The organism is Streptomyces sp. NPDC050388, from assembly GCF_040655635.1.
In the GTDB taxonomy this organism is placed as follows: Bacteria; Actinomycetota; Actinomycetes; order Streptomycetales; family Streptomycetaceae; genus Streptomyces.
This window is the reverse complement of the sequence record NZ_JBFAKH010000067.1, coordinates 1-44,941: the sequence shown is the minus strand read 5'-3', so window position 1 is coordinate 44,941 and position 44,941 is coordinate 1. Positions and strand designations below refer to the sequence as shown.

Annotated in this window: 47 protein-coding genes and 4 pseudogenes; 28 read left to right on the top strand and 23 right to left on the bottom strand. The window is 72.4% G+C overall.

Translation table 11 applies throughout. From position 1 onward, the window contains the following. Positions 1 to 127 precede the first annotated feature (127 nt). Positions 128 to 496 carry a PRC-barrel domain-containing protein gene (locus AB0I73_RS30290; RefSeq protein ID WP_363042661.1) on the bottom strand — a complete coding sequence of 123 codons (369 nt, stop codon included), beginning with the start codon at positions 494 to 496 and terminating at the stop codon, positions 128 to 130. Between the two features lie 236 nt (positions 497 to 732). On the opposite strand from AB0I73_RS30290, the gene AB0I73_RS30285 reads away from it, so the two are divergent. The 8 genes from AB0I73_RS30285 (at position 733) to AB0I73_RS30250 (ending at position 9,773) form a co-directional block, all read left to right on the top strand. Further along, complete coding sequence (locus AB0I73_RS30285) at positions 733 to 1,125, top strand: STAS domain-containing protein (RefSeq protein WP_363042659.1); 393 nt, start codon at positions 733 to 735, stop codon at positions 1,123 to 1,125. Between the two features lie 99 nt (positions 1,126 to 1,224). Beyond that, positions 1,225 to 2,124: an STAS domain-containing protein gene (locus AB0I73_RS30280; protein WP_363042657.1), complete on the top strand. Its 900-nt coding sequence runs from the start codon at positions 1,225 to 1,227 to the stop codon at positions 2,122 to 2,124. Beyond that, positions 2,121 to 2,540 (top strand): STAS domain-containing protein, encoded by a 420-nt coding sequence (locus AB0I73_RS30275; RefSeq protein ID WP_363042655.1) that lies wholly within the window; start codon positions 2,121 to 2,123, stop codon positions 2,538 to 2,540. The genes AB0I73_RS30280 and AB0I73_RS30275 overlap by 4 nt, the downstream gene beginning before the upstream one ends. After that, on the top strand, positions 2,537 to 2,980 hold the full coding sequence (locus tag AB0I73_RS30270; protein WP_109380965.1) for an anti-sigma regulatory factor: 444 nt from the start codon (positions 2,537 to 2,539) through the stop codon (positions 2,978 to 2,980). The genes AB0I73_RS30275 and AB0I73_RS30270 overlap by 4 nt, the downstream gene beginning before the upstream one ends. Further along, on the top strand, positions 2,980 to 4,062 hold the full coding sequence (locus AB0I73_RS30265; RefSeq protein WP_363042653.1) for an ATP-binding SpoIIE family protein phosphatase: 1,083 nt from the start codon (positions 2,980 to 2,982) through the stop codon (positions 4,060 to 4,062). The genes AB0I73_RS30270 and AB0I73_RS30265 overlap by 1 nt, the downstream gene beginning before the upstream one ends. Next, positions 4,059 to 5,780, top strand: a complete 1,722-nt coding sequence (locus tag AB0I73_RS30260; protein ID WP_363042651.1) for a SpoIIE family protein phosphatase — start codon at positions 4,059 to 4,061, stop codon at positions 5,778 to 5,780. The genes AB0I73_RS30265 and AB0I73_RS30260 overlap by 4 nt, the downstream gene beginning before the upstream one ends. 229 nt (positions 5,781 to 6,009) lie before the next feature. Continuing rightward, the gene (locus AB0I73_RS30255; RefSeq protein ID WP_363042649.1) at positions 6,010 to 7,383 is read left to right on the top strand and encodes an NAD(P)/FAD-dependent oxidoreductase; all 1,374 of its coding nucleotides are present in this window, start codon (positions 6,010 to 6,012) and stop codon (positions 7,381 to 7,383) included. Between the two features lie 143 nt (positions 7,384 to 7,526). Further along, positions 7,527 to 9,773: an FUSC family protein gene (locus AB0I73_RS30250; protein ID WP_363042647.1), complete on the top strand. Its 2,247-nt coding sequence runs from the start codon at positions 7,527 to 7,529 to the stop codon at positions 9,771 to 9,773. A gap of 61 nt (positions 9,774 to 9,834) precedes the next feature. Here the strand turns inward: AB0I73_RS30250 and AB0I73_RS30245 are convergent, their stop codons facing one another. From AB0I73_RS30245 to AB0I73_RS30235, 3 genes are all read right to left on the bottom strand, one after another. Beyond that, a complete protein-coding gene (locus AB0I73_RS30245; protein ID WP_109380960.1) occupies positions 9,835 to 10,263 on the bottom strand; it encodes a hypothetical protein in 429 nt (142 codons plus the stop codon). Positions 10,264 to 10,355: 92 nt separating this feature from the next. Then, positions 10,356 to 11,246: a SigB/SigF/SigG family RNA polymerase sigma factor gene (locus AB0I73_RS30240; protein ID WP_363042645.1), complete on the bottom strand. Its 891-nt coding sequence runs from the start codon at positions 11,244 to 11,246 to the stop codon at positions 10,356 to 10,358. A gap of 202 nt (positions 11,247 to 11,448) precedes the next feature. Next, a complete protein-coding gene (locus tag AB0I73_RS30235) occupies positions 11,449 to 11,898 on the bottom strand; it encodes an ATP-binding protein (RefSeq protein WP_363042643.1) in 450 nt (149 codons plus the stop codon). Positions 11,899 to 12,023: 125 nt separating this feature from the next. Here AB0I73_RS30235 and AB0I73_RS30230 point away from each other — a divergent pair, with 125 nt between their 5' ends. Together AB0I73_RS30230 and AB0I73_RS30225 are read left to right on the top strand one after the other, a co-directional pair. After that, positions 12,024 to 12,245 carry a hypothetical protein gene (locus AB0I73_RS30230; protein WP_363042641.1) on the top strand — a complete coding sequence of 74 codons (222 nt, stop codon included), beginning with the start codon at positions 12,024 to 12,026 and terminating at the stop codon, positions 12,243 to 12,245. A 270-nt stretch (positions 12,246 to 12,515) separates the two neighbouring features. Beyond that, the gene (locus AB0I73_RS30225) at positions 12,516 to 12,971 is read left to right on the top strand and encodes a cyclic nucleotide-binding domain-containing protein (protein ID WP_363042639.1); all 456 of its coding nucleotides are present in this window, start codon (positions 12,516 to 12,518) and stop codon (positions 12,969 to 12,971) included. A gap of 30 nt (positions 12,972 to 13,001) precedes the next feature. On the opposite strand, the gene AB0I73_RS30220 is transcribed toward AB0I73_RS30225, so the two are convergent. Continuing rightward, positions 13,002 to 14,360 (bottom strand): MFS transporter, encoded by a 1,359-nt coding sequence (locus AB0I73_RS30220; protein ID WP_363042637.1) that lies wholly within the window; start codon positions 14,358 to 14,360, stop codon positions 13,002 to 13,004. Positions 14,361 to 14,437: 77 nt separating this feature from the next. Next, entirely contained in the window at positions 14,438 to 15,055 is a 618-nt protein-coding gene (locus AB0I73_RS30215) for a LysE family transporter (RefSeq protein WP_363042635.1), read from the bottom strand. 69 nt (positions 15,056 to 15,124) lie between these two features. Between AB0I73_RS30215 and AB0I73_RS30210 the strand changes: the two genes are divergently transcribed. From AB0I73_RS30210 to AB0I73_RS30200, 3 genes are all read left to right on the top strand, one after another. Continuing rightward, the gene (locus AB0I73_RS30210) at positions 15,125 to 16,021 is read left to right on the top strand and encodes a LysR family transcriptional regulator ArgP (RefSeq protein ID WP_363042665.1); all 897 of its coding nucleotides are present in this window, start codon (positions 15,125 to 15,127) and stop codon (positions 16,019 to 16,021) included. A gap of 154 nt (positions 16,022 to 16,175) precedes the next feature. After that, positions 16,176 to 16,421 (top strand): WhiB family transcriptional regulator, encoded by a 246-nt coding sequence (locus AB0I73_RS30205; RefSeq protein WP_109380952.1) that lies wholly within the window; start codon positions 16,176 to 16,178, stop codon positions 16,419 to 16,421. A 106-nt stretch (positions 16,422 to 16,527) separates the two neighbouring features. Further along, complete coding sequence (locus tag AB0I73_RS30200) at positions 16,528 to 16,878, top strand: DUF488 family protein (protein WP_363042633.1); 351 nt, start codon at positions 16,528 to 16,530, stop codon at positions 16,876 to 16,878. A 30-nt stretch (positions 16,879 to 16,908) separates the two neighbouring features. On the opposite strand, the gene AB0I73_RS30195 is transcribed toward AB0I73_RS30200, so the two are convergent. Continuing rightward, positions 16,909 to 18,582: an FAD-binding dehydrogenase gene (locus AB0I73_RS30195; protein WP_363042631.1), complete on the bottom strand. Its 1,674-nt coding sequence runs from the start codon at positions 18,580 to 18,582 to the stop codon at positions 16,909 to 16,911. 17 nt (positions 18,583 to 18,599) lie between these two features. Next, positions 18,600 to 19,259 (bottom strand): TetR/AcrR family transcriptional regulator, encoded by a 660-nt coding sequence (locus tag AB0I73_RS30190; protein WP_363042629.1) that lies wholly within the window; start codon positions 19,257 to 19,259, stop codon positions 18,600 to 18,602. 163 nt (positions 19,260 to 19,422) lie between these two features. On the opposite strand from AB0I73_RS30190, the gene AB0I73_RS30185 reads away from it, so the two are divergent. From AB0I73_RS30185 to AB0I73_RS30175, 3 genes and pseudogenes are all read left to right on the top strand, one after another. After that, positions 19,423 to 20,670: an acyltransferase family protein gene (locus AB0I73_RS30185; protein ID WP_363042627.1), complete on the top strand. Its 1,248-nt coding sequence runs from the start codon at positions 19,423 to 19,425 to the stop codon at positions 20,668 to 20,670. Positions 20,671 to 20,727: 57 nt separating this feature from the next. Then, a complete protein-coding gene (locus AB0I73_RS30180) occupies positions 20,728 to 21,507 on the top strand; it encodes an MBL fold metallo-hydrolase (protein ID WP_363042663.1) in 780 nt (259 codons plus the stop codon). Positions 21,508 to 21,528: 21 nt separating this feature from the next. Next, positions 21,529 to 21,750, top strand: a pseudogene (locus AB0I73_RS30175) (DUF4032 domain-containing protein); the annotation flags it as partial. A 206-nt stretch (positions 21,751 to 21,956) separates the two neighbouring features. Here the strand turns inward: AB0I73_RS30175 and AB0I73_RS30170 are convergent. Next, positions 21,957 to 22,829 carry a universal stress protein gene (locus AB0I73_RS30170; RefSeq protein ID WP_363042625.1) on the bottom strand — a complete coding sequence of 291 codons (873 nt, stop codon included), beginning with the start codon at positions 22,827 to 22,829 and terminating at the stop codon, positions 21,957 to 21,959. Positions 22,830 to 23,000: 171 nt separating this feature from the next. Here AB0I73_RS30170 and AB0I73_RS30165 point away from each other — a divergent pair. The 4 genes and pseudogenes from AB0I73_RS30165 to AB0I73_RS30150 all read left to right on the top strand — a co-directional run bounded on the left by AB0I73_RS30165 (position 23,001) and on the right by AB0I73_RS30150 (position 27,020). Further along, positions 23,001 to 23,353, top strand: a pseudogene (locus AB0I73_RS30165) (UBP-type zinc finger domain-containing protein). 139 nt (positions 23,354 to 23,492) lie between these two features. Next, positions 23,493 to 24,170 carry an AIM24 family protein gene (locus AB0I73_RS30160; RefSeq protein WP_363042623.1) on the top strand — a complete coding sequence of 226 codons (678 nt, stop codon included), beginning with the start codon at positions 23,493 to 23,495 and terminating at the stop codon, positions 24,168 to 24,170. A 97-nt stretch (positions 24,171 to 24,267) separates the two neighbouring features. Next, positions 24,268 to 25,227 carry a threonine/serine dehydratase gene (locus tag AB0I73_RS30155; RefSeq protein ID WP_202280992.1) on the top strand — a complete coding sequence of 320 codons (960 nt, stop codon included), beginning with the start codon at positions 24,268 to 24,270 and terminating at the stop codon, positions 25,225 to 25,227. Between the two features lie 179 nt (positions 25,228 to 25,406). Next, the gene (locus AB0I73_RS30150) at positions 25,407 to 27,020 is read left to right on the top strand and encodes a serine/threonine-protein kinase (protein WP_363042621.1); all 1,614 of its coding nucleotides are present in this window, start codon (positions 25,407 to 25,409) and stop codon (positions 27,018 to 27,020) included. Between the two features lie 35 nt (positions 27,021 to 27,055). On the opposite strand, the gene ssuE is transcribed toward AB0I73_RS30150, so the two are convergent. The 6 genes from ssuE to AB0I73_RS30120 form a co-directional block, all read right to left on the bottom strand. After that, a complete protein-coding gene (ssuE, locus tag AB0I73_RS30145) occupies positions 27,056 to 27,607 on the bottom strand; it encodes an NADPH-dependent FMN reductase (RefSeq protein ID WP_363042619.1) in 552 nt (183 codons plus the stop codon). A 148-nt stretch (positions 27,608 to 27,755) separates the two neighbouring features. Beyond that, positions 27,756 to 28,190, bottom strand: coding sequence for an OsmC family protein (locus AB0I73_RS30140; RefSeq protein ID WP_363042617.1), 435 nt, complete (start codon positions 28,188 to 28,190; stop codon positions 27,756 to 27,758). A gap of 56 nt (positions 28,191 to 28,246) precedes the next feature. Further along, positions 28,247 to 29,614, bottom strand: coding sequence for an LLM class flavin-dependent oxidoreductase (locus AB0I73_RS30135; protein WP_363042615.1), 1,368 nt, complete (start codon positions 29,612 to 29,614; stop codon positions 28,247 to 28,249). A gap of 56 nt (positions 29,615 to 29,670) precedes the next feature. After that, positions 29,671 to 30,792: an NrtA/SsuA/CpmA family ABC transporter substrate-binding protein gene (locus AB0I73_RS30130; protein ID WP_363042613.1), complete on the bottom strand. Its 1,122-nt coding sequence runs from the start codon at positions 30,790 to 30,792 to the stop codon at positions 29,671 to 29,673. Positions 30,793 to 30,871: 79 nt separating this feature from the next. Beyond that, positions 30,872 to 31,648: an ABC transporter ATP-binding protein gene (locus tag AB0I73_RS30125; protein ID WP_363042611.1), complete on the bottom strand. Its 777-nt coding sequence runs from the start codon at positions 31,646 to 31,648 to the stop codon at positions 30,872 to 30,874. Beyond that, positions 31,612 to 32,517: an ABC transporter permease gene (locus AB0I73_RS30120; RefSeq protein ID WP_363042609.1), complete on the bottom strand. Its 906-nt coding sequence runs from the start codon at positions 32,515 to 32,517 to the stop codon at positions 31,612 to 31,614. The genes AB0I73_RS30125 and AB0I73_RS30120 overlap by 37 nt, the downstream gene beginning before the upstream one ends. Before the next feature lie 636 nt (positions 32,518 to 33,153). On the opposite strand from AB0I73_RS30120, the gene AB0I73_RS30115 reads away from it, so the two are divergent. From AB0I73_RS30115 to AB0I73_RS30105, 3 genes are all read left to right on the top strand, one after another. Continuing rightward, on the top strand, positions 33,154 to 33,807 hold the full coding sequence (locus tag AB0I73_RS30115) for a GntR family transcriptional regulator (protein WP_363042608.1): 654 nt from the start codon (positions 33,154 to 33,156) through the stop codon (positions 33,805 to 33,807). Positions 33,808 to 33,863: 56 nt separating this feature from the next. Continuing rightward, entirely contained in the window at positions 33,864 to 34,835 is a 972-nt protein-coding gene (locus AB0I73_RS30110; RefSeq protein ID WP_363042606.1) for an LLM class F420-dependent oxidoreductase, read from the top strand. Between the two features lie 120 nt (positions 34,836 to 34,955). Beyond that, positions 34,956 to 35,381: an SsgA family sporulation/cell division regulator gene (locus tag AB0I73_RS30105; protein ID WP_363042604.1), complete on the top strand. Its 426-nt coding sequence runs from the start codon at positions 34,956 to 34,958 to the stop codon at positions 35,379 to 35,381. Between the two features lie 29 nt (positions 35,382 to 35,410). On the opposite strand, the gene AB0I73_RS30100 is transcribed toward AB0I73_RS30105, so the two are convergent. Next, positions 35,411 to 35,908, bottom strand: a complete 498-nt coding sequence (locus AB0I73_RS30100; protein WP_363042602.1) for a DUF6328 family protein — start codon at positions 35,906 to 35,908, stop codon at positions 35,411 to 35,413. Between the two features lie 162 nt (positions 35,909 to 36,070). Here AB0I73_RS30100 and AB0I73_RS30095 point away from each other — a divergent pair, with 162 nt between their 5' ends. Beyond that, entirely contained in the window at positions 36,071 to 36,409 is a 339-nt protein-coding gene (locus tag AB0I73_RS30095) for a hypothetical protein (protein WP_363042600.1), read from the top strand. Positions 36,410 to 36,460: 51 nt separating this feature from the next. On the opposite strand, the gene AB0I73_RS30090 is transcribed toward AB0I73_RS30095, so the two are convergent. The 3 genes from AB0I73_RS30090 to AB0I73_RS30080 are packed head-to-tail and all read right to left on the bottom strand — an operon-like array spanning position 36,461 to position 39,041. Continuing rightward, a complete protein-coding gene (locus tag AB0I73_RS30090) occupies positions 36,461 to 37,444 on the bottom strand; it encodes an aldo/keto reductase (protein ID WP_363042598.1) in 984 nt (327 codons plus the stop codon). Between the two features lie 57 nt (positions 37,445 to 37,501). After that, on the bottom strand, positions 37,502 to 38,212 hold the full coding sequence (locus tag AB0I73_RS30085) for a ribonuclease H (protein WP_363042596.1): 711 nt from the start codon (positions 38,210 to 38,212) through the stop codon (positions 37,502 to 37,504). 37 nt (positions 38,213 to 38,249) lie between these two features. After that, positions 38,250 to 39,041 carry a VOC family protein gene (locus AB0I73_RS30080; RefSeq protein ID WP_363042594.1) on the bottom strand — a complete coding sequence of 264 codons (792 nt, stop codon included), beginning with the start codon at positions 39,039 to 39,041 and terminating at the stop codon, positions 38,250 to 38,252. 190 nt (positions 39,042 to 39,231) lie between these two features. Here AB0I73_RS30080 and AB0I73_RS30075 point away from each other — a divergent pair, with 190 nt between their 5' ends. Continuing rightward, entirely contained in the window at positions 39,232 to 40,197 is a 966-nt protein-coding gene (locus AB0I73_RS30075) for an SGNH/GDSL hydrolase family protein (RefSeq protein ID WP_363042592.1), read from the top strand. Between the two features lie 356 nt (positions 40,198 to 40,553). On the opposite strand, the gene AB0I73_RS30070 is transcribed toward AB0I73_RS30075, so the two are convergent. Then, on the bottom strand, positions 40,554 to 41,036 hold the full coding sequence (locus AB0I73_RS30070) for a VOC family protein (RefSeq protein WP_363042590.1): 483 nt from the start codon (positions 41,034 to 41,036) through the stop codon (positions 40,554 to 40,556). Between the two features lie 251 nt (positions 41,037 to 41,287). Between AB0I73_RS30070 and AB0I73_RS30065 the strand changes: the two genes are divergently transcribed. Next, the gene (locus AB0I73_RS30065; RefSeq protein WP_363042588.1) at positions 41,288 to 41,941 is read left to right on the top strand and encodes an ATP-dependent Clp protease proteolytic subunit; all 654 of its coding nucleotides are present in this window, start codon (positions 41,288 to 41,290) and stop codon (positions 41,939 to 41,941) included. 2 nt (positions 41,942 to 41,943) lie between these two features. Next, positions 41,944 to 42,546, top strand: a complete 603-nt coding sequence (locus AB0I73_RS30060) for an ATP-dependent Clp protease proteolytic subunit (RefSeq protein ID WP_363042586.1) — start codon at positions 41,944 to 41,946, stop codon at positions 42,544 to 42,546. A 24-nt stretch (positions 42,547 to 42,570) separates the two neighbouring features. Here AB0I73_RS30060 and AB0I73_RS30055 read toward each other — a convergent pair whose 3' ends face one another. Then, a complete protein-coding gene (locus tag AB0I73_RS30055; protein ID WP_363042584.1) occupies positions 42,571 to 43,026 on the bottom strand; it encodes a helix-turn-helix transcriptional regulator in 456 nt (151 codons plus the stop codon). A gap of 66 nt (positions 43,027 to 43,092) precedes the next feature. Between AB0I73_RS30055 and AB0I73_RS30050 the strand changes: the two genes are divergently transcribed. Continuing rightward, complete coding sequence (locus tag AB0I73_RS30050; RefSeq protein WP_363042582.1) at positions 43,093 to 43,323, top strand: e9imm peptide; 231 nt, start codon at positions 43,093 to 43,095, stop codon at positions 43,321 to 43,323. A 9-nt stretch (positions 43,324 to 43,332) separates the two neighbouring features. On the opposite strand, the pseudogene AB0I73_RS30045 reads toward AB0I73_RS30050, so the two are convergent. Together AB0I73_RS30045 and AB0I73_RS30040 are read right to left on the bottom strand one after the other, a co-directional pair. Then, a pseudogene (locus tag AB0I73_RS30045) lies at positions 43,333 to 44,251 on the bottom strand (IS5 family transposase). Positions 44,252 to 44,460: 209 nt separating this feature from the next. Beyond that, positions 44,461 to 44,859 (bottom strand): annotated as a pseudogene (locus AB0I73_RS30040) (dihydrofolate reductase family protein); the annotation flags it as partial. Positions 44,860 to 44,941: the final 82 nt, after the last annotated feature.

Here is a 44,941-nt window from a genome sequence, read left to right as displayed (position 1 = left end):
ACACCGACCACCCGGACTTCGCCGGCCGCATCGAGGCGACGGAATCCTTCGTGCCCGGCGAGACCGTAAAGGACGGCCACGGCCACGGCACGCACGCCGGTGGCCGCGCAGGTTCGCCCGACGGCGGTCAGCGGACCGGTCCGGGCAGCCCCCGGTAGTACTCGCCGACCGCCGTGAGGTACCCGGGGTCCATGGTCTCGCTGTCGGTCCTGAACCGGGGCGCCGCCTTCACCTCCGCCCTCGTGCAGGACACCGTTATCCTCCGCTCGCCGGTGTCGACGGCGGTGATGACGCCGACCGGCACGAGAAGGCTCCGGCCGAACACCCAGACGCCGGTGTCGACGACCAGGTGCCGCATGGAGTGGTGGTCGGCCTGCCGGTCGACATGGCCGATGGTGCCGTCGCTCGCGACGACGGTGTATCCCGTCAGGTCCAGATCCTGCCCCTGGGCGGGACCCAGCTCCGGCGCGTATGACCAGATGCTGTCTATGGGCACGCTGCTCCTTGCCTCCCCGGTGGACGACTCTCCCGGAGCGGGCGGGTTCGTCGTCGGCCCGACCGTCTCCACAGCAGCCAACTACCCGGCTGGAGCCGGTGCATTCGGCGGGCGCCGCCACAAAACCGGCCCCGGACGGCGGGCCGGTGTGCGGGGCACCGCATGACACGACGATGCGGGGGTAGGCAGCCGCACGTGCGGCCGTACCCGGCCGCCGGCTCGTCTGGGAGGTATTCGTGTCCGTGGTTCCGAACCCGCTGTCCGTCGAGGTGACCGTGCCCAGGGAGGACGCCGTCCTGCTGGCGGTTCAGGGGTACCTGGACGCCGACACCGCGAAGGAGTTCCAGCATCACCTGGCCAACCAGTTCCACCACGGGCGCCGGCACTTCCTGCTGGACCTGTCGGCGGTCCCCTTCATGGACTCGTCCGGTATGAACATCGTCCTGCGTGTCTATCAGGAGGCCCGTGATCTGCCGGGAAGCGTGCACATCATCTCCCCTCTCCCCGCGGTGCGCCGCGTCCTGGACCTGACCGGCGTGAGCATCACGGTTCCGTTGTCCGAGAGCGTCGAGGAGGCGCTGGAGCGCGTCGACTCGCTGTCCGGCGCACCGGGGGAACCCGATTCCTGAGAGGCTCGGGGCGTCGTTAGAGTGGTCGCCCGGCAAGGTCACAGCACCGTCTCGGCTCCTTCACGGGATCGGTGCGGCAACGATGATGAGGAGACACTGGTGCCTGAGCGCGAAGCGGGCGAACCGCTCGGAACGCCGACGCTCGAGGTCAGGGATTTCCTGCGGCAAAGGCGTGAGCAGATCGCCCAGCGATGGGCGGACGAGCCCCTGTTCCGTGCGGTGTTCACCCTCTCGCGCGACGAGGCGGTGGAGGCCGGCAAGGCGGTCGTCGACGCCCTGGCCCAGGTAGCCGACGCACAGCGGATCGAGGACTCCGACGCCGCCGGGTTCACCGGTGTCCGTGAGCAGCTGGCGCGGATGACCGCGGCCCGCAGCCATGCGGGGCTGTCCACCGCACAGGTATCGAACGAGCTGGCCGCCCTGTGGCCGCCGGTCGAGAATCTCCTCGCCGCCGACCTGGAGCAGGCACCGTCCGAGGAGCTGCGGGCGTGCACGACCACGCTGAGCGTGCTCATGGGCACCCTGCGCGTGGTGGCCATGCAGACGGCCCTGAGCGAGGGGCAGGCACTCATCGACCGACAGCGCCTGCAGCTGCTGGAGGTGGCGACGCCGGTCATCAGGCTCTGGGACGGAATCGTCGCGGTCCCGTTGATCGGGACGCTCGACAGTGCCCGCAGTCAGGTCGTGATGGAGACACTGCTGAACGCGGTGGTCGACCAGCACGCCCGGTTCGCGATCCTCGACATCACCGGGGTGCCGACGGTCGACTCGCTGGTGGCACAGCATCTGATGAAGACGGTCGCGGCGGCCCGGCTGATGGGTGCGGAGTGCATCGTCTCCGGTATCCGTCCGGCGATCGCGCAGACCATGGTCCACCTGGGTCTCGACCTCGGCTCGGTGCTCACCCGGGCGAGCCTCGCCGACGCGCTGGGCTACTGCCTGCACGAGCTGGGGGTCGACGTCGTGAGCACGACGACCGGCAGTGCGGTCCGCCGGTGAGCGAGGCGTTCTCCCGCCCGGTCGCGGGACATGTGCCGGTACTGAGGCTCGGCGACGTGCTTCTGGTGACTCTCCAGGGAGACCTGCACGACAGCACGGCCCAGCAGCTCCAGCAGGACCTGTCGGAGACCATCGCGAGCAACGGGGTCACGGGAGTGGTGATCGACATCTCCGGCGTGGAGATCGTCGACTCCTTCCTGGGACGGGTGCTGGCCGAGCTCGCGGCACAGTCGTCGCTGCTGGCCGCGCGGACCGTCGTGGCCGGGATGCGACCGGCGGTCGCCATCACCCTGGTGGAGCTGGGGCTGACGCTGCCGGGGCTGCGCACCGCGCTCGACACCCAGGCGGCGATGGCACTGCTCGAGCAGCCCGTCGTGCTGTCCCGCCCGGGTGGTGCGCGCCGGGAGCACCGATGACGCCCACCGCCTCGGGGGTCGAGGCCTGCCTGCCCATCCGGTCGGACATGGACTTGATGTGGGTGCGCCAGCATGTGCGGCAGGCCGCCGCCGTGCTCGGCTTCGGACTGGTGGACCAGACGAAGCTGGTCACCGCCGCCAGCGAGCTGGCACGCAACACCCTGGTGCACGGCGGGGGCGGGCAGATGGACGTCTCCCGGGTGTCCGCCGGGTGCGGTGGCGGGCTGCGGCTGACGTTCACCGACTCCGGACCGGGTATCCCCGACCTCGAGCGGGCGCTCAGCGACGGTTACACCTCCGGTGGCGGGCTGGGGATGGGGCTGGGCGGCGCACGGCGCCTGGTGCACGATTTCGAGGTCGAGAGCGCAGTGGGCTCGGGAACCACGGTGCGGGTGACCTCGTGGGTGAACCGGCCGCCCCGTGCGCGGGAGGAGGTCTGATGCCACGCCTCTGGGACGTGCCGGTGCGGGACTCCACCCGGGTGCGGGACGTCCGGGTCGCCGCCGAGGACGCGGCGGCCCTGGCCGGTCTCGACGAGCGGAGCACCGCCGCCGTGTCGCTGGTCGCGACGGAGCTCGCCACCAATCTCCTCAAGCACGCGCGGGACGGTGAGGTGCTCATCGACATCGTGCAGCCGTCCGTGCTCCGCGAGGGCGACCGGGTGCGGGCCGTGCAGATCGCCGCGGTCGACCACGGGCCGGGCATCGCCGATGTGGCCGAGGCGCTGCGGGACGGGTTCAGCACGACCCGTTCACTGGGGGCGGGCCTCGGCACCTGCCGGCGGCTCTCGGACGAATTCGGGCTGCACAGCGTGCTCGGCCGGGGCACGGTCGTGGTGGCCCGTGTCGGTGGCGGGGCCCCGCCGTCGTCCGGCGGGGACGGCCCGCGCGGTGACGGTGTGCCGTCGGTGCCCGTGATACGGGCCGGCGGGGTCAACGTCCCCTACGCCAGGGCCGACCACTCGGGGGACGCCTGGGTCTGGGTCAGGTCCGGGGACCGGTACACCCTGGTGCTGGCCGACGGGCTGGGCCACGGCCCCGAGGCCGCACGCGCCTCCACCGCCGCGGTGGAGGCGGTGCTCCACAGGCCCCATCTCGTCCCCGCCGAGGCGCTGCACCGGCTGCACGAGGAGCTGGGCGCCACCCGGGGCGCGGCCGTCGCGGTGGCCCAGCTCGACGCCCGGACCGGGCGGTTGCGGTTCGCGGGGATCGGCAACATCGGGGCCCGGCTGCGCGAGGGCGACCGGTGGCGTGCCCTGCTCTCCCGGCCCGGCATCGTCGGTCACCACCGGCCCGGCACCGTGCGCGAGGACGATCTCGCGTGGTCCGCCGGGAGTGTGCTCATCCTGCACACCGACGGTCTGCCCAGCTCCTGGGCCCCGCCGTCGGACGCCTGCCTCACGGCGGCCGACCCGGCCGTGACGGCCGCGGTGACGATCCGCGACGCGGGCAGTGCCGCCCGCCCCGTGCGGGACGACACCGCGGTGGCCGTCCTGACCTCCGCAGCACCGGACCGACCATGACGCGCGTATGGCAGATCAGCAGCGTGAGCGACGCGGCACGCGCGCGTGTCTCGCTGGCGCGGCTGGCCGCCCGCCACGGGGTGCCCGCCGTCGAGCGGGCCCGGCTGGCGGCGGCGCTCGGCTTCCGGCTGCGGCAGTGCCTGGCCAAGGGCGGTACCTGGCGGCTCACCGTGGACACACCCACACCCGGCCCGGACGGTGAGGAGGGCGTGCTGCAGACCGTGCTGTTCCCCCCGCCGGACGTGAGCGCCGCCGGGGAGACTCCGTGGGAGGTGACGGTCCGCTGCCCGGACGCGGGCCGGCCGGACGACGCAGGCACGGTGACGGACGATCCGGCCGATCTGGCCCAGGCGCTGCTGAGCGCCGACGAGGACACGGCTCAGGTGCTGGACCGGCTCGCCGAGCAGGAGGCGCTGGTCGCCTTCCACCGGGAAGAGCTGCACCAGACCAACCAGGGCGTCCTGGCCCTGCACGCCGAACTGGACGCGGCGGGACGCGCCCAGCGGGAGGCGTTCGCCGCCGAGCACCGGGCGCGCAACGAGGCGGAGAACGCCCGCCGCAGGCTGACCTTCCTGGCGGACGCCAGCGCGGTGCTCAATGCCTCGCTGAACCACGGCGAGATCGTGCGCCGACTGCCCGAACTGCTGGTGCCGCGGTACGCGGCCCGGGTCGACATATGGCTGTTCGACGAGGAAGACGATCCGCACCACCCCCCGACCCGTCCGGCCGCCGCGGTGCGTGCGGCCCGTACCGGGCGACCGCAGTACGCCGCCGACCACCCCGGCGGGTTGCGCGGCGTGGACGACCGGCCGCCCTCCCTCCTCGATCCCGGCAGGCCGCTGCTGTGCGTGCCGCTGCTGACGCACCAGGCGCCCCTGGGCGTGCTCACCCTGTCGCCGCCCGGTGAGCGCTGGGACCCGGACGACGCGGTGATGCTGCTCGAGCTCGCCCGCAGGGCCAGTATCGCCATCGGCAACGCCCGCCGCTTCGAGCACAACCGGGACATCGCCGAGACGCTGCAGCTCGCCCTGCTCACCGAACTGCCCACGACCCCGGGGCTGAGCCTGGCCGCCCGGTACCTGCCGGCCACGCACGGCATGAACATCGGCGGCGACTGGTACGACGCCTTCCACCGGCCGGACGGAAGTCTGATCACGGTCATCGGCGACGTGACCGGGCACGGGCTGCACGCGGCGGTCATGATGAGCCAGTTGCGCACCGCGCTGCGCGCCTACGCCGTCGACATCGGCAGTCCGGGCCGGCTGCTGACCCGGCTGCACAGGTTCCTGCACCAGCTCCAGCCGCACCTGTACGCCACAGCCGTGATCGCCCGTTTCCACCCGGACGGGTCCACACTGACGTGGGCCGCCGCGGGGCATCCGCCGCCGGTGCTGCGGCTGCCCGACGGGCGGGTGCGCACCCTGGACGCCAAGCCGGGCGCGATGCTCGGGATCCCGCTGGAGCAGAAGATCGCCGACCACACCGAACAGGTGGCGCCGGGCTCGACGCTGGCGCTCTACACGGACGGGCTGGTCGAGCGGCGCACCCAGGGCATCGATCCGGGCATCGGGCGGCTCGCGGCGGCGCTCGGCTCGTTCGCCCCCGCGGAGCTGGACACGGACCTGGAAGGCTCGGCGGACCGCCTGCTGCAGCCGATGCTCAGCGATTCCGAACGCGACGACGACGTCTGTCTGCTGCTCTGCCACCTGCACGGCTGAGCGCCGCGCCCGCCGGGCGGCGACCGGCCGGCCCGCACGTGTCCCGGGCTTCCCGGTGCGTTCCGCCGCCGGTGCGGGCATCGTGGTGCTGAAGGCTCTCGCGTGCCGGGTCCCCTCGGGGCCGATGTGACGCGTCGCGCGCTGCGATCGAGGAGGTGCAGGGCGGCGTTCCCGGGGCACGCGGAGGACGTCGACGTTCGAGGCAGACCATGTGGAGCCGCAGGAAGGGATGAGCACCGTGACACGACCCAGGATCCTGGTGGTGGGCGGAGGCTTCGCCGGCGTGGCGTGCGTTCGCCGGCTGGAGCGGAAGCTCTCCCCGTGGGCAGCAGACATCACCCTGGTGACACCGACCTCCTATCAGCTCTACATGCCGCTGCTCCCCCACGTCGCCTCCGGTGTGCTGTCACCGCAGTCGGTCGCCGTCTCCCTGCGCCGCAGTGCGAAGTACCGCACCCGGATCATTCCGGGCGGAGCCATCGGAGTGGACCTGAGGTCCAAGGTCTGCGTCATCCGCATGATCACGGGCCGGACCGTCGCCGAACCCTACGACTACATCGTGCTGGCCCCCGGCAGTGTCACCCGTACCTTCGACATCCCCGGACTCACCGATCACGCCTACGGCATGAAGACGCTGGCCGAGGCCGCCTACATCCGCGACCACGTGATCGCCCAGCTCGACCTCGCCGACGCCAGCGAGGACCCGGCCGAACGGGCCGCGCGGCTGCAGTTCGTGGTGGTCGGCGGCGGCTACGCGGGCACCGAGACCGCCGCCTGTCTGCAGCGGCTGACCCACGCCGCCGTCGAGCGCTACCCGCGTCTGGACCCGGGCCTGATCAAGTGGCACCTGATCGACATCGCGCCGAAGCTCATGCCCGAGCTGGGCGAGAAGCTCGGGCGCAGCGCGCAGGAGATCCTCACCCGGCGCGGCATCGAGATCTCGCTCGGTGTCTCCATCGCGAAGGCGGGCCCCGAGGAGGTCACCTTCACCGACGGCCGGGTGGTCCCCACCCACACCCTCATCTGGACGGCCGGCGTCGTCGCCAGCCCGCTGATCGCCGCGCTCGGAGCGGAAACGGTCCGGGGGCGGCTCGCGGTCAACGCGGACATGTGTCTGCCCGGCCACGACGGGGTGTTCGCCCTGGGTGACTCCGCCGCGGTGCCCGACCTCGCCAAGGGCGAGGGCGCGGTGTGCCCGCCGACCGCGCAGCACGCCCTGCGGCAGGGCAAGCAGGTCGCCGACAACGTCATCGCGACGCTGACCGGCCGGCCGTTGCGGCCGTACCACCACAAGGACCTCGGGCTGGTCGTGGACCTGGGCGGCACCGACGCCGTGTCCAAGCCGCTCGGTGTGGAACTGCGGGGCCTGCCCGCCCAGGTGGCGGCCCGCGGGTACCACTGGTCGGCGCTGCGCACCAACGTCGCCAAGACACGGGTCATGACGAGCTGGCTGCTCAACTCGATCGCCGGGGACGATTTCGTGCGTACCGGCTTCCAGTCCCGCCAGCGCGCCAAGCTGGGGGACTTCGAGTACACGCATGCCTATCTGACGCCCGAGCAGGTGCGGGCGCACGTCGAGGAGGCGGGCCGGCGGGTGCGGTGACCCCGTTCCCGCGGCCGCCCCGCCCGTTCGGTGCCCCGCCGTCCCGGTGATCCTGCCGATGGGGGGCCTTTGGCGGGTGCCGCCTGGGCACATGCGATGCTGTCATTCCGATCAACGCGAGCGACAGGAGCGTGTGCGGCGGCGTGAAAGCGGCGGGGCACTCGGTGCGGACACGACTGCGGGACCGCCTGGCGGCGTCGGATCCCGGGCTGCTGCGGCTGACGGCCGGACTGCGGACGGTGGGCGCCATCGCGCTGACGCTGGCCGTGCTCGCCCTCGTGGGGGCGGGCGTCACCCAGCTGGTGGCGGGCGCGATGACCGCGACGGTCGCCACCTTCGCCGTCCGGGAGAAGCAGCGCGGTGCCCAGGCCGTCACGCTCGCCCTCGGTCTGCCGGTGGCGCTCGTGGCCGTGTCGCTCGGCGCGGTGCTGAGTGAGCGGGTCGTCGTCGGTGACGTCTTCTTCACCGTCCTCATCTTCTGCGCGGTCTACGCCCGCCGGTTCGGCGACCGCGGGACCGCCCTGGGGCTGATCGGTTTCCAGGTCTACTTCGTGTCCCTGTTCATCGGCGCCTCCCCCGGGAAGCTGCCCGGGATGTGGGCCGCCCTGGCCACCGCGTTCGTGTGCAGTGCCGTCATGCGGTTCGCCGTCGTCCCCGTGACCCCGGCCGGGCTCCTCGCACGGCTCCGGGAGGCCTTCCGCGTCCGGCTGGCCCAGCTCGTGACGGCGCACCTGGCGCTGCTCGACGCCGCACCGGACGAGGTCGACAAGGCACTGGAGGACGTCCGCGCGGGTACTGCCCGGCTGCACGAGACAGCCCTGATGATCCAGACGCGGTTGGAGCAGGGGACCCCCGACGAGTCGTCGGCGCGGCTGGTGCAGCGCCGGATCGCGGACGCCGAGATCGCCGCCGAGCGGCTGGGCCTGCTGCTGCTGTCCGCCCGCAGCGCCGAACGCGCGGACACGCTGACCCTGCACCTTCCGGGCGCGCCCGCTCCCGAGGCGGACCGGACGGCGGCGCCGGACGAGGCCACCGCCGGACTGCGCCGCGATCTGCTCGCGCTGCGTACGCTGGTCCTGCTCGCCGGGCCCGGGGTGCCGGGGACGGCGCTCGCGCACGTGCGCAACCGCCTGCTCGCCTACCGGGACGAGGAGAACCTGCCGGTGTGTTCTCCGGCCCTCCAGGACGTGTTCCGGGCCGTCGGCGAGTCGGCCCGTGCGGTGATGGGCCTGCGGATCGCCCTGGACGGTCCGCAGGACGAGTCGGACGACACCCCTGCCACGGCCCGTTCCCGGGAGGAGCTGGACGCCGAGGACGCCTCCATCGACGCCGGGAAGGAGGACCGGACGGCCGAGGAGGACACGGGGCTGCGACGGCCCACCACCCGGGCCGCCGTACAGGTCACCGTGGGCTCGTCGCTGGCCATCGCCGGCGGGGAGCTGCTGTCCTCCGAGCGCTGGTACTGGGCGGTCCTCACGTGCTGGATCGTCTTCATCAACACCTCGTCGACGGGCGAGATCCTGGTCAAGGGCTACCGGCGGCTGCTGGGTACGGTTCTCGGCGTGGTCGCCGGCATCGCGTTGGCCGCGGTGGTGGGCGGGCACACCTGGACGACGTTCGGCCTGATCCTGGTGATGATCTTCGCGATGTCCTACACGGCGCCGCTCTCGTACACGCTGATGTCGTTCTTCGTGACGGCGATGGTGGGGCTGCTGTACACGCTGCTGCACACCTACAGCTGGGAGGTGCTGGTGCTGCGCGTGGAGGAGACCGCGCTGGGTGCCGCCTGCGGGGTGGTCGCCGCGGCCCTGGTCCTGCCGGTGCGCACGGACCGGCGCACGAACGAGCTGCTGGGCACCGTGCTGGAGCGGCTCACCGAGGTCACCGAGGCCGCCGTCGACCAGCTCAGCGGCGGACCCGCCGTCGATCTGCTGGACCGGGCGCGGGAGCTGGACCAGGCGCTGGGCGATCTGCGCTCCGCCACCCAGCCGCTCACCCATCCGGTCACTCCGCTGCGGGGCCGACGGGACACCGCGCGGTACGTCGTCGCGCTCCTGGAGACCTGTGCGTACCACGCGCGCTCGCTGGCGGCCACGGCCGAGCTGCTGCAGACCCACCCCTCGATCGCGGCGGATCCACGGCTGCGCGGGGCGACGGGGCGCACGGTGCGCAACATCGCGGCGATCGCGGCCCGGGTCACGGACGGGGACGTCACGGCCAGGATCGAGACGGGGCCGAGCTTCGCCTCGTTGCTGGGCGGTTCCGGTGACGGCGCCTCGCGCTACGGCCGGATCACCGGCCGGGTGCTGCGGCACCTGGAGCGGCTGGACGAAGCGGTGGTGGGTCTCGCGCGCCCGCTGGGCGTACCGCTGGCGACGCGCGAGCGGTGACGGGCCTTCCGCGGCCGGCGGCCGGGCCCGCGACCTCGTGCGATCCGGTGGACGGGTCCGCTCAGAAGTCGGTGGGCAGGCCGCTGGCCTCGGCGATGCCGCGCAGTTCGTCGTTCTGCCGGTGCCGTTCCCTGATGTAGCCGGCGATCTCGTCGAGTCGGGACGGGTCGGCGGCCGTGGTCGCGTCGGTGACCACGCGGACCGGTCCGCTCTCGTCGACGTCCAGCTCGACCACCTCGTTGTCCATGCGGCCGGTGACGGCTGTGGCGATGACGAGGGCGGCCTCGTCGCGGATCTCCTGGGGCAGTTCGTCGTCGCCGCCGTCCAGGGCGACGTCGAGACCGGACAGGCGGTGTTCCTCGATCGCCCGGAGCACCGGCTCCACCACACGGAGCAGCAGGCGGTAGTCCTCGGTGTCCATCCGGATGCGCAGCAGGTCGAGGTAGACGTCCACGGGTCGGCCGTCCGGCGGGATCTCGGATTCACTCATCTGCACCGTGTTCCCTTCTTGCGGTCGCTCATACGACGGGGACGACTGGAGGCAGTACGGCTGAGGAGGTACGACCGGCGACGGCATGACGCTCAGGCACGCCCGCGGTGGGTGGTCGTCGTCCGTCGGCCCATCGCGTCGGCGCGCACGCGGGCGCAGCTTCGGCTGATGAGCCGGGAGACGTGCATCTGGGAGATGCCCAGCTGGTCGGCTATGCGGCTCTGGGTCATGTCCTCGAAGAAGCGCATGTACAGGATGGTGCGCTCGCGCTCGGGCAGGCGGCGCAGTCCCTCCTTGGCGGACTCGCGGTCGACCACGACGTCGTAGGCCGCGTCCGAGGCGCCCAGGGTGTCGGCCAGGCTGTAGCCGTCGTCGTCGGGCGACATCTCCGCGTCCAGTGACAGGGTGCTGAAGCTCTCCAGCGCCTCCAGCCCGGCTCCGACCTCTTCCTCGGTCAGCCCCGTGTGCTCGGCCAGGGCGGCGGGCGAGGGTTCGGGGCTGCCGGGCGTCTGGGTGAGGTCCCGCCGGGCGGTCCGTACCTTGTTGCGCAGTTCCTGCACCCGGCGGGGCACCCGCAGGGCCCACATCCGGTCCCGGAAGTGCCGCTTGACCTCGCCGGTGATGGTGGGGACGGCGTAGCTCTCGAAGGCTCCGCGGGCCGGGTCGAAGCGGTCCACCGCCTTGACCAGTCCGAGTGCGGCCACCTGGCGCAGGTCCTCGACGGATTCGCCGCGGTCGCGGAAGCGGCCGGCGATGCGGTGGGCCATGGGCAGCCACGCGGTGACGAGTTCGTCGCGGACGGCGTCCCGCTCGGGGCCGTCCTCCAGTGAGGCCAGCCGGGCGAACAGGGCCGCGGTGTCCGGAGCGTCTTCGTGGCGCCTGCGCGCGCCACGGGCCGTGGGGGCGGCCGCCGTCGCGGTGGCGGCCGGGGGCGTCGTGGTGGCGGGGGTGTCGGGGCGGTCGGTGGGCGTTTCTGTGAGCATGCGTTTTCGCTCCCGAACAGTGGATTTCAAGGTGGTCTACCGCGGGACGGCCGCTGCGGGGACGTCCGGAGGGAATTCCTCGGCAGCCATGGCTCTCCCGCTGGCGCGCCTCCGGTCCGAAGCACGACCCTCCGACTGCCCCCCCGCCGGTGGCGCAAACTCCGCTTCCCGGCACAATCTGCCGGAGGGGCTCGGTGAGCCTTCAGGGCAGGGGGACCACGGCGGTGATGCACTTGCCGCCCGTCGGCAGGTCGGCCACCCGCACGTCGCGGCACAGCCGGCAGACGATGGGCCAGCCCCGGCCGCCGGGTGTGAAGCGCCCCTGCCGGTCGGTCGTCGACCGTGCGACGGGCAGTTCCGCGCTGCGGTCGCTCACCGAGACGCGCACTCCGGGACCGGTGACGTCGACCCGGAAGTCGGTGATGCCGCCACCGTGCAGGATCGCGTTGGTGGTGAGTTCGGAGGTGACGAGCAGCGCGTCCGCGAGGGCCTCGGCGTCGCACGGGGTGCGCGTGGCGCGGCAGCGCTCGCACACCGCCCGCCACACGGCCTGGCGCGCCTCGGCCGGCCGCGGCCGGTACGGCCGCCGCACGTCGGCGCGGCGAGTGTCGGGCAGGGCGGTGTCGGTTCCGGTCGTGCGCTCCTCGCACATTGTTCGACTCCCGGTTCGATGAGGAATGTCATCTCTTTCGGCTCACCTGCCCCGGCGTCGGCAAACCTTCCGGCCTTTTTCCGGACGCCTGCCATTCCCGTGGCGCAACGGGGTAGGCGGACGTCATGACCGGTGTGGTGGACTCGGACGAACTGGTGCGGCGGATCCAGCGGGCGCGGGCCCGCGCCGCCCATGAGGAGCGGCTGTGGCGGGCGAGGAGCGCCGAACTCGAACGGGCCGATCCCGCGGAGAAGGGAGCCGCCGACATGCACAGGCTGGCGTACGAGGCCGTGCTGCGGGTACTGGACGAGATCCTGACTCCCGGCAAGTCCGATGTGCGGAGCTGACCGGCCGGTTCCGGGACCGCTCCCGGAGCCGCGGAAGTGAAACAGGTCACGTGACCCGGTTCTGGCGGCGCACACCCGCACAGATGGTTTATCGTTCACCCATAAGTGGTGACGGAGTCGACGCCCGTCCTCCCTCCACCACCTTTTACCGCCCTGGCTGGCTTCCCCCGTCCAGCCAGGGCTTTTACATGCCGAAGTGCCCCGGACGGCGGCAGCGGCTCCAATGGACGTAGGCACCGGTACCGAACGCCCGGCGAGGAGCCCTGCCTCATGACCAACGCGATCAAACTCCTGACGGCCCTCCCCCCGCCTCAGCGCCGACGTCTGATGGCACTCGCGCGGGAGGTGGTCTTCCCGGAGGACACCCGGATCTTCGAGGCCGGGGGCACCGCCGACCGTTTCTGGGTCGTCCGTTCCGGTGCGGTCTCCCTCGACCAGCGGGTGAACGACCTGCGCCGGGTGACGGTCGCCACGCTCGGCGCGGGCGACCTGCTGGGCTGGTCCTGGCTGTTCCCGCCCCACCGGTGGGACTTCGGCGCCGAGGCGTTCAGTCCGGTCCGCGCCTACGAGTTCGACGCGGCGGCCGTGCTCCGGCTGTGCGAGGAGGACCCGGCGCTCGGGCTGACGCTGGTGCGCTGCGTCGCCGAGATCCTCGCGCACCGGCTGGAGGCGACGCGGGTCCGGCTGATGGAGCCGCACACGACGCGCGGGCACCGCGCACTGTAGACCCGGCGCCCCGTACGGTCCGGCCGTGCCTCACACGCGGTAGCGGCGCAGCGCCGGCATCGCGGCGGCCAGGGCGAGCATCACCACGACGACCAGGAGCCCGCCGCCCGCCACCGCCGTACGGGGGCCGAAGGCGGAACCGGCGGTACCGTGCAGGACGTCGGCGAGCCGGGGGCCGCCCGCGACGACGACGGTGAAGACACCCTGCATCCGGCCGCGCATCTCGTCGGTCGCGACGGAGAGCAGGATCGCCCCGCGGAAGACCATCGAGACCATGTCCGCGATCCCGGCGACGGCGAGGAAGGCCACGGCGATCCAGAGGCTGTCGCTGAGCCCGAACCCCGTGACGGCGACGCCCCACACCACCACGGATCCGATGACCATCCAGCCGTGCCGTCGGGCCCGGGAGAACGCGCCGGAGAACAGTCCGCCCGCCACCGCGCCGATCGGGATGGCGGCGAACAGCAGCCCCAGCGCGAACCCCTCGTCGTAGGACGCGTAGGTCTCGGCGGCGAGCTGCGGGAACAGGGCCCGGGGCATGCCGAGGACCATGGCGACGATGTCCGCCACGAACGACAGCAGCAGCACCGCGTGCCCGGAGATGTAGCGGAATCCGTCCAGGATCTCCCGGAGGCCCGCGCGCCGCGCCACCGTCGCGTCGAGCGGCGGCAGGGCGGGCAGACGGTGAACCGCCCACACCGTGACGCACAGCGCCAGCGCGTCGATCAGATAGAGCTCCGCCAGCCCGACGACCGGGATGAGCGCACCCGCGAGCAGCGGTCCGGCGATCTGGCCGGTCTGCATGACGGTGGAGCCCAGGGCGTTGGCGGCGGGCAGCTCCTCCTCGGGGACCAGGCGGGCGATGGAGGCGCTGCGGGCCGGGGCGTTCAGTCCCCAGAACGCCTGCTGCACCGCGAGCAGGACCATGAGCACGGCGACGGAGTCCAGGCCGGTGACGGCCTGCGCCCAGAACAGGACCGAGGTGACGGCGATGCCGGTGTTGGTGACCAGCAGGAGCTTGCGCCGGTCCATGGCGTCGGCGATCGCGCCGCCCCACAGGGCGAACACGATCAGCGGCAGCAGACCCGCCAGACTCGCGGCGCCCACCCAGGCGGAGGAGCCGGTGATGTCGTAGATCTGCTTGGGCACGGCCACGGCGGTGAGCTGGCTGCCGACCGCCGTGACGGCGGTGGACGCCCACAGCCGGCGGTAGGCCGGGCGGCGCAGGGGTCGAGTGTCCATGGCCCACCGGCGCAGGCCGCGCGGCCGGGGCTGCCCGGAAGGACCTGCCGTACGCGACGGATCCGACGGGCTTGACGGACCCGGCACGGCCCGCTCGGAGGCGGGCTCCTCGGCCTGGGGTTCGGTACTGCTCTCGCTGGTGTCCACGACCGTCCCGGTTGGTGACTACATCTTTTTGCCGGGGTTCACTATGGCAGGACCGGTGACGGCACCCGCCCGCCGTATCAGCTGCCGGCGATGAGCGTGCCGCCGAGGACGATCATGGTGGTCGCGACCAGGCCGTCCAGGATCCGCCAGGCGGTGGGCCGGGCCAGGAAACGGCTCAGCAGCCTGGCCCCGAAGCCGAGGGCGGCGAACCAGCAGAGGCTGGCCAGCACGGCGCCGAGGCCGAACGTCCAGCGCAGCGGCCCGTGGTCGGCGGCGACCGAGCCCAGCAGGAACACGGTGTCGAGGTAGACGTGCGGGTTGAGCCAGGTCATCGCCAGGCAGGTGAGCACGGCGCGACGGCGCGAACTCACGGCCTCGCCCTCCGCCCGCAGCCCGGCCTCGCCCGGCCGGACCACCCGGCGCGCGGCCAGGAGGCCGTAGCCGAGCAGGAACAGGCCGCCGATCCAGCCGACCGCCGTCAGCGCGCCGGGCCACGCCACGACCAGCGCACCGACCCCGCCGACGCCGAGGGCGATGAGGGCCGCGTCGGACACGGCGCAGATGCCGACGACGGCGGGAACCGCCTCCCGGCGGACGCCCTGGCGCAGGACGAAGGCGTTCTGGGCGCCGATGGCGACGATCAGGGAGAGGCCGGTGCCGAATCCGGCGGCGGCCGTGGTCAGGGCGCTGTTCATGCCGAGGACGCTAGAGGCACCACCCGGCGCAGTACAGCTAATGATCCTTACGTACCCTTAGCCGATGTGATGGACGACCTCCCGCTCGACCAGGTACGGACCCTGCTCGCCGTGGTGGACGAGGGCACGTTCGACGCGGCCGCGGCAGCCCTGCACGTGACGCCCTCCGCGGTCAGCCAGCGGGTGAAGGCGCTGGAGCAGCGCACCGGACGGGTGCTGCTGCTGCGCACGAGGCCGGTGCGGCCGACCGAGTCGGGAGAGGTGCTGGTGCGGCTCGCCCGCCAGGTGGCCCGGCTGGAGCGGGACGCGTACGCGGAGCTGGGGCTGGGCTCCGGCGGGGAGCCGACCCGGGTGTCGGTGGCGGTGAACGCGGACTCCCTGGCGACCTGGTTCCTCGGGGCCCTCACCGGGGTGCCGGGCGAGCCGCGCCTCTCCTTCGAGCTGCGCCGCGAGGACGAGTCCCACACCGCGGCCCTGCTGCGCGAGGGAACGGTGATGGCCGCGGTGACCTCGTCGCCGGAGGCGGTACCGGGCTGCTCCGTGCGGCTCCTGGGGCGGATGCGCTATCTCCCCGCGGCCAACCCGGAGTTCGCCGCGCGGTACCTCGCCGGGCCGCTGGAGGAGGCGCTGCCGCGGGCCCCCGTGGTGACCTTCGACCGGCGGGACGACTTCCAGGACGCCTTCGTGCGCCGGCTCACCCGCGGCCGCACCGGGGCGAGCACGAGCCGGCACCTCATTCCGACCTCGGAGGGGTTCGCCGAGGCGGTCGCCGCGGGCCTGGGCTGGGGCATGGTCCCCGAGACGCAGGCCGAGCCCCTGTTGCGGGCCGGCCGCCTCATCGTTTTCGCCCCGGACCGCCCGGCCGACGCGCCCCTGTACTGGCAGCAGTGGAAGCTGGATTCCCCGGCCCTGGCGGCGGTGGCCGAGTCGGTGGCGGCGACCGCGGCGACGGCACTGCGGAGTTGAGGGGGCGTCACGCCCGCCCGTCACCGGCCGGGTGGGCGTGGCCACGGTGACGTACGACACCGGAGCCGCTGTTTCATCGCGCACCGAGAGGTGACCCGTAGGGGGACAGGGCACCCGCAGGGTGCGTATCCACTCCGATCACAGGTGGTTTCCCATGGACGACTGGCGGACCCGCGCGGCCTGCCGGGACGAGGATCCCGACCTCTTCTTCCCGATCGGGACCTCCGGCCCGGCCCTTCTCCAGACGGAGCAGGCGAAGGCGGTGTGCCGGCGCTGTCCCGTCCGGCAGCAGTGCCTCGACTGGGCGATGGATTCGGGCCAGTCCCTCGGGGTGTGGGGCGGCACGAGCGAGACGGAGCGACGCGCGCTGAAGCGCCGGCTGAAGGCGCGGCGCGCCTGAGGCGGGCGGGGCCCCGTTCCGGCCCGCCCGTCTGCCGTTCTGTCCGCCGTGCCCGGACCGGGGGGCGGCGTCAGGCTCGCCGAAGGACCACGGGAAGAGGCCGACCATGAGCGTACGCGTGCGCCGTGTCTACGAACCGCCTGAGCCGGACGACGGTGTCCGCGTCCTGGTCGACCGGTTGTGGCCGCGCGGCTTGGCGAAGGACATGGCACGCGTGGACGAATGGCCCAAGGGGCTGACCCCGTCGACGGAACTGCGCCGCTGGTACCACATGGGCGAGCGGCCGTACGAGGAGTTCCGCGGGCGCTACGAGGCGGAGCTCACCGCTCCCGAGGTGGTCGAACTCCTGAACCATGTACGGGAGTTGGCGACGAAGGGACAGGTGACCCTGCTGACCGCGGCCAGGGAGCCGGCCACCAGCCACGCCGAGGTGCTGGCCCGCCTCCTCGACGACTGACGCGCTCCCTGCCCCGGTCGGCCGCGCCGGCTACGCCGTCTGACGCGCCGCCGCCCGTCCCGCCGCGCGCCCCGAGAAGAGGCAGCCGCCGAGGAAGGTGCCCTCCAGGGCGTTGTAGCCGTGGACGCCGCCGCCGCCGAAGCCCGCGACCTCGCCCGCCGCGTACAGCCCCCCGATCGGCTGCCCCGCGCCGTCCAGCGCGCGGGAGTCGAGGTCGGTCTGGATGCCGCCGAGGGTCTTGCGGGTGAGGATGTGCAGCTTGACGCCGATCAGCGGGCCGGCCGCGGGGTCGAGGATGCGGTGCGGGGTGGCCACACGGCCGAGGCGGTCGCCGATGTAGCGCCGGGCGTTGCGGATGCCCTGCACCTGGGCGTCCTTGGCGTAGGGGTTGGCGATCTGCAGGTCGCGGGCCTCGATCTGCCGGCGGACGACGGCCGCGTCGAGCAGGGGCTTGTCGGTGAGGGCGTTCATCCTCTCGACGAGTTGCTCCAGGGTCGGGGCGGTCACGAAGTCCGCGCCCCGGCGCAGGAACGCGTCGACCGGGCCGGGGGCACCCTTGCCCAGCACCCGTTCGCGCAGGAACCCGGCCCGGTCCTTGGCGGTGATGTCGGGGTTCTGTTCGGAGCCAGAGAGCGCGAACTCCTTCTCGATGATCTTCTGGGTGAGGATGAACCAGGAGTGGTCGTGGGCGGCGATGTCCTCGGTGGTGCGCAGGTGCTCGAGCGTGCCCAGGGTGTCGTAACCGGGCAGGCAGGGTTCGGGCAGCCGGCGGCCGAGGGCGTCGAACCACATCGAGGACGGTCCGGGCAGGATGCGGATGCCGTGACCGGACCAGATCGGGTCCCAGTTCCGTACGCCCTCGGTGTAGTGCCACATGCGGTCCCGGTTGACCAGGCGCGCACCCGCGCGGGCGCTGATGTCGAGCATTCGTCCGTCCACGTGGGCCGGGACTCCGGTGATCATCTCCCGGGGCGGGGTACCGAGCCGCTCGGGCCAGTGGCGGCGGACGATGTCGTGGTCGGCGCCTATGCCTCCGCTGGTGACGATCACGGCCTGGGCGGTGAGTTCGAAGTCGCCGGCCGCCTCGCGGCTGGAGGCGACACCGCGCGGTGCGTCGTCCCGGGCCAGCAGGGTGCCCCGCACTCCGCGCGCGGTGCCGTCCTGTACGACCAGTTCGTCGACCCGGTGACGGTGGTGGAAGGTGAGCAGCCCGTCGCGCGCGGCTCGCCGGGCGTGGCGTACGAAGGGGTCGACGACGCCGGTGCCGGTGCCCCAGGCGATGTGGAAGCGGGGCACGGTGTTGCCGTGGCCGTCCGCACGGAGGTCGCCGCGCTCGGCCCAGCCGACGGTGGGCAGGAACGAGATGCCGTGCCCGGCCAGCCAGGACCGCTTCTCCCCCGCCGCCCACTCGACGTAGGCACGGGCCCAGCGCACCGCCCAGGAGTCCTCGTCCTGGAGCCGGTCGAATCCCGCGCTGCCCTGCCAGTCGTTCCAGGCGAGCTCGAAGGAGTCCTTGATGCCGAGACGCCGCTGCTCCGGGGAGCCGACGAGGAACAGCCCGCCGAAGGACCAGAAGGCCTGCCCGCCGAGGTTGGCGGCGTTCTCCTGGTCGACGAGGGCGACCCTGCGGCCCCGGCTGGTCAGTTCGTGGGCGGCGACCAGGCCCGCGAGACCCGCTCCGACGACGATGACGTCGGCATCCATGGCGAGAAGTCCCTTCCTCATCCGCGTCGGTGCGCGGCCGGTTCGGTGCTGCCGTCGGTGAGCAGCGCGGTCAGCAGTTGTTTCAGCCAGGCGCGGGCGCCTGCGACGTCCCCGTCCAGCAGCAGTTGGACGGTGACTCCGTCGTAGGCGGCGACCACGGCGTGCGCGGCGTCCTCGGCGGTGCCGAGGGCGGCGGGCAGTCCGGTGTGGCCGCGGGCCCGCGCCAGCCGGTCCGCGACGGCCCGGCGCAGCCGCGCGCGGTGTTCCAGCAGGCTGCGGGACACCTCGGGGTCGCGGGCGGCGTGCACCAGGAAGTCGGTCTTCACCAGCAGCCAGTCCCGGTCGAGCAGCAGCACCTCGGTGACGCGGTCCACGGCGGCGGGCACGTCGAGGTCGGGGCCGTCCAGGGCGAGGGCCGAGGAGACCTGCTCCGCGATGAGCTCGGCGCGCTCCGCGTACAGGGCGAAGAAGAGTTCGTCCAGGCCCGCGAAGTTCGAGTAGAAGGCGCCCCTGGTGTAGCCGGCGGCCTCGCAGACCTCCTCGATCGAGACGTGCCCGAAGCCCTTGGCCGCGAACACGGAGAACGCCGCCCTCAGGAGGTTCGCGCGCGTGCGGGCCCGGCGTCCGGTCACCCGTCGCCCGGTCGCCGCCCGCCCGGCCACACCGTCCACGGTCATGCCGCCCCCTCCGTTCGATACGCGAACGTATCCGATGCACCGGCGTATCCAGAAGGGTCTCGCCGGAATCGGAGCACCCGTGTGGACATCGGCGTCCTGCCGGAAGCCTGTCGTCCCCGCCCCACTCCCCGCACACTGGGCCGCACACCTGTGGGGAGGGCGGATGGGCGCGGACACCGGGCGGCCGGCCGGCACCGGCCGGCGCGGCGAACTGGACGCGCTGCGTGCCCTCGTCGTCCTCGGCCTGGTCTTCTTCCACACCGCCCTGGTGTTCTCCCCGGACGACGACTTCTACGTCAAGAACCCGCAGACCACCGGCGCGGTGACCGTCCTCGCCGGGTTCGGCGTGGTGTGGGCGATGCCCATGCTGTTCCTCGTCGCCGGCCTCGGCGCCCGGCACTCGATCCGCCGCCGGGGGGCCGCGGGGTTCGCCCGGGAGCGCCTGCTGCGCCTCGGCGTCCCGCTGGTCTTCGGCACCGTCGTCCTGTGTCCGCTCCCGCAGTGGCTGCGGCTGCGCGCGGCCGGCCCCGGGTACGACGAGCCGTACGGGCGGTTCTGGCAACGCTTCCTGACGGTCCGTCCGGATCTCGCCGACTTTCCCTTCGTCCTGGAGGGGGATCACTTCGAGACCGGGCACTTGTGGTTCGTCGTGCTGCTGCTCGCCTTCTGCCTGCTGCTCGCACCGGTCGCGGGACCGCTGGCGTCCGCCGCCGGGCACATGGTTCCCGCGCTGGACCGCCACCCGGTGCTGCTCCTGCTGCCCGCGCTGCCGCTCGCCGCCGTCAACGCCCTGCTGGGCATGGAGGAGGGCTTCGCGGGCTGGAACCGCTGGGCGTATCTCCTGTTCCTGCTGTACGGGTTCGGGCTCGGCGACGACGAGCGCGTCCGCGCCCTGACGCGCCGCGCGGCCGCCCCGGCCGGTGTGCTCGGGTTGCTCCTGTTCGCCGCGACGGCACCCGGATTCGTCGCGGGGGACGACCCCTTCACCGCAAGGACCCCCTTCGCGCTGTTCACCCGGGCGGCGTTCGGGGCGGCGGGCTGGTGCTGGGTGCTGGCCCTCCTCGGCCTGCTGGACCGGCCCCGGAACGGGACTTCGGGGGCGCCGGACGCGACCGCCGGTGCCCGTCGGTACGGCCGCCGGTATCTGGCACTCGCCGCGCTGCCGTTGTACGTGCTGCACCAGCCGGTCGTGGTCGCCTTCGCCTACGGCGTGGTCGGATGGTCCGCGCCGATGGTCGTCAAGTACGTGGCGATCGTCGCCGCCTCACTGGCCGTCATCCTCGCCGTGTACGAGTACGGGGTGCGCAGAACGCGACTGACGCGCTTTCTCTTCGGGATGCGCCCGCAGCCCCGGCCCCACCCCACGACGGCTCCGACACGGCCGGGCCCGACCCGGCCGCCGGCGTCCTGATCTGCTTTGCTGGTGACCTCCGGACAGGACGGCAGGACGGCAGAACGCGGGGCGATCATGCGGGCAGATGTGCGGCACGTGGCCGACGGCACCCACCTGGTGCACGGCTCGAACACCAACTGGGTGATCCTCCAGGAGGGGGACGCCGTCACCCTGATCGACACCGGCTACCCCGGCGACCGCGAGCAACTCCTCGCGTCCCTGGCTGAGGTGGGCAGCGCACCGGAGGCGGTCACGGCCGTACTGATCACCCACGCACACACGGACCACCTGGGCTCCGCGGAGTACCTGCGGGCCGTGTACGGCACCCCTGTGTACGCCCATGAGGCCGAAGTCCCGCACGTCCGCCGGGACTTCCTGCACCAGGTGACCGTCGGGCAGATCCTGCGCAACGGCTGGCGGCCGGGCGTGCTGCCCTGGGCCCTGCACGCGCTGCGCTCCGGCGGCACGGCGCACGTTCCGGTCGCCGCCCCCGAGCCGTTCCCGCGGCCCGAACCGCGGTCCGACGCGCCGGGTCCGCCCCGCCCGCTCGATCTGCCCGGCCGGCCGGTCCCCGTGCACACACCCGGCCACACCGACGGGCACTGCGCCTTCCACCTCCCGGACACCGGGGCAGTGGTGTCCGGCGACGCCCTGGTGAGCGCTCACCCGACCTCCCGGGTGAGCGGACCGCAACTGCTGCCCGGCATGTTCCACCGCGAGCGGGCCACCGCCCTCGCCTCGCTGGACATCCTGGCCGAGTTGGAGAGCGACCTCCTGCTGCCCGGACACGGCCCCGCGCACGAGGGGTCCCTGCGGGACGCGGCGCGGCTGGCCCGCGAGCGCGCACTGGGCTGAGAGGACGATCACCGGTGTGACGACCCCCGGATCCGCCGGCTGGACGAACTGGGCTTCGCCGTCACCGAGATGCAGATCGAGCGCACCTCCGACGGCGACCCGGTCACCTTCGTGCCGGAGGTCGTCGACGCCGGGCACACCAGCGCCGACTGCTCCGCCCGACCGGGCTCGACACCGAGGAGAAGCAGGTCAAGCGGCTGCCGAACGGACCTGGAGAGCTGGAAGGCCCCTCAGGAGGACTGAGACCAGGACGGCCTCGGCGGCGCTTCCCGACTGCGCACGGGCACCGGCGCCGGGCAGCCTCCGAACGCCCGGAGGCCCCCCGCCCACCGCTGGTGCCTGTCCGAGCGGGCCCGGCACGGCATCGGTCTCGACACGGCGGTCGAGGACCGCGTCAGGAACGCCCTGCCCAGGACCCGGGAGGCACCGCGGCCCCCCGGACGGCTGGGTCAGGCCGGGGGTACCACCGCCACCGGGCAGTCGGCGTGGTGCAGGACGCCGTGGGCGACCGAGCCGATCCGGGCGCCGACGGCGGTGCGGCGCGCACGTCGGCCGACGACCATCAGCTGGGCGGTGCCGGCCACCGACAGCAGCACCTGCCCGGCGCTGCCCATCTCCACGTGCTCGACGACGGGCACCCGCGGGTGACGCTCGCGCAACGGCGCGAGGGCCGTGGACAGAGCCTTCTGCTCGTACTGCTCCAGGCCCCCGGCCTCGTCGACCTGGCGCAGTACTTCGGGGCTGTAGGCGAACATCGGCGGCAGGGTCCAGGCCCGTACGGCGCGCACGGTGGCGCCCCGCGCGGCGGCCGCCTCGAAGGCGAAGTCCAGTGCGGCGGCGCTGTCCTCCGGGTCGCCCTGCTGGCCGACGACGATCTCCCGTCCGGCGACCTCCCCCGACGCCCGGTCCCCGGCCCGCACGAAGACCACCGGCCGCGTGGCGTCGACGATCACCTGCTGGCCGACCGAGCCGACCAGGAAGCCGATGATCCGCCCGTGCCCGCGCGAACCGAGCACCAGCATCTCCGCATCCGCCGCGGCGCCGGCCAGGGTCTGTACGGCGTCCCCCTCCAGGACGTCGGTGGTCACCGCGAGATCCGGGTGCCGCTCGGTGATCCGGCGGACCGACTCGCCCACCGCGTCGCGCACCCACTGCCCCTGGGTGGCGGCGTCGCCGGCGTCGACGCCCTCGCGTGTCTGGAAGCTCCAGGCGTGCACCACCCGCAGCGGCCGTCCCCGGCGGACCGCCTCCCTCGCCGCCCAGGCCAGTCCGGCGAGGCTCTCCTCGGTTCCGTCGACCCCTGCCGTGATCGGGCGCGTCATGCGGTTCCTCCTGTGTCGTGTCCATCAGACGCGGTCCAGTCTTCCCCAACCTGTCTCCGGTGCTCTCCTCGCGTCCCGCCTGAAGCAGCCCGTACCCGAGCGGACGGTCGCGATCCCCCGTACGCCGGACCGACTGCCGGTGGAGTTCCGCGACGTCCTCGAGGGGTCGGCATGACCAGCGACCACGCCGTCGATCCCCGTGTTCCGCCGAGCGGCGCGGGGTGCGCCGAGTGCGACGCCGCGGGCGGCTGGTGGTTCCCTCTGCGGCGCCGCGCGCAGTGCGGGCACGTCGGCTGCTGCGACAGTTCCCCCGGTCAGCACGCCACGGCGCGCTTCAGGGCCTTGGGCATCCCGTGGTCCGCAGCTACGAACCCGGCGAGGCCTGGTTCTGGAACCACGCCACCGACGAGACGTACGAGTCGGGCCCCGACCTGGCCCCGCCCGCGAGCCCTCCGGCGGACCAGCCGTCCCCGGGCCCGGTCGAGTGCGTACCGGAGAACTGGGCGGAGCGCCTTCGCCGCTGAACGTTCCACGCGCCGGCGCCCGGCCGCCGAGGCCGTCCGGTGGTGGGGAGGAACAGTCCCGGACACCGCGCCGATGTCCCCGAGTTCGATTCCTGGCGGGATCTTGGCGGAGGCGGACCCTCCGGGTGAGGATGCCTTCATGAAGGGTGATCTGTTTTCCAGCAGGCACATGGTGCAGCCCGCCTCGGCCCCGGGCATGACGGTCGAGAACGCCCAGTGCATCCGGTACGTCGTCAACGGTGAGATGCACGCCCGGCAGGGTGCGATGATCGCCTACCGCGGCGGACTCCAGTTCGAGCGCAAGGGCCAGGGCGTGGGCGGCATGCTCAAACGCGTGGTGACGGGCGAAGGGCTGCCGCTGATGGCGGTGCGGGGGCAGGGCGAGGCCTGGTTCGCGCAGGAGGCGCAGAACTGCTTCATCGTCCAGGTCGAGCCGGGCGACGAGTTCACCGTCAACGGCCGCAACGTCCTGTGCTTCGACTCCACGCTGTCGTACCGCATCTCGACCGTGAAGGGCGCCGGCATCACCGGCGGCGGCCTGTTCAACAGTGTCTTCACGGGGCACGGCCTGCTGGGCCTGGTCTGCGAGGGCTATCCGCTGGTCCTCCCGGTGTCGCCGCAGGACCCGGTCTACGTCGACACGGATGCGATCGTCGGCTGGACCGCGGGCCTGGCGACCTCCCTGCACCGTTCGCAGTCGCTCGGCTCGATGCTGCGCGGCGGCTCGGGCGAGGCGGTGCAACTGATGCTGCAGGGTGAGGGACACGTCATCGTGCGGCCCAGCGAGGCCCCGCCGCAGAAACCGCAGCAGCACTGAGGCCCGTACCGGCGTGACGAACCCTGTTGACCTCGGCGGCCGGCCGGGTCAGGGTTCGTCACGGCGCGGATCACGCCCCGCGCCGGAAGGGGTTGTCATGATCGGGATGCCGGAGATCGAGGCCGCGGCGGAGCGGATCGCCGGACACGTGGTACGGACGCCGACGGTGCCGAGCCCCGGGTTGTCGGCACTGCTCGGCGCCCCGGTCACGGCGAAGCTGGAACTGCTGCAGCGCACCGGATCGTTCAAGGCGCGCGGCGCGGTGGCGAAGCTGCTGTCGCTGGACGAGGCGGAGCGGGCCGCCGGGGTCGTGGCCGTGAGCGGCGGCAATCACGGGATCGCCGTCGCGGTCATGGCCTCCGCACTCGACGTCAAGGCCACGGTGGTGATGCCCCGGTCGGCCCCCGCGCGGGCGGTCGAGGTCGCGGAGACGGCCGGCGCGTCGGTGCGGCTGGCCGACGACATGGACGGTGCCTTCGCACTGATGACGCGGCTTCAGCAGGAAGGGCTGACCCTGGTTCACCCCTTCGACGATCCGGTGGTGATCGCCGGGCAGGGCACCGTGGGGCTGGAGTTCGCCGACGACGCCGGTGACCTCACCGACGTCCTGGTGAGCATCGGTGGCGGCGGGCTGATCTCCGGTGTGGCGGCGGCGCTCAGGGCCCGGCGGCCCGGAATCCGGATCTGGGGCGTGGAGACGGAGGGCGCCCAGGCCATGTCCGAGGCGCTCGCGGCGGGCGGACCGGTGCCGGTCGCGCTGTCGTCGATCGTCTCCACCCTCAGTGCCCCGGCCGTGTCGCAGCTGACGTACGAGCACGTGTCGGCGCTGGTCACCGAGGTGCTGGTGGTGCCGGACCGGGAGGCCGTACAGGGTTCGCTGGACCTCGCGGACCACGCCAAGGTGTGGACGGAGCCGGCTGCGGGCTGTCTGCTGCCGGCGGCGCGCCGGGTGCTGGAGCGGGTCGGCGAGGGGGCCCGGATCGGACTGGTGGTGTGCGGGGGCAACGCGACCACCGGCGACATGATCGCCTGGGCGTCCCGTTTCGGGCTGCGCTGAGCCCTCCCCTCGGGCCCGGAGGTCCGCATCCGCTCGCTCCTTTCTTCCAACGAATTCCTTTGGACGAAGGACAGGAATCCGTCGTCGCCGGAATTCGGGCGCCGCCCCTTGAACAAAGTGCGCCCGGTCGCGCGTACCTCTGGCAAAGGCGGAAGCAGCGGCTCGGACGAGGGATGGCCATGGGCAGGGCGCACGTCTCCACACACCAGCCGGTCGCCGGGAGGTACCGGCTGGCCGAGGTCATCCATCGCGAGCCCCATCACGTCTGCTGGTACGCGGACGACATCGGGACGGGACGTCCCTGTCTGGTCACGCAGATCGCGCTCCCAGAGGAGCCGTCCGAGCCCGTGCGCCGCGCCCCCTCCCGTGTCCTGCGCACGAGCGAGAGCATGGCGCGGTTGTGTCCCGGACGGATCGCCACCGTCGTCGACGCCGTCGACGAGGCCGGCTTCCTGTGGACCGTCACCGCTTGGGTCGACGGCACACCGCTGGGCGAACTCCTCAGCGAGGAGGGCACGTTCAACTACGTACGGGCCGCGCGCATCGGACTGGAGCTGCTCGACGTGCTGGACGCCGCGCACGCGGCGGGCATCACGCACGGCGAACTCGGCCCCGGCCAGGTGTTCGTGCGGGAGACCGGTCCGGTCGTCGTCACCGGGTTCGGCCTGGCCGGCTCGACCCCGGCCGCCCGCCTCACGTCACCGTCGTACGCCTCCCCCGAACAGGCCCGTGACGAGCGCGTCGGACCCGCCGCGGACCTGTGGACGCTGGGCGCGATCCTCTACACGATGGTCGAGGGACGTCCCCCGTTCCGCGACCGGGGGCGGCCCGGGTCCACGCTGAAGGCGGTGGACCGGCTGCCGCTGCGCACGCCCGTGCGCGCGGGGCCCCTGACCCAGGTCGTTCAGGGCCTGCTCCGCAAGGACGTGCGGGAGCGGCTGACCCGGCAGGTGGTCCGCGAGGCGCTCACCCGTGTTCTCAGCGAGGACCCCGACGCGGCCCCGGGCGCGGTGCCGAGCCCCCGGCTGCGCGGCACCCGCACCGTCATCCTCGGGAACATGGGCCGGGAGTGGAGCAGACGGACGACGGTCCTCGGCACGGCCCTGGCCGTCGTCACCGTGGCGGCCGTCGTGCTCGCCGCGGCCCGGGGGCTGCCCGGAACCGGCACCGGCTCCGCCGCCGACGCGCCGGACACGCCGCCGGCCTCCGCCTCCGCGCCGGCCCCCTCTGCCCCCTCCGGAGCGGCCGAACCCGGCAAGCCGGTCGACCGGGGCACCTCCCCGCCGTCCGCCGCACCCGCCCCGGCCCCCTCGGGCACAGCGGGGCTCCCGGCCGGCTACCGCCTCTACCGTGCGCCGGAGGGCTTCTCCCTCGCGCTCCCCGAGGACTTCGAACGGTTGGACACCTCCCGCGTGTCCGACCTCGCCTACCGCGTCACCTTCGGCGTGGACGGGAACGCCCGCACCCTCGCGGTCACCTACAGCGAGCGGGTCGGCCCGGATCCGGTGGCCGTGTGGCGGGACGACGTGGAGCCGCCCCTGGAACGGACGGACGCCTACGAGCGGATCGGCTCGATCCGTGCGACCACGTACCAGGGGCGCGAGGCCGCCGACATGGAGTGGCTGTCGGCGGCCGACGGCCCCCGGCTGCGCACCTTCGGCCGCGGCTTCCTCCTGGGCGGCGGGCGCGGCTTCTCGCTGCGTTGGACGACACCGGCCGCCGACTGGGAGAAGACGGAGAACCAGGAGGCACTACGGACGTTCCTGCGCACGTTCCGGCCGGGCTCCGGCTGAGCGTCCGGTCCGCGGGGGAACGTGCCCGCTCCTGGTCAGCCGACGGCCAGCAGGGTGCTGCGTTCGAGGGCGGTGGCGAAGCCGTCGACGACCCGCTCGAGGTGGCGGGCGGTCTCCGGTTCGATGTCCAGGGTGCCGTCGGGGGCGGTGGCCAGGTGCTTGTCGAGGACGAACCAGCCGGGGGTGATGTGCTCGGCGCCCATCGAGGCGAGGACCGGGCGCAGTGCGTAGTCGACGGCCAGGACATGGGCGGTGGAGCCGCCGGTGGCCAGCGGCAGTACGGTCCGGCCGGCCAGGGCGTACTGCGGGAGCAGGTCCAGCAGGGACTTGAGCAGGCCGGAGTAGGCGGCCTTGTAGACGGGGGTGCCGATCACGACGCCGTCGGCGCGTTCGAACAGGGCGGTGGCCTCGCGGACCGCGGGGTGGCCGAAGTCGCCGCCGAGCAGCGCCTCGGCGGGCAGGGTGCGTACGTCCAGCGGGATCACTTCGTGCCCCCTGGCGGTCAGTCGCGCGTCCAGGTGGCGCAGCAGTCGGGCGGTGCGGGATGCGGCGGAGGGGCTGCCGGAGACGGACAGGACGGTGGCCACGGTGATCACCTTCGGGTGTGTGTGCGGGGGTGCGGGATGCGGTGGAGCGGGCCCGGGGGCCGGTGGCGGCCCCCGGGCCCGCATGCCTGCCGTGCGGCGGGCCGAGTGCGGGGTTTCGGCGTGACCCGGCTCCGGGTCGGCCGGTTCCTCAGGCGGCGCCGGCGAGCGGTTCCTGCACCCGGACGGCCACCTCGACGTGGCCGCCCCGGCGCAGGGTGTTGTAGATCGGGCAGCTGCCGGTGAAGAGGCCGACCAGGATGTCGGCCTCGTCCTGGTCGACCCCTTCGAGCAGCAGCTCGATCCGCAGGTAGGTGTAGCGGGTGGGGTCCTGCGGGTCCCGCTGGTAGCTGATCTCGGCCCGGCCACCGGTCAGGCCGGAGCCGCGTTCCTCGGCATGGAGCTGGATGTTGCTCAGGGAGCAGGAGGCCAGGGCGGACAGCAGCAGCTCTCCTGCCCCGACGGCCTCCCCCGGCCCTGTGCGGGCGTCGGAGACGAAGTGGTTCGTCCGGGCGGTCACCAGGAAGCGCCCCTGGGTGTCGGTGGTGCGGCCGGTGATGCTCGTGATGTCGCCTGCTGCTGTCATGCCGTGAGGTCCTTGGCGTCGCTGTGCGGGATCCGGTGTGTGGGGTGCGGTGCGGGTCAGCCGTTGTCGGCGTTTCCGTTCCGGCGGTCGCGCCACTGCCCGGCCTCGGGGCGCTCCAGGCCCAGGTGGTCGCGCAGGGTGGTGCCCTCGTACTCGGTGCGGAACAGGCCGCGGCGCTGCAGGTCGGGCACCACCTGGCGGACGAAGTCCTCGAAGGCGCCCGGCGTGTGGACGGCGCCCACGGTGAAGCCGTCGCAGGCACCCTCGGTGAACCACTGCGCCATGCCGTCGGCGACCTCGGCCGCCGTGCCGACGAAGGAGCCCTCGGTGCGGCCGCCGTACCGCTTGCCCAGCTCACGCAGGGTCAGCCCCTCGCGCCGGGTCATCTCCACGACCTCCTTGTAGTGCCCCTGAACACCGGGGACGTCGACGTCGGGCAGCGGCTCGTCGAGCGGCAGCTCCGAGAGGTCCACGTCCAGGTGGTAGGCGAGGGTCGACAGGCCGGCCAGCGGCGGGACCAGGTCCGCCAGGCGCTGCTCGGCCTCGCGTGCGGCCTCGGTGGTGGGACCGATGATGGGGGTGGCCATGGGGAGGATCTTGACGTCCTCGGCACGGCGGCCGTGGCGGACCGCCCTGGCCTTGATGTCCTGGTAGAAGTCCTTGGCCGATTCCAGGGAGGCGTGGCTGCAGAAGATGACGTCGGACCAGCGCGCCGCGAAGTCGCGGCCCTTGGGGGATGCCCCGGCCTGGATGATCACCGGGTAGCCCTGGGGCGGCCGGGGCGTGTTCAGCGGGCCGCGGACGTTGAACCACTCCCCCTTGTGGTCGATGGCGTGCACGCGGTCGGGGTCGGCGAAGAGGGGGGCCTCCGGGTCCGCCACGAGGGCGTCGTCCTCCCAGCTGTCCCACAGCTTGCAGGTCACCTCGAGGAACTCGTCGGCCCGCTCGTAGCGCTGGTCGCGGTCGATGTGCCGGTCCTCGCCGAAGTTGCGGGCCTCGGAGTCCTGGAAGGAGGTCACCACGTTCCAGGCGGCGCGGCCGTCACTGAGGTGGTCGAGCGTGGCGAAGGAGCGCGCCACGGGGAAGGGCTCGAAGTAGCTGGTGGAGATCGTGGCGGCCACGCCGAGCCGGGTGGTGGCGGCGGCGACCGCCGACAGCACCGGCGTCGGATCGAGCCGCAGGGAGCCGAGCGCGCCGTAGCGCAGCTGGCTGTCCATGCTGCCGCCGAGGCGGTCGGGCACGGACAGGATGTCCGGGAGGAACATCAGGTCGAACTTGCCCTGCTCGAGCACGCGGCCGATGTGCTGGTAGTAGGAGGCCGACAGCCAGCCGGGCTCGGACCCGGGGTGGCGCCAGCCGCCGGGCCGGCCGGGGCCCGCGGTCACGAAGGCCGCTAGGTGCATCTGGTTCTCGGGGGTGCTCACTGCGTGTTCTCTCTTCCGTGCTGTGGTGCTGTGTGTCCTGTGGTTCGCCCTGTCGGTCACTTGGCCAGTTCGGCGGCCACCGCCTTCTTGACCGTGTCGAACCGGGAGTCCTGCAGGAACCCGGTCACGTCGATCTTCGAGGGGTAGACGCCCAGGGCGTGGAAGCTGTCGGCGAGGTCCTGGGTGTTCTCGATCGCCTTGCGGTCCACCGGCGCGAGCCGGTCGGCGTTGGAGTCCGAGAGCCTCTTCTCCTTGGTCAGCTCGAGGAACACCTCGCGCTCGAGGTCCTCCGAGCCGAATCCGCCGATCTTGTCGAAGAACTCGACGCTCGCCTCGGGGCGGGCGTTGACGCGGCGCTGGGTGTCCCGGATGACACGCACCACCTTCGCCGCGGCCTCGGGGTACTCCTCGGCGAAGGACTCGCTGGCCACGTAGAAGGAGTAGTCGTAGGTCCTGACGTTCGGCAGCCTGCGGGCCTTGTGCCGGGCCCGGCCCAGGCTGATGGCCGGCGTCCAGCTGATCCAGGCGTCCACCTTGCCGTTGGCGAAGGCCGACTCGGCGTCGGCGGCCGGCAGGTTGACGTACTCGACGTCGTCCAGTCGCAGGCCGGCGGTCTGCAGGTACTTGATGAGGCTGTAGGTGCCGGTGGTGCCCTGCTGGTCGGCGACCCGCTTGCCCTTGAGGTCGGCGGCGCCGCGGATGGACGAGTTCTGGGGGACGAGGATCTCGACCTCGTTGGTGGGCAGCGGGTAGGCGGCGAGCGGCACGATGGGCACGCCCCCGCCGATCGCGTAGGCCACGGCGGTGGCGGTGGCGAAGGTGAGGTCGACGCTGCCGGCCTTGAGCGCCTCCATCACCGGCAGCGAGGCGGTGAACCCGGACGGCCAGGTGACGGTGGTGCCGCCGAGTTCCTTGCTCAGGTCCACGCCGTCGAACTTGTAGCGCAGGGCCGCCGGGGTGCCGGTCCTGCCGCTGCCGATGACCGCGTAGCGGAGCTTCTGCGGCACGCCGTCGGCCAGCGCCGCGTTGCCCGGCCGCGATCCGCCGCCGCAGGCGGCCAGCACCGGGGCGAGGGCGGCGGCACCGCCGACGGCCAGGACGCGGCGGCGCGAGACGTTTTTGGACAGGAGCGGGGAGGCTCCCGTGGTCGAACGGGAGAACGGACGGTTCACGGTCACGGTCGGGTTCTTTCTCGGTGGCGCGTTGCTCGGGCGGGCGGAAGCGGGGAGGCGGGCGGCGGTGGGGTGGGGCGCGGGGTCAGGCGTCGGCCGGGACGGAGGAGTGCGGTTCGAGGAGACCCTGGAGCAGTTCCTCCTTCCAGGCGACGAGGCGGGGGTGGCCGCGCCGCTCCCCGCGGGGCAGGTCGATGTGCAGGTCGCGGCCGACGGCGCCGTCGGCCAGCACCAGGACGCGGTCGGAGAGCACGAGCGCCTCCTCCACGTCATGGGTCACCAGCAGGACGGTGCGCGGCTGCTCCAGCCACAGGCGTTCCAGGAGCTGCTGCATGGCGATCCGGGTGATCGCGTCCAGAGCACCGAACGGCTCGTCCAGGAGAAGCAGTTCGGGGTGGTGGAGCAGGGCGCGGGCCAGGGCGACGCGCTGCCTCTGCCCACCGGAGAGCTCGGCCGGCCAGGCACCGCCGCGGTCGGCCAGTCCCACGGCCTCCAGCAGGGCGCGTGCCTCGTCCCTGCGGCCCTTGACACCCAGCAGCACGTTGTCCTCGACCGTGCGCCAGGGCAGCATCCGGTCCTCCTGGAACATCATCCGCACCATGGGGGGCTGTGGACCGGCACCGTGGAGCTGGACGGTTCCCGCACTCGGCTCCTCCAGCCCGGCGACGATCCGCAGCAGGGTGCTCTTGCCCGCGCCGCTGGGACCGAGGAAGGAGACGAAGGAGCCGGCTTCGACGTCCAGGTCGAGGTTCTCCAGGACCCACCGGTCGCCGTACTGCCGGCCCAGGCCGTCCAGGGCGAGCCGGGCGCCCGCCCGCGCCGGGGTCACTGGGTCGCCCGCGAGCGGTAGTTGGGGTGCCACCGGAGCACCCTCCTTTCGATGAGCCTGGTCAGGAGGTCGGCGAGCAGGCCGGCCAGGGCGTACAGCACGATGGCGAGGACGATCTGGTCGGTGCGCAGCAACTCGCGGGCGTTCTGGGCGAGGTAGCCGATCCCGTCGCTGGCCGAGATGGTCTCGGCGACCACGAGGGTCATCCAGGCGACGCCGAGGGAGTACCGGATGCCGGACAGGATGGTGGGCATGGCCCCGGGGACGGCGATGTCGCGCACCAGGCGCCACCGCCCCAGTCCGTAGGAGCGGCCGAGCTGCAGCAGCTTGGGGTCGACCCCGCGGATGCCGGTCACGGTGTTCAGGTAGATGGGGAAGAAGGTGCCCAGCGCCACGAGGAGGATCTTGGGTTCCTCCCCGATGCCGAACCAGGCGATCATCAGCGGCACCAGAGCCAGGTGCGGGATGGTGCGCACCATCTGCAGGGACCGGTCGAGGAGGATCTCCGTCACCTTCGACATGCCGACCAGGAAGCCCAGGAGCAGGCCGGTGGCCGCGCCCAGGGCGAAGCCCTGCAGGATGCGCCGCAGACTGGTGAGGATGTGGAACTGGAGCTCTCCGGTGGCGGCCAGATCGCTTCCCGCCCGCAGCACCGCTTCGGGGGCGGGGAGGATGGACGCCGGCAGGATGCCGGCCGCGGCGGTCCACTGCCACACCACCAGGACCAGCAGGGGAACGGCCCAGGGGCCGGCCGTGCGGGCGGTGCGCAGCAGCGCCCGGCGGCTGCGTCCGGCGGAGGACGGTCCGGCCGCCCCCTTCCTCGGTGCGCCGGGTCGTCCGACAGGACCGGCAGGACCGGGATGCGGTGGTCGGTCCTTGGCGAGCAGCGTCTGCTCGGGCATGGGAGATCCCCTTCAGGAGTGGTTCGGCCGCCCGTCCGACCGCTTGACCGGTGTGCGGCGGCAGCAGGGAAGGACTTCGGGGCCGTGTGGCGGTGAGGCCTTGGGGGCGGTGCCCGGAGCCGGCTCCCGGAGCCGTGCCGAACAGTGGACTGGGCGGGGCGAGCTGGGGCGGGAGACGGGACGCGCCTGCGGTCGGGCCGGGCACGGCCGCGCCCGCCGCTGTCTCAGCGGCCGGAACGCGGCAGGCGGAGCGCGCGTGCGGTCAGCAACAGCCCGTGCTGACGACGCGCATGAAGTCGATGTGCCGACGGCTCGTCAGGCTGTTGCAGAAGCGGGAGGTCGGTCCGGCTACCGGGTGCGCCGGGTGGGCGGCGTATCGCCCTGGCTGCGCGCCACGATGCATCAGAAGCTCCCGAAATCCCGTCAAGCGTGCATGGGTCATGCACTCGAACGCGGACCCGGACCTGAGGACGCGACGGTCCTCATGTCCGGATTCAACTGCAAGCAACTGTATACACATGTAGACAGTGGCAGACTATGGGCGTCTCGAATCGCGAGAACACCTGTCCGCCGAGAGCACCTCTTCGCGTGCGCCGACGACGGACCGGTCCTCGGCACGGAAGGGGAGCGACCAGTTTGAGCACCGCACGGGGAGACCGGGGCGCCGATACGGGCGCGGGCAGCCACTACGCCCGGATCCGGCAGAGCATCCTCGACGGCCAGTCACCCCCCGGAACCGTCCTGATCCCGACTGGTCTCAGCACGCAGTTCAACGTCTCGCGCACTCCTGTCCGGGAGGCGCTGATCCGGCTCGAGCAGGAAGGCCTGGTGACCCGGGCCACTCGCGGTTACGTGGTGCGCACCCGCACCCCCCAGGAGATCCTGGAGATCTGCGAGGCGCGCATCGCACTGGAATCGTCGGCCGCGCAGGCGGCCGCGACCCGTCGGACCGAGCTCGACCTGGCCCGGCTCGTCCACGTCCACGAGTCCGCCGCGGCGTCGACGGACCCCACGGAGCTGCAGGAACTCAACCAACAGTGGCACCGGGCACTGCGTGAGGCCGGGCACAATGCGACGATCATCGAGCTGATGGACCGTCTGGACGCCCAGTTGAAGGTCTACGACTCCGGCACCACCACCCGGCCGGACAACCTCACCCTGATCCTCGAGGAGCACACCCGGATCCTGGACGCGATCCGCCGCGGCGACGCGGCGGCCGCCCGGCAGCACGTCATCGAGCACCAGAGCCGCACCCGCGACCTGCGCCTCGCGGCCCTCGCGCGGTCCTGAGCCCACCGGTGCACGATCCACCGTTATCGCGCTCTCCGACCGGGGACTCGGTCGTCATGACACATATCGGATACACGATGATGACCGAGCAGAGCGGGCCCCGTGAGCTGGTCGGCCATGTGGTGCGGGCCGAGGAGGCCGGCTTCGACTTCTCCGTGACCTCGGACCACTACTTCCCGTGGCTGCGGTCGCAGGGTCACGCGCCGTACGCGTGGAGCGTGCTGGGCGCGGCGGCCCAGGCCACCTCGCGGATTCCGCTGATGACGTACGTGACGTGCCCGACGTTCCGGTATCACCCGGCGGTGGTGGCGCAGAAGGCCGCGACGACGCAACTGCTCTCCGAGGGCCGGTTCCGGCTGGGACTCGGCTCGGGAGAGAACCTCAACGAGCATGTGGTGGGAGGCGGCTGGCCGTCGGTGGATGTGCGGCACGAGATGCTCGAGGAGGCGGTGGAGATCATCCGTGCGCTGTTCGAGGGCGAGCACGTGAACCACCGCGGCACCCACTTCGACGTCGAGTCGGCCCGGCTGTGGGACCTGCCGGACCGACCGCCGCCGATCGGTGTCGCGGTCTCCGGGGAGCGGTCCTGCGCCCTTGCGGGTCGGCTCGCGGATCTGGTGATCGCCACGGAGCCGGAAGCCGGGCTGCTCGAGTCGTTCGACCGGCACGGCGGCGCGGGCAAGCCGCGGGTGGGACAGCTGCCCGTGTGCTACGACCCCGACCGCGCCACGGCCGTCGAACGCGCTCATTCCCAGTTCCGCTGGTTCGGCAACGGCTGGAAGGTCAACTCCGAGCTGCCGCACCCGGATTCCTTCGCGTCGGCCACCCAATTCGTGCGGCCCGAGGACGTCGCCGGCTCGATCCCCTGCGGCAACGACCCGGCGGACTTCGTCGAGGCCGTCCGCGCCTACGTGGAGGCCGGTTTCACCGAGATCGCCCTCGTGCAGATCGGCGGCGACACACAGCCGGGGTACCTCGACTGGTCGGAGAAGACCCTGCTGCCGGCGCTCCGGAGCACCTTCGGCTGAGCGGAACCCCGCCGGGGACGGACCGGGCGCGGCACCGAGGAGTCGCCCGGAGGGATGAGCATCCGCCCGGTTGCGGGGTAGCAGAGGGGTCTGTGTCGGTACTTCCCGGAGGCCCCCCTCGTGAACTCGTTCGTGCACAAGACCCTGGTGGTGGAGATCCAGGCGGGCGTCGCGGATCGCGTCCCCGGGCTCGCCCACCTGAGTTACGACCCCGCGGATCCCTTCGCCGTCACCCTCGTGTTCAGCCACGAGGGCCGGGTCCTCGCACGCTGGCAGCTGGACCGGGACATGGTCTTCGACGGCCTGACCCACCCGACCGGGACCGGTGATGTGCGGCTGCGTCCGGAGTCCCCGGGCGCGGGTCGGGAACTGCGGATGGAGTTCTTCGGTGCGGCCCACGCCGACGGCGGCCGGCACCACGCGGTGGTGTTCGCGTGGGCCGAGACCGTCGGGGACTTCCTGCGCGAGACGTACCGGACGGTCGCACCGGGACACGAGGAGGTCCACCTCGACGACTTCCTCGCAGACGTCCTCGCCGGCGGTTGAGGGATGACATCGGACAACGGACAACGGCGTCACCGCGTCGTGTGCCGGTGCCGGGTCCACAGCGGGAGCCCGAACCAGCACACCAGGTACCAGGTGACCACCCCGGCGACCAGGTACGGGACGAAGGCGTCGTGGGTCGCCACGCGCAGGATCAGCAGCAGTGCGGCGCTGGTGGTGGCGAGCAGCAGGACGAGGCCGAGCAGGGTCAGCCGGGACGCCCATCGCACCGCCTGCGGTTTGACGCGCCGCCCGGAGACGAGCCGGTGCAGCGAGACGGGGCCGATGAGCGCACCGGTGGCGCAGGCGCCGAGGACTACCGTGATGATGTAGATCGTCTGGTCCGTGTCGGACAGTTGCGCGTACTTCGGGGTGAACACCACCGTCAGCAGGAAGCCGAAGAGGATCTGGACACCCGTCTGCGCGACGCGGACCTCCTGGATGACCTCCTGCCACATCCGGTCCGCCCGCTCCTCCTCGGTCTCGTTGCGCCCCCTGCGCCTGCTCTCGCCCTGCTCCGGGTCCGACACGATGCCTCCTGGGTTGAACGCCCTCGGTCCCTTTCTTCCCGCGTCTTCCCCGTCCGCGGCCGTTCTCCCCGGTTCCGGGGCCGGTTCCCGGGCCCGGTTTGGGTGCCGGACGGCCGGTTACACGGACGCCTACGACATCGAGACCGGGAGGTTGTGGGACGTATGCCCGATACCCAGCTCACCGTGACACTCAGTGGCGAGGACGTCGGCGACGCACGCGTGGTCGTCCGGGCCCTCGAGCAGACGTTCGGGGCGCCGGACGAGCTTCCCTCCGACGAGAAGGCGACGGTCCACATGGCGACCTTCACCGGGGAGGCCCGGGCCGGGGACTCTCCCACGGTCCCCGGACACCTGTCCGCGCCGGTGGCCGTCACCGTGCAGGGCGCCCCGGGTGCGGTGCGGCGGGCGAGCGACACGCTCGCCCAGGCCTTCACCACGCGTGACGAGGGAGCCGCCTCCGGCGACCAGGAGCAGGAGAGGCAGCTGTTCCTGGAGCCCTGACGGTTCCGGGCCGCTGCCGGCGGAGTCCGCCGACCGGCTCTGCCGGGACTCCTACCAGCGGGACTCCACCTGGTCCTTGATCCGCCGTGCGTAGAGGTCGTCGATCGCGGCGAGCGTCCGTTCGGACAGCTCCGGGAGCCGGGCGGCGTGTGCGTTGGCACGGGCCTGCTCGGGCGAGCGGGCACCGGGGATGACGGTGGTGACGCCGGGCTGCCGGACGATCCAGCGCAGGGCCAGCTGGGCCGGGGTGTAGCCCTCGGGGGCGAGTGCGGCGAACTCGGCGGCGGCCTCGACGCCGGTCGCGTAGTCCACACCGGAGAAGGTCTCGCCCTGGTCGAAGGACTCACCGTGCCGGTTGAAGGTGCGGTGGTCGTTCTCCGGGAAGACGGTGTCCTTGGTGTACCTGCCCGACAGCAGCCCCGAGGCCAGCGGGACTCGGGCGATGATGCCGACGCCCGCCGCGCGGGCCGCCGGGACCACCTCGAGCAGGGGCTTCATGCGGAACGGGTTGAGGATGATCTGCACGCTCGCCACGTTCGGCCGACTGATCGCGGTCAGTGCCTGGGCGCAGGTCTCCACGCTGACCCCGTAGGCGGCGACGCGCTCCTCCGCCACCAGGGTGTCGAGGGCGTCGAAGACCTCGTCGGAGGAGTAGACGGGCGTCGGCGGGCAGTGCAACTGCACCAGGTCGATGCGGTCGACGCCGAGGTTGCGCCGCGAACGGTCGTTCCACGCACGGAAGTTGTCCAGCACGTAGTTCTCCGGGAGCTGTTCCGCCCGGCGGCCCATCTTGGTCGCGACCAGGACGTGCAGATCGGGCCGGCCGCTCAGGAACGACGCGACGGTCCGCTCGCTGCGCCCGTCGCCGTACACGTCGGCGGTGTCGAAGAAGGTGACCCCGGACTCGGCGGCGGCCTCCAGGACCGTGAGGGCCTGCTTGTCGTCGACCTCCCCCCAGTCCGCCCCGAGTTGCCAGGTGCCGAGACCGATCACGGAGGCGTGCTGACCCGACCTGTCGAATGTGCGCTCGTCCATGGCGTCAGTCTGTCATCCGTCGCGGCCCGGTGGGACGGCGGGACGAAGCGGTCCTGCTCAGACGCTCGCGGTCGTGCGGCATTCGGGGTGGCCCCAGCCGCTGTCGTTCTTGGCGATGGGCTCGCCTGCCGCGTAGGAGCGGCCGCAGAGGCAGCGGCCGGGGAACTTCGCCTTGATCGTGCGGGTCGAGGAGCCGCCGCGCGGCCGGGAGGACGCCTTGGCCGCGGAGGCGCGGCGTTTCGCGGCGCCGGCCGGCGGGGTGTCCGGGGAGGGCGGCGGCTCGGGCGAGCCCGCGTCGCTGCCCGCGTCCTGCTGGGCGGCGGCCGCCTGGCTGGCGGCCCGGTCGGCGAAGTCGTTGAGCCGGTCGCCGTCGACCTGGTGGGCCGGGACGTAGCGGAAATCGACGGAGCGGCCCTGCAGGAGTTCGTCGATGCTGACGACGAGTTCCTGGTTGGCGACCGGTTTGCCGGCCGCCGTGCGCCAGCCGTTGCGTTTCCAGCCGGGCAGCCAGGTGGTGACCGCCTTCATGGCGTACTGCGAGTCCATCCGGACCTCGAGCGGCACATCGGGGTCGGTCGCCGCCAGCAGCCGCTCCAGCGCGGTGAGTTCGGCGACGTTGTTGGTGGCTCTGCCGAGTGCGCCCGCCTGCCAGCGGACCGGGGTCTCGGAGGCGTCGGCGATCACCCAGGCCCAGGCGGCGGGTCCGGGGTTTCCCTTGGAGGCCCCGTCGCACGCGGCCACAACACGTTCACGCATGCGCCCGATCATGCCATGGCCGGGCGGTGCGCCGGTCCGGGCGGGCTCCTCAGGTGACGTCCGCCGTCCCGGGCGTCTCGCCCGTCGTGGTCGTGGTGTCGATCACCGAGAAGTTCGCGCCCTGCGGGTCGCTGAGCGCCGCGGAACGCCCGAAGGGGGTGTCCGTCGGCCCGAAGCGCAGGACGCCGCCGCGCTCGGTGGCCAGGGCCACCGCCTCGTCGCAGTTCCGGACGGTGAAGTAGATGTTGATGTACGGCGGCACCTCCGGCGGGAAGTCCTCCGTCATCTTCATCCGGCCGAGCACGGAGCGCTCGCCCAGGTCGTAGATCCGGAAGTCACTCTCGTCCTCGAGCTGCCTCGACCGGTAGGGGAAGACAGCGGGGAAGAACGCGTCGGTCTTCTCCGGGGCCCGGGTGAAGACCTCCGCCCAGCAGTACGCGCCGGGAACGGCCGTCGCCTCGAAGCCTTCGTGGGTGCCGGCCTGCCAGAGGCCGAAGACGGCCCCGCCGGGTTCACGGGCCAGGCACATCGTGCCGAAGTCACCGACCCGCATCGGTTCCATCAGCGGTTCGCCGCCGTTGTCCCCGATCCGGACGGCGGTGGCGGCGGCGTCCCGGACCGCGAAGTAGAGGCACCACTGCGACGGGCCCTCCTGGCCCGGCATGGGCGGCACGACGGCCGCCACCGCCTTGCCGTCGGCGTACGCCTGGGTGTAGTCGCCGAACTCCGACGACGCGCCGAAGGTCCAGCCCAGGACGTCTCCGTAGAAGGCCTCGGCGGCCTCGACGTCGTTGAACATCGCGTCGGCCCAGCAGGGTGTTCCCTCGGGTGGTACGGCCATGGCGGCGTGCCCTCTCCGGACGGCTGGTCGGTCCTTCGCGTCACGCTAGTCACCGCCGCCCGGACCCGCGCGCCGGGCAGCGGCCCGCGCGCTCCCGGTGAACGGCCTTTCCCGAACCGGGTCTTCCCCCCTGGGCCCTATCGTGCTTGCCTGGGGAACCGTTTTCGCCGGGCGGGGCGGGGGTCGCCGTATGCGCAAGCCGTGGGTCGTGGGGGTGGCGCTGGCCGCCGTGCTGCTCGGCGCGTGCGGGGACCCGTCGTCCGGGCCCGGGGCCGAGCCGCCACCGCCCGCCTCACCCGAGGCGTCGGCCACCACGCACCAACGGCCCGCGGCCACGCCCGGTCCCCCTTCGCCCGGTGCGGACGGCTCCCGGGACGTCTCCCCCGGCGCCGCGTCCGGCGAGCCGCCCGAGCCGCCCACCGTGCTGTACCTCGGCGACTCACTCGCGATGGAGAACCAGAAGGTCCTCGGGCGGGAACTGCGCGAGGACCTGCGCGCGCGGTACACGAGCGCGCCCTACTCGGGTACCACCCTGTGCGACTACCTGGAGGGTTCCGCGGAACGGTCCCTGGTCCCGGCGGCGGACAAGGCGGCGGCGCTGGTGCGCTCGCTGCGGCCGGACTACGTGGTGCTGCAGTTCTGGGGCAACGCCTGGGACTACACCCCCTGCATGGGCGGAATCACCCACGACGCCTCTCCGGAGGAGTACTTCGAGCGGTACGCGACCTCCGCGCGCCGGCTCACCGAGCAGATCCGCGCGGCCGGTGCGGCCCGACCGCCCCGGATCGTCTGGGTGTTGCAGGGCCCCGACCCGATCACCCCCGACCGGGTCCGCCGGGTGAACACGCTCTACGAGGACCACGCCGCCGCCTCCGGCGGCCTGGTGGCCGACGCGGGCGGCGTGGTGAGTCCGGCCGGGGCGCGCTACACCTGGTCGCAGTACCTGCCTTGCGACGCCTACGAGCGGGCCCATCCCGAGTACTGCACCCAGCAGGGCCGAGGCCGCACCGCCCTGCACCTGGACGACGACTACCTGCACTTCTGCCTGGCGCCCACGACGTCGACGCCGAAACCCTGCCCGGTCCGCTCCCCCGGCATCCTGCGCATCGCGCGGGAGATCACCCGGGTGATCGCGGAGCATGTCCGCTCCCGCTGACGGGGCGCGTCAAAACCGTTCGACAACAGGCGCGTTCACCACTGGGGGGACGGCGTGTGTGCCACGGGGATGCGTCCGACGAACCGGATGAGGTGGGCATCGACGCCGCGCTCGTCAGCCGGCTCATCTCCGGGCGGTCCCCCGGGTGGGCCGGACGCCGGTGCGTCGCCTGCGGTCGATCTCGCTCATCCGACTGCCGTACCACTGGGACACCAGCCCGGCACTCATGGCGAACTCACGGCATGTGATCAAGGAGATCCCGGCCGAGCGGGCCCCACGAGGGCGGTGATCCGCTCGGGCCCGGCCGCCGTCGGCCGGGCGGGACCCGTCCGTGGTCCCGCCCGGCCACACCGGCGTCACTCGCCCGCGTACGCCTTCTCCAGGGCGGCGATGTCGAGCTTGCCCATCGACAGCATGGCCTTCATGGCGCGGTCCGCCTTCTCCTGGTCCGGGTCGCTGATCAGCTCGGTCAGCCGTACCGGGGTGACCTGCCAGGACACGCCGAACCGGTCCTTGAGCCAGCCGCAGGGGCCGTGCTCCCCACCGCCCTCGACGAGCTTGTCCCAGTAGTGGTCGACCTCCGCCTGGTCGGCGCAGTCGATCTGGAAGGAGATCGCCTCGCTGAAGGTGAACTCCGGTCCGCCGTTCAGCGCGACGAACTTCTGTCCGTTGGCCGTGAACTCCACGGTGAGGACGGAGCCCGTCGTGCCGTACCCGGACTCGGTGTACCGGAGGATCCGGCCGACGCTCGAATCCTTGAACACGGAGACGTAGAAGTCCGCGGCCTCCTCGGCCTGGCCGTCGAACCAGAGACATGTGGTGAATCCGTCGGTGGTCACGGATACCTCCCGGGGTGTGGAAAGGGCGTGGAACGCGGTCGTCAGTGTCGACCGGTCCGCCCCCCGGAACTCATCGGTCGGCGGCGCTCTGCCCCTGGCGAATCTGCCGCGGGCAGAGAAATCCCCGCGGGCCGCCGCAGCCGGTCAAGAGTGAGGGCACACGGCCGCACCGGCCGTGTGCCGAAGAGCAACACGGCAACAACACCGACCACACCGATAACTCTGACAACACCGACAACACGGGAGCGCCGATGTCTCCACTCACCGCCGGCCGGTCGCCGGCTCCGCTGCCCCGGGCCGAGGAGGGCGACACCCCTTTGACCCGGTTCGACGACCATCTGGCCGCGCAGCTCCTCGCGCAGCGGATCGTGCTGCTCGGGACCCAGGTCGACGAGGTCTCCGCCAACCGGGTGTGCGCGCAGCTGCTGATCCTGTCCGCCGAAGACCCGCGCACCGACATCAGCCTGTACGTCAACAGCCCCGGCGGCTCCGTGCACGCGGGCCTGGCGATCTACGACACGATGCGGCTGATCCCCAACGACGTCTCGACGCTCGCCATGGGATTCGCGGCCAGCATGGGCCAGTTCCTGCTGAGCGTCGGCGCACCGGGCAAGCGGTACGCCCTGCCCCACGCGCGGATCATGATGCACCAGCCGTCCGCCGGGATCGGCGGCACCACCGCCGACATCGAGATCCAGGCGGAGAACCTGGAGTTCACCAAGCGGACCATCGAGCGGATCACCGCCGAGCACACCGGCCAGTCGGCGGAGACGATCTCCCGGGACGGCGACCGCGACCGCTGGTTCACGGCCGAGGAGGCCAGGGAGTACGGCATGGTGGACCGGGTGGTGGAGTCGCTGGACGATGTCCGGCCGGCCGTGACACGACGCCGGATGGGGCTGTGACGATGGGTACGTACACGATCCCGAACGTCGTCGAGCGCACCCCGCAGGGCGAGCGGTCCTACGACGTGTTCAGCCGGCTGCTGTCCGAGCGGATCATCTTCCTGGGCACCGAGATCGACGACGGGGTGGCCAACGTCGTCATCGCGCAGCTCCTCCATCTGGAGTCGTCTGCGCCGGAGAGCGAGATCGCGGTCTACATCAACTCCCCGGGCGGCTCGTTCACCTCGCTCATGGCGATCTACGACACCATGGCGTTCGTACAGGCGCCGATCTCTACGTACTGCGTCGGTCAGGCGGCGTCCACGGCTGCGGTGCTGTTGGCCGGCGGGGACCCGGGGCGCCGGTTCGTGCTGGAGCACGCGCGGGTGCTGCTGGGCCAGCCGGCCACGGGCGGGCAACGGGGCACGGTCTCCGATCTGTCGCTGCAGGCCAAGGAGATGCTGCGGATCCGTTCGCAGGTGGAGGAGGTCCTGTCCCGGCACACGCACCACGACGTGGCGACGCTGCGCGCGGACATGGACCGCGACAAGGTGTTCACCGCGCAGGAGGCCGTGTCCTACGGCCTGGCCGACGAGGTGCTGAGCCGGCGCCTCGTGGGTGGGTGAGGCGCCGGGCCCGGCACGGTCGCGTCAGGCGGCCAGGCACAGCCCGTCGTACGAGGCGCGGGGGACGCTCCGGTTCGCGCCCCGGCCGGCGGGAGCACGCAGGCCGGTGACGCGGACGAGTTCTCCCTGCGCCCGCGACAACAGGTCGCCCAGGCCCAGTCCTAGGGCCTGGGCGGCGGCCGCGAGGACCTCCGACGATGCCTCCTTGCGGCCCCTCTCCACCTCCGACAGGTACGGCATGGAGATCCGGGCCGTGTCGGCGACGTCCTTCAGCGTCCGTTCCTGGGCGAGCCGCTCACGCCGCAGCACGTCGCCGACCAGGTCGCGCCACAGTGGCTCCCTGGGGACCGGAGCGGAAGACGGAGCGGGGACGGTGGGGGCCGGGCCCGGCGGAGCCGCGGCCCGGCGCGCGGGCTCCGGGCGTGCGGCCGCGGACCGCAGGGGGATGACACGGGCGGCGAGGGGCGCTTGATTGCTCACTCCTCCAGCCTAGGACTTGTCCGGTCGCTCACGCCGCTCGATAAGGTCAGCCGGTGGAGGGGCCTGATGAGTGCGGTGGAGTTGAGTCGGGTGGAAGCGGTCGCGCTCGTGCAGCGGATCATGGAAGCGGACTACGCCTCCGAAGACGAGGTGAACAACTGGCTGGACAGGCTCGACAGAGCTCTGGCCTGCCCGTCCGGTCACGTCAGCGACCTGGTCTTCTGGTCGCCGGAGCGGGAGTTGTCAGCCGAGGAAGTGGTCGACCAGGCCTTGGCATGTCGGCCGATTTCCTTGTGATGCCGGTCCTCAGTTACGGAGCCAGATCACGAGGGCTGCCGCGGTGGCGGTGCCGAGGAAGACGTAGCCGCGTTTGTCGCAGCGAGTGGCCACTGCCCGGTGCTGCTTCAAGCGGTTGATCGCCCGTTCGACGGTGTTGCGTTTCTTGTACCGCTCCTCGTCGAAGCCGGGGCCGTCCGCCGTGTGAGCCTTTGCGCAGGCGGGCGGCCCGGCTGTCGGTCTTCTCCGGGATCGTGTGCCGGATACCCAGGCGCCGCAGACAGTCGCGGCAGGGCCCGTTGCTCTAGGCCTTGTCCACCGCGACGCTGTCCGGCACCTTGCGCGGCCTGCCCAACCCGAGCCGGGGAACGCGGATCTTCTCCAGCACCTGCTGGAACTGGGTGCAGTCGGCCCGCTGTCCTGGTGTGACGACAAGGGAGAGCGGGCGGCAGCGGCCATCGGTACTCAGGTGGAGCTTGCTGGTGAACCCGCCGCGAACGGCCCAGGCCCTCACCTCCTGCACCACCTCCCCCAGGCGGGCGGTGAGGCTCTGCCACGGCGTCTCGTCCTGGTGTTCTGACGGGGCGGCCCCCTTTGACGCCGGGACCGGCGGCAGGTCGGTGCGGGCACCGGCCGCATGCTGGTGGGCGCGGACGATGGTGGAGTCGACCGAGGTGTCCCAGTCGATCTCACCCGCGGCGTCGGCTGCGGCCTGGACCTGCTGGAGCAGGCGTTCCCAAGTGCCGTCGGCCGACCACAGCCGGTGGCGCTCGTAGACCGCCCAGGTTCAACCAGTCGTTGCAACACCCCTGCTCAGAGAGGTGTGTTGTGGGACGACCAGCGGGTTGGATGTGCAGTGTTCATCCGACGTCGCGTCAGGGGGCGCATGGTGGCTGAATCGGGCAGGGTCCCCAGGCTGGCGAATCAGGAGGGACCACGGCTGCGGCAGATCGTGGTCCGCGGCAGGCCGTATCCGAACCTGTTCAGCTGGGCGATGCCCTCGAACCGCACAACAGCCAAGCAGGCCCGCTCCCCAGATGACTGTTCGACAGCTGCGGGCGAGTACCGCAGTCCGTATCGGTAACTCACCCGCAACTACGCGATCATTTACCGACACGCCCGCATCGGCCGTGCCGACATCCCCGAGCGGGCCTCGTGTCACTTGTGCCAGAACAGGTGGTGCGTCACGCCGCTCGGGCTGGGCACGACCTCCAGGTGGAACCGGTCGAGCAGTTCCTCGGGGGACTCCCACAGTCGTAGTCCGGACCCGAGCTTCACCGGCGAGACCGCCACGTGCAGGGTGTCGACGAGGTCGGCGTCGAGGAACTGCCGGATGGTGGTGACCCCGCCGCCGAGTCGGACGTCCTTGCCCTGCGCCGCCTCCCGCGCCTGCTCGAGGACCGCGACCGGGTCGCCGTCGACGAAGTGGAACGTGGTGTCGGAGAGCGTGAACGACGGGCGCGTGTGATGGGTCATGACGAACACCGGGGTGCGGAACGGCGGCTCGTCACCCCACCAGCCGCGCCACTCATGATCCTGCCAGGGAAGCCTTCTCGGCAACGTGACGGTTGCGGTGCGTGATGATGCCGGACGGCGGGATGGCGACTCGGCGTCAGACATGAGTGAAGCCCCTGGTAGG

What these genes read in the sequence shown, in the direction of transcription:
- AB0I73_RS30075 (WP_363042592.1), top strand. Translation starts at nt 39,232, where the DNA reads ATGCGCAAGCCGTGGGTCGTGGGGGTGGCGCTGGCCGCCGTGCTGCTC.
- AB0I73_RS30080 (WP_363042594.1), bottom strand. Translation starts at nt 39,041, where the DNA reads ATGGCCGTACCACCCGAGGGAACACCCTGCTGGGCCGACGCGATGTTC.
- AB0I73_RS30095 (WP_363042600.1), top strand. Translation starts at nt 36,071, where the DNA reads ATGCCCGATACCCAGCTCACCGTGACACTCAGTGGCGAGGACGTCGGC.
- AB0I73_RS30210 (WP_363042665.1), top strand. Translation starts at nt 15,125, where the DNA reads ATGGACGACCTCCCGCTCGACCAGGTACGGACCCTGCTCGCCGTGGTG.
- AB0I73_RS30160 (WP_363042623.1), top strand. Translation starts at nt 23,493, where the DNA reads ATGAAGGGTGATCTGTTTTCCAGCAGGCACATGGTGCAGCCCGCCTCG.
- AB0I73_RS30170 (WP_363042625.1), bottom strand. Translation starts at nt 22,829, where the DNA reads ATGACGCGCCCGATCACGGCAGGGGTCGACGGAACCGAGGAGAGCCTC.
- AB0I73_RS30205 (WP_109380952.1), top strand. Translation starts at nt 16,176, where the DNA reads ATGGACGACTGGCGGACCCGCGCGGCCTGCCGGGACGAGGATCCCGAC.
- AB0I73_RS30195 (WP_363042631.1), bottom strand. Translation starts at nt 18,582, where the DNA reads ATGGATGCCGACGTCATCGTCGTCGGAGCGGGTCTCGCGGGCCTGGTC.
- AB0I73_RS30150 (WP_363042621.1), top strand. Translation starts at nt 25,407, where the DNA reads ATGGGCAGGGCGCACGTCTCCACACACCAGCCGGTCGCCGGGAGGTAC.
- AB0I73_RS30050 (WP_363042582.1), top strand. Translation starts at nt 43,093, where the DNA reads ATGAGTGCGGTGGAGTTGAGTCGGGTGGAAGCGGTCGCGCTCGTGCAG.
- AB0I73_RS30140 (WP_363042617.1), bottom strand. Translation starts at nt 28,190, where the DNA reads ATGACAGCAGCAGGCGACATCACGAGCATCACCGGCCGCACCACCGAC.
- AB0I73_RS30200 (WP_363042633.1), top strand. Translation starts at nt 16,528, where the DNA reads ATGAGCGTACGCGTGCGCCGTGTCTACGAACCGCCTGAGCCGGACGAC.
- AB0I73_RS30110 (WP_363042606.1), top strand. Translation starts at nt 33,864, where the DNA reads ATGACACATATCGGATACACGATGATGACCGAGCAGAGCGGGCCCCGT.
- AB0I73_RS30090 (WP_363042598.1), bottom strand. Translation starts at nt 37,444, where the DNA reads ATGGACGAGCGCACATTCGACAGGTCGGGTCAGCACGCCTCCGTGATC.
- AB0I73_RS30185 (WP_363042627.1), top strand. Translation starts at nt 19,423, where the DNA reads ATGGGCGCGGACACCGGGCGGCCGGCCGGCACCGGCCGGCGCGGCGAA.
- AB0I73_RS30215 (WP_363042635.1), bottom strand. Translation starts at nt 15,055, where the DNA reads ATGAACAGCGCCCTGACCACGGCCGCCGCCGGATTCGGCACCGGCCTC.
- AB0I73_RS30270 (WP_109380965.1), top strand. Translation starts at nt 2,537, where the DNA reads ATGACGCCCACCGCCTCGGGGGTCGAGGCCTGCCTGCCCATCCGGTCG.
- AB0I73_RS30265 (WP_363042653.1), top strand. Translation starts at nt 2,980, where the DNA reads ATGCCACGCCTCTGGGACGTGCCGGTGCGGGACTCCACCCGGGTGCGG.
- AB0I73_RS30060 (WP_363042586.1), top strand. Translation starts at nt 41,944, where the DNA reads ATGGGTACGTACACGATCCCGAACGTCGTCGAGCGCACCCCGCAGGGC.
- AB0I73_RS30065 (WP_363042588.1), top strand. Translation starts at nt 41,288, where the DNA reads ATGTCTCCACTCACCGCCGGCCGGTCGCCGGCTCCGCTGCCCCGGGCC.
- AB0I73_RS30225 (WP_363042639.1), top strand. Translation starts at nt 12,516, where the DNA reads ATGACCAACGCGATCAAACTCCTGACGGCCCTCCCCCCGCCTCAGCGC.
- AB0I73_RS30085 (WP_363042596.1), bottom strand. Translation starts at nt 38,212, where the DNA reads ATGATCGGGCGCATGCGTGAACGTGTTGTGGCCGCGTGCGACGGGGCC.
- AB0I73_RS30190 (WP_363042629.1), bottom strand. Translation starts at nt 19,259, where the DNA reads ATGACCGTGGACGGTGTGGCCGGGCGGGCGGCGACCGGGCGACGGGTG.
- AB0I73_RS30120 (WP_363042609.1), bottom strand. Translation starts at nt 32,517, where the DNA reads ATGCCCGAGCAGACGCTGCTCGCCAAGGACCGACCACCGCATCCCGGT.
- AB0I73_RS30245 (WP_109380960.1), bottom strand. Translation starts at nt 10,263, where the DNA reads ATGAGTGAATCCGAGATCCCGCCGGACGGCCGACCCGTGGACGTCTAC.
- AB0I73_RS30260 (WP_363042651.1), top strand. Translation starts at nt 4,059, where the DNA reads ATGACGCGCGTATGGCAGATCAGCAGCGTGAGCGACGCGGCACGCGCG.
- AB0I73_RS30155 (WP_202280992.1), top strand. Translation starts at nt 24,268, where the DNA reads ATGATCGGGATGCCGGAGATCGAGGCCGCGGCGGAGCGGATCGCCGGA.
- AB0I73_RS30180 (WP_363042663.1), top strand. Translation starts at nt 20,728, where the DNA reads ATGCGGGCAGATGTGCGGCACGTGGCCGACGGCACCCACCTGGTGCAC.
- AB0I73_RS30255 (WP_363042649.1), top strand. Translation starts at nt 6,010, where the DNA reads ATGAGCACCGTGACACGACCCAGGATCCTGGTGGTGGGCGGAGGCTTC.
- AB0I73_RS30230 (WP_363042641.1), top strand. Translation starts at nt 12,024, where the DNA reads ATGACCGGTGTGGTGGACTCGGACGAACTGGTGCGGCGGATCCAGCGG.
- AB0I73_RS30235 (WP_363042643.1), bottom strand. Translation starts at nt 11,898, where the DNA reads ATGTGCGAGGAGCGCACGACCGGAACCGACACCGCCCTGCCCGACACT.
- AB0I73_RS30240 (WP_363042645.1), bottom strand. Translation starts at nt 11,246, where the DNA reads ATGCTCACAGAAACGCCCACCGACCGCCCCGACACCCCCGCCACCACG.